This window comes from Promicromonospora sp. NPDC057488 (assembly GCF_042802395.1).
GTDB lineage: Bacteria > Actinomycetota > Actinomycetes > Actinomycetales > Cellulomonadaceae > Promicromonospora.
Genome location: NZ_JBHVEG010000019.1, coordinates 1 through 57,097, shown reverse-complemented (window position 1 = coordinate 57,097; position 57,097 = coordinate 1). Strand labels below are relative to the sequence as shown.

General features: G+C 73.2%; 51 protein-coding genes and 1 tRNA gene (1 of these 52 cut by a window edge). 30 read left to right on the top strand and 22 right to left on the bottom strand.

What is annotated here, in order from left to right; genetic code table 11:
- Both pstA and pstB read left to right on the top strand, forming a co-directional pair.
- Positions 1–71: the 3' end of a phosphate ABC transporter permease PstA gene (gene pstA / locus ACFU5G_RS06325; RefSeq protein ID WP_377241880.1), read on the top strand. Its footprint begins 889 nt before the window's first position; the window shows 71 of its 960 coding nt (coding positions 890–960); its start codon lies beyond the left edge, outside the window; its stop codon occupies positions 69–71.
- 45 nt (positions 72–116) lie between these two features.
- The gene (pstB, locus tag ACFU5G_RS06320) at positions 117–896 is read left to right on the top strand and encodes a phosphate ABC transporter ATP-binding protein PstB (protein ID WP_377241878.1); all 780 of its coding nucleotides are present in this window, start codon (positions 117–119) and stop codon (positions 894–896) included.
- A gap of 70 nt (positions 897–966) precedes the next feature.
- Here the strand turns inward: pstB and ACFU5G_RS06315 are convergent, their stop codons facing one another.
- Complete coding sequence (locus tag ACFU5G_RS06315) at positions 967–1,500, bottom strand: hypothetical protein (protein WP_377241876.1); 534 nt, start codon at positions 1,498–1,500, stop codon at positions 967–969.
- A gap of 304 nt (positions 1,501–1,804) precedes the next feature.
- Here ACFU5G_RS06315 and ACFU5G_RS06310 point away from each other — a divergent pair, with 304 nt between their 5' ends.
- The 4 genes from ACFU5G_RS06310 to ACFU5G_RS06295 all read left to right on the top strand — a co-directional run bounded on the left by ACFU5G_RS06310 (position 1,805) and on the right by ACFU5G_RS06295 (position 4,250).
- The gene (locus tag ACFU5G_RS06310; RefSeq protein ID WP_020017968.1) at positions 1,805–2,287 is read left to right on the top strand and encodes a CarD family transcriptional regulator; all 483 of its coding nucleotides are present in this window, start codon (positions 1,805–1,807) and stop codon (positions 2,285–2,287) included.
- 108 nt (positions 2,288–2,395) lie between these two features.
- Entirely contained in the window at positions 2,396–3,112 is a 717-nt protein-coding gene (gene ispD, locus ACFU5G_RS06305; RefSeq protein ID WP_026366151.1) for a 2-C-methyl-D-erythritol 4-phosphate cytidylyltransferase, read from the top strand.
- Entirely contained in the window at positions 3,109–3,657 is a 549-nt protein-coding gene (gene ispF / locus ACFU5G_RS06300; RefSeq protein WP_377241874.1) for a 2-C-methyl-D-erythritol 2,4-cyclodiphosphate synthase, read from the top strand. Before ispD ends, ispF begins: the two co-directional genes overlap by 4 nt.
- Positions 3,654–4,250: a TetR/AcrR family transcriptional regulator gene (locus ACFU5G_RS06295; protein ID WP_020017971.1), complete on the top strand. Its 597-nt coding sequence runs from the start codon at positions 3,654–3,656 to the stop codon at positions 4,248–4,250. Before ispF ends, ACFU5G_RS06295 begins: the two co-directional genes overlap by 4 nt.
- Positions 4,251–4,272: 22 nt before the next feature.
- Here the strand turns inward: ACFU5G_RS06295 and ACFU5G_RS06290 are convergent, their stop codons facing one another.
- Positions 4,273–5,610, bottom strand: coding sequence for a D-arabinono-1,4-lactone oxidase (locus ACFU5G_RS06290; RefSeq protein WP_377241872.1), 1,338 nt, complete (start codon positions 5,608–5,610; stop codon positions 4,273–4,275).
- A gap of 56 nt (positions 5,611–5,666) precedes the next feature.
- Between ACFU5G_RS06290 and ACFU5G_RS06285 the strand changes: the two genes are divergently transcribed.
- Genes ACFU5G_RS06285 through rlmB form a run of 5 tightly spaced genes read left to right on the top strand, consistent with a single transcriptional unit; the run spans position 5,667 to position 11,117 of the window.
- Positions 5,667–6,887, top strand: coding sequence for an amino acid deaminase/aldolase (locus ACFU5G_RS06285; protein WP_377241869.1), 1,221 nt, complete (start codon positions 5,667–5,669; stop codon positions 6,885–6,887).
- Between the two features lie 33 nt (positions 6,888–6,920).
- Positions 6,921–8,171, top strand: coding sequence for a low temperature requirement protein A (locus ACFU5G_RS06280; RefSeq protein WP_377241867.1), 1,251 nt, complete (start codon positions 6,921–6,923; stop codon positions 8,169–8,171).
- Positions 8,172–8,188: 17 nt separating this feature from the next.
- Positions 8,189–8,647 (top strand): SRPBCC family protein, encoded by a 459-nt coding sequence (locus ACFU5G_RS06275; protein ID WP_377241865.1) that lies wholly within the window; start codon positions 8,189–8,191, stop codon positions 8,645–8,647.
- A 20-nt stretch (positions 8,648–8,667) separates the two neighbouring features.
- Entirely contained in the window at positions 8,668–10,095 is a 1,428-nt protein-coding gene (cysS, locus tag ACFU5G_RS06270) for a cysteine--tRNA ligase (RefSeq protein WP_377241862.1), read from the top strand.
- Between the two features lie 32 nt (positions 10,096–10,127).
- Positions 10,128–11,117, top strand: a complete 990-nt coding sequence (rlmB, locus tag ACFU5G_RS06265) for a 23S rRNA (guanosine(2251)-2'-O)-methyltransferase RlmB (protein ID WP_377241859.1) — start codon at positions 10,128–10,130, stop codon at positions 11,115–11,117.
- 3 nt (positions 11,118–11,120) lie between these two features.
- Here the strand turns inward: rlmB and ACFU5G_RS06260 are convergent, their stop codons facing one another.
- From ACFU5G_RS06260 to otsB, 3 genes are all read right to left on the bottom strand, one after another.
- A complete protein-coding gene (locus tag ACFU5G_RS06260; RefSeq protein WP_377241857.1) occupies positions 11,121–12,365 on the bottom strand; it encodes a DUF4032 domain-containing protein in 1,245 nt (414 codons plus the stop codon).
- A 145-nt stretch (positions 12,366–12,510) separates the two neighbouring features.
- Entirely contained in the window at positions 12,511–13,629 is a 1,119-nt protein-coding gene (locus ACFU5G_RS06255; protein WP_377241855.1) for an ABC transporter ATP-binding protein, read from the bottom strand.
- A gap of 151 nt (positions 13,630–13,780) precedes the next feature.
- Positions 13,781–16,105, bottom strand: a complete 2,325-nt coding sequence (gene otsB / locus ACFU5G_RS06250; protein ID WP_377241853.1) for a trehalose-phosphatase — start codon at positions 16,103–16,105, stop codon at positions 13,781–13,783.
- 175 nt (positions 16,106–16,280) lie between these two features.
- Between otsB and ACFU5G_RS06245 the strand changes: the two genes are divergently transcribed.
- The 3 genes from ACFU5G_RS06245 to ACFU5G_RS06235 all read left to right on the top strand — a co-directional run bounded on the left by ACFU5G_RS06245 (position 16,281) and on the right by ACFU5G_RS06235 (position 19,263).
- On the top strand, positions 16,281–18,086 hold the full coding sequence (locus ACFU5G_RS06245) for a protein kinase (protein ID WP_377241851.1): 1,806 nt from the start codon (positions 16,281–16,283) through the stop codon (positions 18,084–18,086).
- Positions 18,087–18,206: 120 nt separating this feature from the next.
- Positions 18,207–19,052 carry a DsbA family protein gene (locus tag ACFU5G_RS06240; protein ID WP_377241849.1) on the top strand — a complete coding sequence of 282 codons (846 nt, stop codon included), beginning with the start codon at positions 18,207–18,209 and terminating at the stop codon, positions 19,050–19,052.
- Positions 19,053–19,187: 135 nt separating this feature from the next.
- Positions 19,188–19,263, top strand: a tRNA-Thr gene (locus tag ACFU5G_RS06235).
- Between the two features lie 48 nt (positions 19,264–19,311).
- Here the strand turns inward: ACFU5G_RS06235 and ACFU5G_RS06230 are convergent.
- Complete coding sequence (locus ACFU5G_RS06230; RefSeq protein WP_377241847.1) at positions 19,312–19,788, bottom strand: hypothetical protein; 477 nt, start codon at positions 19,786–19,788, stop codon at positions 19,312–19,314.
- Between the two features lie 36 nt (positions 19,789–19,824).
- Complete coding sequence (locus ACFU5G_RS06225) at positions 19,825–21,054, bottom strand: CynX/NimT family MFS transporter (RefSeq protein ID WP_377241845.1); 1,230 nt, start codon at positions 21,052–21,054, stop codon at positions 19,825–19,827.
- A 48-nt stretch (positions 21,055–21,102) separates the two neighbouring features.
- Between ACFU5G_RS06225 and ACFU5G_RS06220 the strand changes: the two genes are divergently transcribed.
- A complete protein-coding gene (locus ACFU5G_RS06220) occupies positions 21,103–21,786 on the top strand; it encodes a FadR/GntR family transcriptional regulator (RefSeq protein WP_377241843.1) in 684 nt (227 codons plus the stop codon).
- 16 nt (positions 21,787–21,802) lie between these two features.
- Here ACFU5G_RS06220 and ACFU5G_RS06215 read toward each other — a convergent pair whose 3' ends face one another.
- The 3 genes from ACFU5G_RS06215 to ACFU5G_RS06205 all read right to left on the bottom strand — a co-directional run bounded on the left by ACFU5G_RS06215 (position 21,803) and on the right by ACFU5G_RS06205 (position 24,817).
- A complete protein-coding gene (locus ACFU5G_RS06215; protein WP_377241841.1) occupies positions 21,803–22,351 on the bottom strand; it encodes a TetR family transcriptional regulator in 549 nt (182 codons plus the stop codon).
- A 40-nt stretch (positions 22,352–22,391) separates the two neighbouring features.
- Positions 22,392–23,924 (bottom strand): MFS transporter, encoded by a 1,533-nt coding sequence (locus ACFU5G_RS06210; protein ID WP_377241839.1) that lies wholly within the window; start codon positions 23,922–23,924, stop codon positions 22,392–22,394.
- A gap of 134 nt (positions 23,925–24,058) precedes the next feature.
- Positions 24,059–24,817, bottom strand: a complete 759-nt coding sequence (locus ACFU5G_RS06205) for an SGNH/GDSL hydrolase family protein (protein ID WP_377241886.1) — start codon at positions 24,815–24,817, stop codon at positions 24,059–24,061.
- Positions 24,818–25,067: 250 nt separating this feature from the next.
- Between ACFU5G_RS06205 and ACFU5G_RS06200 the strand changes: the two genes are divergently transcribed.
- The 6 genes from ACFU5G_RS06200 (at position 25,068) to groL (ending at position 30,803) form a co-directional block, all read left to right on the top strand.
- Positions 25,068–25,730: a uracil-DNA glycosylase gene (locus ACFU5G_RS06200; RefSeq protein ID WP_377241884.1), complete on the top strand. Its 663-nt coding sequence runs from the start codon at positions 25,068–25,070 to the stop codon at positions 25,728–25,730.
- Between the two features lie 61 nt (positions 25,731–25,791).
- A complete protein-coding gene (locus ACFU5G_RS06195) occupies positions 25,792–26,145 on the top strand; it encodes a DUF3263 domain-containing protein (protein ID WP_377241837.1) in 354 nt (117 codons plus the stop codon).
- A gap of 42 nt (positions 26,146–26,187) precedes the next feature.
- On the top strand, positions 26,188–26,820 hold the full coding sequence (locus tag ACFU5G_RS06190) for a LytR C-terminal domain-containing protein (protein ID WP_377241835.1): 633 nt from the start codon (positions 26,188–26,190) through the stop codon (positions 26,818–26,820).
- A gap of 205 nt (positions 26,821–27,025) precedes the next feature.
- On the top strand, positions 27,026–27,229 hold the full coding sequence (locus tag ACFU5G_RS06185) for a cold-shock protein (protein ID WP_020017272.1): 204 nt from the start codon (positions 27,026–27,028) through the stop codon (positions 27,227–27,229).
- A gap of 228 nt (positions 27,230–27,457) precedes the next feature.
- Entirely contained in the window at positions 27,458–28,972 is a 1,515-nt protein-coding gene (locus ACFU5G_RS06180; protein WP_377241833.1) for a phytoene desaturase family protein, read from the top strand.
- A gap of 202 nt (positions 28,973–29,174) precedes the next feature.
- A complete protein-coding gene (groL, locus tag ACFU5G_RS06175) occupies positions 29,175–30,803 on the top strand; it encodes a chaperonin GroEL (protein WP_377241831.1) in 1,629 nt (542 codons plus the stop codon).
- Positions 30,804–30,914: 111 nt separating this feature from the next.
- Here the strand turns inward: groL and ACFU5G_RS06170 are convergent, their stop codons facing one another.
- The 4 genes from ACFU5G_RS06170 to ACFU5G_RS06155 form a co-directional block, all read right to left on the bottom strand.
- Positions 30,915–31,199, bottom strand: a complete 285-nt coding sequence (locus ACFU5G_RS06170) for a WXG100 family type VII secretion target (protein WP_377241829.1) — start codon at positions 31,197–31,199, stop codon at positions 30,915–30,917.
- Between the two features lie 173 nt (positions 31,200–31,372).
- Entirely contained in the window at positions 31,373–32,074 is a 702-nt protein-coding gene (locus ACFU5G_RS06165; RefSeq protein ID WP_377241826.1) for a hypothetical protein, read from the bottom strand.
- A 155-nt stretch (positions 32,075–32,229) separates the two neighbouring features.
- Positions 32,230–33,765 (bottom strand): ATP-binding protein, encoded by a 1,536-nt coding sequence (locus ACFU5G_RS06160; RefSeq protein WP_377241824.1) that lies wholly within the window; start codon positions 33,763–33,765, stop codon positions 32,230–32,232.
- Positions 33,758–34,483, bottom strand: a complete 726-nt coding sequence (locus tag ACFU5G_RS06155) for a response regulator transcription factor (RefSeq protein ID WP_026366019.1) — start codon at positions 34,481–34,483, stop codon at positions 33,758–33,760. Before ACFU5G_RS06155 ends, ACFU5G_RS06160 begins: the two co-directional genes overlap by 8 nt.
- Positions 34,484–34,623: 140 nt before the next feature.
- Here ACFU5G_RS06155 and ACFU5G_RS06150 point away from each other — a divergent pair, with 140 nt between their 5' ends.
- Positions 34,624–35,217 (top strand): NYN domain-containing protein, encoded by a 594-nt coding sequence (locus ACFU5G_RS06150; protein WP_036964106.1) that lies wholly within the window; start codon positions 34,624–34,626, stop codon positions 35,215–35,217.
- A gap of 15 nt (positions 35,218–35,232) precedes the next feature.
- Here the strand turns inward: ACFU5G_RS06150 and ACFU5G_RS06145 are convergent, their stop codons facing one another.
- From ACFU5G_RS06145 to ACFU5G_RS06125, 5 genes are all read right to left on the bottom strand, one after another.
- Positions 35,233–36,036: a carbonic anhydrase gene (locus tag ACFU5G_RS06145; protein ID WP_377241822.1), complete on the bottom strand. Its 804-nt coding sequence runs from the start codon at positions 36,034–36,036 to the stop codon at positions 35,233–35,235.
- Positions 36,037–36,147: 111 nt separating this feature from the next.
- On the bottom strand, positions 36,148–38,415 hold the full coding sequence (locus tag ACFU5G_RS06140; protein ID WP_377241820.1) for a TPM domain-containing protein: 2,268 nt from the start codon (positions 38,413–38,415) through the stop codon (positions 36,148–36,150).
- Between the two features lie 125 nt (positions 38,416–38,540).
- A complete protein-coding gene (locus ACFU5G_RS06135; RefSeq protein ID WP_377241817.1) occupies positions 38,541–40,238 on the bottom strand; it encodes a DNA repair helicase XPB in 1,698 nt (565 codons plus the stop codon).
- Positions 40,239–40,269: 31 nt separating this feature from the next.
- Positions 40,270–42,921 carry a helicase-associated domain-containing protein gene (locus ACFU5G_RS06130; RefSeq protein ID WP_377241815.1) on the bottom strand — a complete coding sequence of 884 codons (2,652 nt, stop codon included), beginning with the start codon at positions 42,919–42,921 and terminating at the stop codon, positions 40,270–40,272.
- 108 nt (positions 42,922–43,029) lie between these two features.
- Positions 43,030–43,950, bottom strand: coding sequence for an NAD-dependent epimerase/dehydratase family protein (locus ACFU5G_RS06125; RefSeq protein WP_377241813.1), 921 nt, complete (start codon positions 43,948–43,950; stop codon positions 43,030–43,032).
- Between the two features lie 126 nt (positions 43,951–44,076).
- On the opposite strand from ACFU5G_RS06125, the gene ACFU5G_RS06120 reads away from it, so the two are divergent.
- The 4 genes from ACFU5G_RS06120 (at position 44,077) to ACFU5G_RS06105 (ending at position 49,520) form a co-directional block, all read left to right on the top strand.
- Positions 44,077–44,817, top strand: a complete 741-nt coding sequence (locus ACFU5G_RS06120; protein WP_377241811.1) for a TetR/AcrR family transcriptional regulator — start codon at positions 44,077–44,079, stop codon at positions 44,815–44,817.
- A gap of 182 nt (positions 44,818–44,999) precedes the next feature.
- Positions 45,000–45,374: a cold-shock protein gene (locus ACFU5G_RS06115; protein ID WP_020017259.1), complete on the top strand. Its 375-nt coding sequence runs from the start codon at positions 45,000–45,002 to the stop codon at positions 45,372–45,374.
- 22 nt (positions 45,375–45,396) lie between these two features.
- On the top strand, positions 45,397–46,236 hold the full coding sequence (locus tag ACFU5G_RS06110) for a DUF3027 domain-containing protein (protein WP_377241808.1): 840 nt from the start codon (positions 45,397–45,399) through the stop codon (positions 46,234–46,236).
- Complete coding sequence (locus ACFU5G_RS06105; RefSeq protein WP_377241806.1) at positions 46,233–49,520, top strand: sacsin N-terminal ATP-binding-like domain-containing protein; 3,288 nt, start codon at positions 46,233–46,235, stop codon at positions 49,518–49,520. The genes ACFU5G_RS06110 and ACFU5G_RS06105 overlap by 4 nt, the downstream gene beginning before the upstream one ends.
- An 11-nt stretch (positions 49,521–49,531) precedes the next feature.
- Here ACFU5G_RS06105 and ACFU5G_RS06100 read toward each other — a convergent pair whose 3' ends face one another.
- Genes ACFU5G_RS06100 through ACFU5G_RS06090 form a run of 3 tightly spaced genes read right to left on the bottom strand, consistent with a single transcriptional unit; the run spans position 49,532 to position 51,707 of the window.
- Positions 49,532–49,768, bottom strand: coding sequence for a DUF2530 domain-containing protein (locus ACFU5G_RS06100; protein WP_377241804.1), 237 nt, complete (start codon positions 49,766–49,768; stop codon positions 49,532–49,534).
- Between the two features lie 26 nt (positions 49,769–49,794).
- Positions 49,795–50,748, bottom strand: coding sequence for a hypothetical protein (locus tag ACFU5G_RS06095; protein WP_377241802.1), 954 nt, complete (start codon positions 50,746–50,748; stop codon positions 49,795–49,797).
- Positions 50,745–51,707, bottom strand: coding sequence for a sulfotransferase family protein (locus ACFU5G_RS06090; protein WP_377241800.1), 963 nt, complete (start codon positions 51,705–51,707; stop codon positions 50,745–50,747). Before ACFU5G_RS06090 ends, ACFU5G_RS06095 begins: the two co-directional genes overlap by 4 nt.
- Before the next feature lie 235 nt (positions 51,708–51,942).
- Here ACFU5G_RS06090 and ACFU5G_RS06085 point away from each other — a divergent pair, with 235 nt between their 5' ends.
- The 4 genes from ACFU5G_RS06085 to ACFU5G_RS06070 all read left to right on the top strand — a co-directional run bounded on the left by ACFU5G_RS06085 (position 51,943) and on the right by ACFU5G_RS06070 (position 57,023).
- Entirely contained in the window at positions 51,943–52,785 is an 843-nt protein-coding gene (locus ACFU5G_RS06085) for a CAP domain-containing protein (RefSeq protein ID WP_377241798.1), read from the top strand.
- An 11-nt stretch (positions 52,786–52,796) separates the two neighbouring features.
- Positions 52,797–53,327 (top strand): CAP domain-containing protein, encoded by a 531-nt coding sequence (locus ACFU5G_RS06080; protein ID WP_377241796.1) that lies wholly within the window; start codon positions 52,797–52,799, stop codon positions 53,325–53,327.
- Positions 53,328–53,455: 128 nt separating this feature from the next.
- Entirely contained in the window at positions 53,456–55,522 is a 2,067-nt protein-coding gene (locus ACFU5G_RS06075) for an acyltransferase family protein (RefSeq protein WP_377241794.1), read from the top strand.
- Positions 55,523–55,559: 37 nt separating this feature from the next.
- Entirely contained in the window at positions 55,560–57,023 is a 1,464-nt protein-coding gene (locus ACFU5G_RS06070) for an NCS2 family permease (protein ID WP_377241792.1), read from the top strand.
- Positions 57,024–57,097 lie beyond the last annotated feature (74 nt).

The window sequence follows — 57,097 nt, the reverse complement described above, 5'->3', positions numbered from 1 at the left end:
TCATCATCGTCATGCTCCTCAACCTCATCGGGCGCCTCGTGACCCGGTGGTTCTCCCCGAAGCTGCGCTGACGCGCAGACCCGCCTCAGCCGCAGCTCACACGAAGGAATGATCCGATGGCACAGCGCATCGACGTGAAAGACCTGAACATCTACTACGGCGACTTCCTCGCCGTGGAGGGTGTGTCCATGACGATCGACCCCAAGTCCGTCACGGCCTTCATCGGCCCGTCGGGCTGCGGCAAGTCGACGTTCCTGCGCACCCTGAACCGCATGCACGAGGTGATCCCCGGGGCCCGCGTCGACGGCTCGGTCGAGCTCGAGGGCGTCGACCTGTACGGCGACGAGGTCGACCCCGTGGCCGTGCGCCGCACCGTCGGCATGGTGTTCCAGCGGCCCAACCCGTTCCCCACGATGTCCATCCGCGACAACGTGCTGGCGGGCGTGAAGCTGAACAACAAGCGGATCTCGAAGTCCGACGCGGACGAGCTGGTCGAGTCGTCGCTGCGCGGCGCCAACCTCTGGAACGAGGTCAAGGACCGCCTCGAGAAGCCCGGCTCCGGCCTGTCGGGCGGCCAGCAGCAGCGCCTGTGCATCGCCCGCGCCATCGCGGTGAAGCCGCAGGTCGTCCTCATGGACGAGCCGTGCTCGGCCCTGGACCCGATCTCCACGCTGGCGATCGAGGACCTGATCCAGGAGCTCAAGAAGGACTACACGATCGTCATCGTGACGCACAACATGCAGCAGGCCGCGCGGGTGAGCGACCGGACGGCGTTCTTCAACATCGCGGGCACCGGCAAGCCCGGCCGTCTCATCGAGATGAACGACACGGCGACGATCTTCTCGTCGCCCGCCGAGAAGGCAACCGAGGACTACGTCTCGGGCCGCTTCGGGTGATCGTCCGCTGATCGGGTACGACAAGAGCCGGTGGGTCCGACCCACCGGCTCTTCGTCGTCTCTGTCGTGCCTACTCCGTGGGGGAGGCCGACGGCTCGATGACCTCGACCACCTCGACCGGCACGTAGTCCGCGTACTCCGGCAGCGTGCCGTCGAACACCGGGAGCTGGAACTCCTTGGTGTCCGCGCCGACGCTCAGGGTCGCGTCGAGGTAGTCGCCGGGCGCCGCGGTGACCAGGTCGATCAGGGCGGGCTCGCCCGCCTCGGCGTTCAGGTACACGGTGTCGCCGGCCGGGACCTCGACGACCAGCGGGCCGGCGCCGGGCGACTGGAGCGTGAACGTCGCGTCCTCGGCGCTGGTGTTGGACAGCGCGCCCAGGACGTTGCCCGGCTCGCCCTCGGCGGCGGACACGACCAGGAGGTTGATGCCACGCAGGTCCGTGTTGTCCGCGCCCAGGACGGAGACCCCGACGCCGTCGGACGGGTCGTAGTTGAGCGTCGTCGTGGTCGGGGCGCAGGCCGCCAGGAGGAGGGCCCCCGCAGCGGAGACCCCCGCGACGGCGATGGTGCGGGCGCCTCGGGCGGCGGTGGCGCGACGGGACACGGTGAACTCCCTGATGTTCGTCTGGTTCGGGCGGGGGCGGATCCCCGCAATATCCTAGTGGGCCCACGGGCGTGCCCGCGCATCGCCGAAGGTGACGAACTACCCGGTCAGGGAGTGGCAACGGTCACGGCTACGGAACGATCCGACCGGGGGTGAAGGGGTGGTGACCACCCTCCATCCACCCACATGCAACGCTCTGACCTGCACAAACGCAGTTCGTTCCGGGTCCGCGCGAACCCCAAGGGTGCAAGTTCTCCAGATCACGCCGTGGTAACCTGGTTTCAGGGAAAGGGGACATCTGCAGATGACGTTCACAGTAGGCGAGACGGTTGTCTACCCGCACCATGGCGCGGCGCTGATCGAAGAGATCAAGACCCGCAAGATTCGCGGCGAAGAAAAGATGTACCTGAAGCTCAAGGTTGCCCAGGGCGACCTCACCATCGAGGTCCCGGCGGAGAACGTCGACCTCGTGGGGGTGCGCGACGTCGTCGGCCAGGAGGGCCTCGACCGCGTGTTCGAGGTGCTTCGCGCGCCGTACACCGAAGAGCCCACCAACTGGTCGCGCCGGTACAAGGCGAACCTCGAGAAGCTGGCGTCCGGCGACGTCATCAAGGTGGCAGAGGTCGTTCGCGACCTGTCCCGCCGCGACGCCGACCGCGGTCTCTCCGCAGGTGAGAAGCGCATGCTCGCCAAGGCGCGGCAGATCCTGGTGTCCGAGCTCGCGCTGGCCGAGCACACCGAGGAGGAGAAGGCGGAAGCCATTCTCGACGAGGTTCTCGCTTCCTGACTTACCCACAGGGTCCCCACCACCTCGGACGGGCCGGCCGGGCCACCGGCGCGCGCACCCCACGGGATCCTTCGCTTCAATCATGATCCTGTGGGGACCCGCGACGAGATGACGACCCTTGCAATCCTGACGGCCGCCGGCTCGGGCACCCGACTAGGACGTGACCTGCCCAAGGCCCTCGTGGAGCTGGACGGCTTCCCGCTGGTGCTCCACGCGGCACGCCGCCTGGCGGCGTCGGGAGTCGTCGACTCCCTCGTGGTCACCGCACCCGACGGCCTGACTGACGTCATGACCGACCTCCTGGCGAACGACCCGCACGTGCAGGTCCCCGTCCAGGTGACCGACGGCGGCCCCACGCGGCAGGCATCCGTCGGCGCCGGCCTCGCCCTCGCGCGGGCCGGCGACGACGTGGTGCTGGTGCACGACGCGGCCCGGCCGCTCGTCCCGGCCGACCTCGTGCGGCGGGTCGTGGGCGCCGTCCGCAGCGGCCACGGCGCCGTCGTGCCGGGCCTGCCCGTCACCGACACGGTCAAGCAGGTGCGGCCGGACGGCGACGCCGAGCTCGTCACCGGCACCCCCGACCGCGCGCTGCTGCGGGCCGTGCAGACGCCCCAGGGCTTCGCCCGGGACCTGCTCGTGCGCGCGCACCGGACCGGCGCCGCCCGGGCCCGTGCGGAGCACCTGGCGGCGACCGACGACGCCGGCCTGGTCGAGGTGCTCGGCGAGCCGGTGCACATCGTGCCGGGGGACGCCGCCGCCTTCAAGATCACCACCGAACGCGACCTGTGGCTCGCGTCCCTCGTGCTGCAGGAGAGCAACGCATGACCGACCCGTCGAGCACGCCGGACCGCGCGGTCGCGGCCCCGGCCCCGTACCCCCTGCCGCGTACGGGGATCGGCGTCGACGTGCACGCCTACGCGCCGGACGGCACGGACCGCGAGATGTGGCTCGGGGGCCTGCACTGGCCGGGGGAGCGGGGCCTGGCCGGGCACTCCGACGCCGACGTCGCCGCCCATGCGGCCGCGGACGCGCTGTTCTCGGCGGCGGGCCTGGGGGACCTCGGGTCGCACTTCGGGACCGGCCGTCCCGAGTGGGCGGGGGCCTCCGGGACCACCCTTCTTGCGGAGGCCGCGAGGCGCGTCCGGGCTGCTGGGTACATGATCGGTAATGTGGCTGTTCAGGTGATCGGAAACCATCCGCGTGTCGGCACGCGACGCGACGAGGCCCAGGCGGCGCTGTCCGCCGCCGCGGGCGCGCCCGTCTCGCTGACCGCGACCACTACGGACGCGCTCGGGCTGACCGGGCGGGGCGAGGGGGTCGCGGCCATCGCGACCGCGCTCGTCGTGCCCGACAGCAGGGCGGCGGCATGAACAAGCGGAAGCCGCTGGACGAGCGTCGTGCCGAGATCGTCGAGGCCGGGCTGAGCGTCGCCATGCGCGAGGGCGTCGAGTCCGTGACGGTGCGCCGCGTGGCCCAGGAGGCCGGGATCTCCCTGGGCACGGTGCACTACTGCTTCGACGACAAGGACGCGATGCTGCGCGCCATGGGCCGCGCCATCGCCATGCGTGCGTCGGAGCCCATGATCTCCGCTCTGGAGGCGGGGCCGGACCGCACGACGCTGGCCGAGACCGCCGTCGACGCCCTGCTGACCGGACTCAAGCAGCACCAGCACATGCGGCTGCTGACCTTCGAGTTCGCCGTCTCTGGCGCGCGTACGCCGGTGCTGCGCGAGGTGGCGCAGGCGCACCTCAAGCAGAGCATCGTGATGACGCGGGAATACCTGCAGCGGCTGGCCGACGTCGCCGAGGCCAAGTACCGGACCGACCTCGACGTGCTGTCGCGGACGGTGGCGATCCGGATCGACGGCATCGAGCTGGCCTGGATGGTCGACCAGGACGACGCCGCCGCGCGCTCCGCGTTCGCCGACCTGACGCACGACGTCTTCGACGACATGACGCCCTGAGCCGGCAGCCCCCGGCCGGGAGCTATCCCGCGAAGACCCGCTGGGTGTAGGGGTTGGCGAACACGCCCTGGGGGTCGGCCGCCTCGCGCGCCCGGCGGAAGTCCTCGAACCGGCGGTACTGGCCCGCCAGGTAGCCGGCGTCGCGGGTGTGCATCTTGCCCCAGTGCGGGCGCCCGCCCACGGCCGTGAAGATCTGCTCGGCGGCGTCGAAGTACCGCGCGTACGGCAGCTTCCAGTACTGGTGCACGGCCACGTAGGCGGTGTCGCGGCCGTAGGCGGTGGACAGCCAGACGTCGTCGGCGGGGGCGAAGCGCACCTCGACCGGGAACGGGATGTTCTCGCCGGTGGACCGCTGCCAGGCGTCGAGCTGGTTCAGCACGTCGACCACGGCGGCCCGCGGCACGGCGTACTCCATCTCGCGGAACCGCACGCGGCGGTGGGTGCAGAACACCTGGTGCGACGGCGCCGTGTACCGGCGGGCGCTCAGGGCGCGGGCCGAGATCGCGTTCAGCGTGGGGGTCGCCGCCGGGACGAGCGTGGCGATCCGGTTGACGGTACCGAACAGCGCGTTGGACAGCACCTCCTCGTCGATGAACGAGCGGACCGCGCCGGCCGCCTTGCGCAGGCCGTGCCCCAGGCCGGACCCGGCGTTCGTCCCGGCGTCGACCCGGGTGTTGCGAAGCGTCAGGGCGCGGCGCGTGGCGGGGAACCAGTAGAACTCGAAGTGGTCGCTGCCCGCGACGAGGTCGTCGAGCTCCTCGAGGACGCGGTCCAGGGGCCAGGGCTCCTCGACGGCGAGCAGGTCGAAGGCGGGGACGGCCTCGATCGTCACGGTGCTCAGCACGCCCGTGGCGCCGAGGCCGAGCCGGGAGGCCTCGAACAGGTCGTGCCGTTCGGTGGGCGCGGCGCGCACGACGTCGCCGTCGGGCCCCACGACCGTCAGGGCGCGCACGCGGGTGGCGAGGCCGCCGAACCGCGCGCCCGTGCCGTGCGTGCCCGTGGAGATGGCGCCCGCGACCGACTGCCGGTCGATGTCGCCGAGGTTCTGCATGGCCAGGCCACGCTCGGCCAGGTGCCGGTTGAGCTGGTGCAGCCGCATGCCCGCGCCCACCGTGACCAGGGCGTGCCCCGTGTCCGGGTCGCGCTCCACGCGGTGCAGGGCGTCCAGGTGGTCCAGGTTGAGCAGCACGCCGTCGGTGGCCGCCGCCGGCATGAACGAGTGCCCGGCGCCGACGGCGCGCACCGTGTGCCCGTCCTTGACGGCGCGGCGCACGGCGTCGGACAGCTCGTCCTCGGAGGCCGGCTGCTCGAGTCGTGCGGGCGTGGCGGTCACGTTGCGTGCCCAGTTCGTCCAGATCACGGGAGCACTATCCCACGGGCCCGCTCAGGGGGACAGAACCGGAGTAGCGTTCGGGCATGAGCTCCGCAGCAGACACCGCCGCGCGGCTTTCCGCCGCCACGTCCGGCCTGCCGGCCCCCGTCGCGGTGGTCGACCTGGACGTGTTCGACACCAACGCGCTCGACATCCTCAAGCGGGCCGACGGCGTGCCCGTGCGGGTCGCGTCCAAGTCCGTGCGCGTGCGCTCGCTGGTCGAGCGGGCGCTCGGGCACGGGTTCGCCGGGGTCATGGCCTATTCGCTGCGCGAGGCGCTGTGGCTGGTCGGCCAGGGCACGCGCGACGTGCTGGTCGGGTACCCGACGGTGGACCAGGAGGCGCTGGCCACGCTGGCCGCCGACGCCACCGCGCGCGCCGAGATCACCCTGATGGTCGACGACGTGGCCCACCTCGGCCTGATCGCCGACGCCGAGGAGCGGGCCGGGGCGGGCGGGCCCGAGGCGGCCGCGTCGGCCGCGCGGCCGATCCAGGTCTGCCTGGACGTCGACTGCTCGCTGCGGGTCGGCGTCGGCCCGCTCGTGGCGCACCTGGGCGTGCGCCGCTCGCCCCTGCGCGAGCCCGGCGACGTCGCCGCCCTGGCTACCGTGGCGCAGGCCAAGGGCCTCGCGGTGCGCGGCCTGATGTTCTACGAGGCCCAGGTCGCCGGCCTGCCGGACACCAGCCCCGCGGTCCGGGTCGTCAAGCGGCTCACCATGCGCGAGGTGAACGAGCGGCGGGTGCGCATCCTCGCGGCGGTGCGCGACGCCGTCGGGCACGAGGTGGAGCTGGTCAACGCGGGCGGGACCGGGTCGATCGAGGTGAGCGGCAGCGCGCCGGGAGTGACCGAGGTGACCTCGGGCTCCGGGCTGTTCGCCCCAGGGCTGTTCGACGGCTACCGCTCGTTCGAGGCGCGGCCGGCGGCGTTCTTCGGCCTGGACGTGGTCCGCGAGCCCGCTCCCGGCTGGGTGACGGCGTTCGCGGGCGGGTACGCGGCGTCGGGCCAGGCCGGCAAGCTGCGGCTGCCGCGCCTGTTCACGCCCGGCTACACGCTCAGCGGGACCGAGGGCGCGGGTGAGGTGCAGACGCCCCTCAAGGCCACGCGGGCGGGCGGCGGCATGCTCCGTACCGGGGACCGGGTCTGGCTCCGGCACGCGAAGGCCGGCGAGATGATGGAGCGGTTCGACCAGGTGCACCTCGTGCGGGGCAGCGAGATCACCGAGACCGTGCCGACGTACCGGGGCGAGGGCCGCAACTTCGGCTAGGCCCGCCCGCGCGGTATCGGGTAGAACAAGCCCATGCCCACACTGCACCACCGCAACCGGCCGATGACGGGGCGCGACCCGCACGAGCCGGCGCGCACGGCGACCCCGCTGGAGCTGCTGTTCGACCTCACGTTCGTGGTCGCGTTCGGGGTGGCCGGCGAGCAGGGCGCGCACCTGCTCGCCGAGGGGCATGCCATGTCCGGCATCGTCGGGTTCTCGTTCTCGATGTTCGCCATCTGCTGGGCGTGGATCAACTTCACCTGGTTCGCCTCCGCGTTCGACACCGACGACTGGTTCTACCGCGTCACCACGATGGTGCAGATGATCGGCGTCGTGATCCTGGCCCTCGGGCTGCCCGCGATGTTCCGGTCGCTCGACGAGGGCGACCGCGTGCACAACGAGATCATGGTCGCCGGGTACATCGTGATGCGGCTGGCCATGCTCGTGCAGTGGCTGCGCGCGGCCCGGCAGGCACCCGAGTACCGCTCCACCTGCATGGCGTACGTGCGCACGCTGGTCATCACGCAGATCGGGTGGCTCGTCCTGGCGGTCGCGCCCGTCACGGTCCCGGTCTTCTTCGTGGGCGGCGTGCTGCTCGGGATCGCAGAGATGGCGGGACCGTACTTCGCCGAGCGGTACCGCACGGCCGGCCCCGGCCAGAAGAGCACGCCGTGGCACGCCCACCACATGGCGGAGCGCTACGGGCTGCTCGCCATCATCACGCTCGGCGAGGGCGTGATCGGCACCGTGGCGTCCCTGTCCGCCGTCGTCGAGCACTCGGGATGGACGCTCGACGCCGCCCTCGTGGCGCTCGCGGGCACGGGCCTCACGTTCGGGCTCTGGTGGACGTACTACCTCACGCCCGACGCCGAGCTGCTGCACCGGCACCGGGAGCGGTCGTTCACCTGGGGCTACGGCAACATCGTGGTCTTCGCGGCGCTCGCCGGCGTCGGTGCCGGGCTGCACGTGGCCGGCTACTACCTGGAGGGGCACTCGCACCTCGGCGCCCTCGGGACGGTGCTGGCCGTCGCCGTGCCGGTGCTGGTGTTCGTGGTGGCCGACTACGTCCAGTTCTGGCTGCTGAGCCGGTCGGTCAGCCCGCTGCACCTGTACCTGGTGCTCGGCACGGTCGCGATGCTCGCCGTGGCGGTCGCCGCCGCGGCGGCGGGCGTCGGCATGTCGTGGGCCCTGCTCCTGGTGATGCTCGCGCCGGCGATCTCGGTCATCGGGTACGAGGCGCGCGGGCACCGGCACGTGGCCGGGCTGCTCGGGGACGACGCCTAGACCGTTAGCCTGCACGGATGCGAGCAGCAGTGACGGTGCACATGGACGCGGCCCCCGACCAGGTCTGGGACCTGCTCAGCGACGTCACACGGATCGGTGAGCTGAGTCCGGAGACGTTCGAGGCCGAGTGGACGGACGGCGCGACCGGACCCGCCGTCGGCGCGCACTTCCGCGGGCACGTGCGGCGCAACGGCGTCGGCCCCGTGTACTGGTCGCAGTGCAAGGTGACGCATTGCGAGCCGGGCCGCGACTTCGGCTTCACCGTGTACCTGGGCGGCAGGCGACTGAACAACTGGCGCTACCGGCTGGCGCCCGCCGACGGCGGCACCGACGTCACCGAGTCGTTCGAGCTGGAGCAGCGCGGCGCGGCCCGGGTGTACTGGGCGCTGGCGGGCTGGCACCGGCGCCGGGTGAACGTGCGGGGCATGCGGCAGACCCTGGAACGAGCCCGGGCAATTGTCGAGGCGGGAACCTGAAGCGCCGGTACCCTTGACAGGTGACTATTCGCCTGTTTGACACCGCTGCGCGCGAGGTGCGCGACTTCACCCCCATCACCCCGGGCGAGGTCGGCATCTACCTGTGTGGCGCCACGGTGCAGGCACCCCCGCACGTAGGCCATCTGCGCCCGGTCATCGCGTTCGACGTGCTGCGCCGGTGGCTCACCCGGCGGGGCCTGAAGGTCACCCTGATCCGCAACGTCACCGACATCGACGACAAGGTGCTCGCCAAGTCGGCGGCCGCCGGCCGCGAGTGGTGGGCGCACGCGGCGCTGTACGAGCGCGTGTTCACCCAGGCGTACGACGCGCTCGGCGTGATCCCGCCCACCTACGAGCCGCGGGCCACGGGCAGCGTGCCCGAGATGGTCGCGCTCATGGAGCGCCTCGTCGCCAACGGCCACGCGTACGGCACGGGCGCGGGCAACGTCTGGTTCGACGTCCACTCCTGGCCCGCCTACGGCGAGCTGACCCGGCAGCGGGTCGAGGACCTCAGCCCCGAGGAGGGCACCGAGGTCGCCGCGGGCTCGGCGGGCGAGGCCAAGAAGAACCCGCACGACTTCGCGCTGTGGAAGGCGGCCAAGCCCGGCGAGCCGGCCTCGGCCTCCTGGGACACCCCGTTCGGCCGCGGCCGGCCCGGCTGGCACCTGGAGTGCTCCGCCATGGCGTACCGGTACCTGGGCGAGACGTTCGACATCCACGGCGGCGGCCTGGACCTGCGGTTCCCGCACCACGAGAACGAGCAGGCGCAGTCGCGGGCCGCCGGCTACGAGTTCGCCCAGCGCTGGATGCATGTCGCGTGGGTCACGCAGTCCGGCGTCAAGATGTCGAAGTCCCTGGGCAACGGGCTGCTCGTCAGCGAGCTGCTGGCCCAGGCGCCCGCGCCCGTCGTGCGCTACGCCCTGGTGGCCGTGCAGTACCGCTCCATGCTGGAGTGGGCGCCCGACACCCTGGACGAGGCCCGCACCACGTGGGAGCGCCTGTCGGGCTTCGTCACGCGCGCCTCGGAGCGCGTCGGCGACGTCCCCGCGGAGGAGGTCGCCAAGGCCGAGCTCCCCGAGGCGTTCGCCGCCGCGATGGACGACGACCTCAACGTGCCGCAGGCGCTCGCCGTGGTGCACGAGCACCTGCGCGCCGGCAACACGGCCCTCGCCTCCGGGAGCGACGCCGTCGTCCGCGACGAGCTGGTGACGATGCGTGCGATGCTGGACGTGCTGGGCCTGGACCCGGCCGACCCGCAGTGGTCGACGTCGGGCGACGACCGGTACGCGAACGCCCTCGACGGGCTGGTCGCTGCCGAGCTGAAGGCCCGCGCGGAGGCGCGGGCCGCGAAGGACTGGGCCACCTCCGACGCGATCCGGGACCGCCTCGCGGCCGCGGGCATCGAGGTCCAGGACAACGCCGACGGGGCCCGCTGGTCCCTCTCCTGATCTGACACCCCGGCTAGAGACGAGAAACAAAGATGGCAGGCAATTCCAAGCGCGCCGGAGCGGTGCGCAAGGCCGGCTCCAAGAAGGGCGCGCAGGTCGGCACCGGCGGGCACAGCCGCAAGGGGCTGCAGGGCAAGGGCCCGACGCCCAAGGCCGAGGACCGCACCTACCACCCCGCGCACCAGCGCAAGGTCGCGGCGGAGAAGCGTGCCGCCACGGGGCAGCGCCGGCCGGGCGGCCCGGGCGGGCGCGGCGCCGGCCGCAAGGGCGCCGGCGCGGCCGAGGTGATCGCCGGGCGCAACTCCGTGGTGGAGGCGCTCCGCGCGGAGATGCCGGCCGAGGGCATCTACCTGGCCTCGCGCCTGGAGTCGGACGACCGCACCAAGGAGATCCTGGAGATCGCGCACGCGCGCAGCCTGCCGATGTTCGAGGCGTCGCGCCTCGACCTGGACAAGATCACCGACGGCGCCGTGCACCAGGGCGTCGCGATGAAGGTGCCGGCCTACGACTACAAGGACGCCGACGACCTGCTCGACGTCGCGGCCGAGGCGGGCCAGCCGCCGCTGATCGTGGCGTTGGACGGCGTCACCGACCCCCGCAACCTCGGGGCCGTGCTGCGGTCCGCGGGGGCGTTCGGCGCCCACGGCGTGCTGGTGCCGGAGCGGCGCGCGGCGGGCGTGACGGCGTCGGCGTGGAAGGTGTCCGCGGGTGCCGCCGCGCGCGTGCCCGTGGCGCGGGCTACCAACCTGGCCCGCGAGCTGGCCGAGCTGAAGAAGTCCGGCTGCTTCGTGGTGGGTCTCGACGCGGGCGGCGACATGCCCGTGGGCGAGCTCGCGTACGCGAACGACCCGCTGGTGCTGGTCGTCGGCTCGGAGGGTAAGGGCCTGTCCCGCCTGGTGCGCGACACGTGCGACGCCGTGGTGTCGATCCCGATCGCGGCCACGACCGAGTCGCTGAACGCCGCCGTGGCGGCGGGCATCACGCTCTACGAGGTGGCCAAGCAGCGCACGGACGCGAGCTAGGCCCTAGGCCTGCTGCTCGGCCTCGCCCGGTGCGAGGCCGAGCAGGGCGTCCTCGTCGGGGCGGTGCCGCAGCACGTTCTCGACGTAGGACTTGGCGGCCTCGGGCAGCGGGATGTCCCGCTGCGCCTGCTGCGAGATGAACCAGCGGTGGTCGAGGATCTCGTGGAACAGCTGCGCGGGCTCCAGCTTGCGCCGCATCTCGCGCGGCACGGCGTCGATCGTGGGGCGGAAGACCTGGCGGACCCAGGCGTGCGCCACGATCTGCTCCTGGTCGTTCTGCCGGTCCGTCGCGGCGCGGAAGCTGTCCAGGTCGTTGAGCATGCGGCGCGCCTGGTTCTCCTGGACGTCCAGGCCCGTGAGCCGCAGCAGCCGGCGCGAGTGGTGCCCGGCGTCGACCACCTTGGGCTGGATGCGCACCTTGGTGCCGTCGATGTCCGTGGTGATCTCCAGCTCGCCCACGTCGAAGCCCAGGTCGTTGAGGCGTTCGATGCGCGCGGCCACGCGCCAGCGCTCCTCGGAGTCGAACGCCTCCGAGATGGTGAGGGCGGCCCACAGCTCCTGGTAGCGCTCCACGAGGGCGTCGCCGATGGACACCTCGTCGACGTCCTCGTCGAGCAGCTCGCCCGCGGCGAGGTCCATCAGCTCGCCGATGATGTTGGTGCGCGCCAGGTCGACGTCGTAGTTGCGCTGGCCGTTCGTCAGCGCGCGGTGCATGTCGCCGGTCTCGGCGTCGACCAGGTAGGCGGCGAAGGTCTCGGCGTCGCGCCGGAACAGGGTGTTGGACAGCGACACGTCGCCCCAGTAGAAGCCCACGAGGTGCAGGCGCACCAGGAGCACCGCGAGGGCGTCGATGAGGCGCGTGGCGGTGTCGGGGCGCAGATCCTGGCTGAACAGGGCGCGGTATGGCAGCGAGAACGGCAGGTGCTCGGTGATGAGCACGGCCTCGAGCCGCTCGCCGTCTGGCGCGCTGCGGCCCGTGATGACGCCCACGGGCACCACGGAGGGCACCTCGATGCGGTGCAGCTGCCGCAGCAGCGCGTACTCGCGGTAGGCGACGGTCTCGCCGATCTCCTTGATGGCCAGGACGCGGCCGCCGTGGTTGACGAACCGGACCACGTGCCGCGAGATGCCCTGGGGCAGGGCGGCGAGGACCTCGTCGGGCCATTCCGCCAGCGGGACGTGCCACGGGAGGTCCAGCAGAGTTGGGTCGGGCGCCACCGCGGTGATCTGGAGGTTCTGCTGGGGCATGGGCACCATTCTGGATGACGGGAGCGCCGAGGTAGAACTACGGCGAGATAGAACTATGGCGAGACAGAGCGCCAGCGGGTGCTGACGTTCTATCTCGCCACAGTTCTACTTCGCCACGGTTCTACCTCGGCGAGGGTGGCTCGGCTCAGCCGAGGCGCTCACCCGAGGTCGCGGAGAACACGTGCGAGTGACCGGCCTGGATGGCGACGGAGATGACGTCACCCTTGTCCGGCACACCGCGCGGGTCGATGCGCACGATGACCTGGTTGGTGTCGCCGGCCGAGAGGTCGACGTCGGCGGCGTCGCCCTTGAGCGAGCCGTAGACGAAGGCGTCGGAGCCGAGCTCCTCGACCAGGTTGACCTCGACCTCGAACGAGCCGGCGGTGCCGGACGGGACGACGTCGAGGGCCTCGGGACGGAAGCCCAGGGTGACCTTGCCGCCGTCGGCCTCGCTGAGGCTGCTGGCGATCGAACGCTCCAGGGGGACGCTGGCCGAGCCGACCTTGACGCCACCCTCCTTGACGTCGAACGTGCCGATGTTCATGGCGGGCGAGCCGATGAAGCCGGCGACGAACACGTTGTTCGGGCGGTCGTACATCTCACGCGGGGTGCCGACCTGCTGCAGGATGCCGCCGTTGAGGACCGCGATGCGGTCGCCCATCGTGAGGGCCTCGGTCTGGTCGTGGGTCACGTAGACCGTGGTGACGCCCAGGCGGCGCTGCAGCGACGCGATCTGCGTACGGGTCTGGACGCGGAGCTTGGCGTCGAGGTTCGACAGCGGCTCGTCCATGAGGAACACCTGCGGCTGGCGCACGATGGCGCGGCCCATGGCGACACGCTGACGCTGGCCACCCGAGAGGGCCTTCGGCTTGCGGTCCAGGTACTCGGTGAGGTCGAGGATCTTCGCGGCCTCCTCGACCCGCTGGCGGATCTCCGCCTTCGGGGTGCCCGCGATCTTCAGGGCGAAGCCCATGTTGTCCGCCACCGACATGTGCGGGTACAGCGCGTAGTTCTGGAACACCATCGCGATGTCGCGGTCCTTGGGCTGCACGTCGGTGACGTCCCGGTCACCGATGAAGATGTGCCCGCCGTTGACGTCCTCGAGACCCGCGAGCATGCGCAGCGAGGTGGACTTACCGCAGCCGGACGGGCCGACGAGGACGAGGAACTCGCCGTCCTCGATCTCCAGGTTCAGCTGGTCGACAGCCGGGCGCTCCGTGCCCGGGTAGACGCGCGTCGCGTGGTCAAAGGTGACCGTAGCCATGAGAAAACATCCCTCCACCGGCAGGTACGTGCCGGACGATCCGTTGTGGTCGGGTGCCGTTGCTTCCACTGACGTGTCGGCGGTGACACTGTTGCAGCGCGATCGTACCCCGGTTGGTCAAGGTCGCGGTACAGACCAGGTCACAGGCAGGTCACTCCTCGCCCAGGGTGCGGGCGAGGCCGGCCAGGACGGCGGCGAGCGCGTCGGGGTCGGGCACGCGGTGGGACGCGAGGGTGTCGCCCGTGCCCACCTTGATCGTCAGGTCGCCGGACTCCAGCGCGCTGAAGGCCGCCTCGTCGGTGGTGTCGTCGCCCGCGTACAGGACGCGGACCTTCTCGACGCCCAGCTCGGCCGCCACGGTGCCGCGCAGGCGGCGCAGCGCCTCGCCCTTGCTGGTGGGCACCACCGAGACCTCGACCACGTCCTTGCCGTGCATGGCGGGCAGCCCCTGGTTGGCGGCCACCTCGTCGGCGGCCACGGTGATGGCCGCGGCGTCGTCCACGCTCGCCAGGCGCGTGTGCACGACGGCGGCGGCGGGCTTGACCTGCACCCACGCCCCCTCCCGGCCCGAGACGGCGGACTCGAAGCCCGCCACGAGCGCGTCCAGCTGTGCGGACTGGGTGGTCGTCAGGCGGAACGGCACCTGCTCGACGCCGGAGCTGGTGGCCCGGCCGGCCTCGGCCCCGTGGCTGCCGACGAGGAACGTGCCCTCGGGGGCCACGGTGCGCTCGGCGAGGTCGGACAGGTCGCGCCCGGAGACGAATGCCAGGCGCACCGGGGCTTCGTGCGTAAGGGCGTGCAGCTGCTCGATCGCGGCGCGGGCCGCGCGGGTCATGGCGGACGACTTGGGGTCGTCGACCAGGGGCGCGAGCGTGCCGTCGAAGTCGGAGGCGAGCAGCCAGCCGGTCGTCGGCTTCTTGCGCCGCCCGTTGCCGTTGCTCATCCGGGCCAGGCCCTTGGCGGGCACGCCCTCCGGCAGGGTGGTGAACGCCGTCAGCGCGTCCCGGAGGTTGTGATGGCGGGGCTCCGCGGCGCGCGGGTCCACGCTGAGCGGCCGGGGCGGTACCGCGGTGAGCACCCCCAGGAAGGTCTCGGACCACTTGGCGACGTCGTCCGCGAGGACCTTGCGGCGCAGGCGGCGCATGCGCCGGCGCTGCTCCTTGGGGTCCATGGTCGCGGCGGCCACGATGATGTCCTTCATGCCGTCGATGTCGTGCGGGTTGACCAGCAGGGGGCCGGGGGAGAGCTCGTCGGCGGCGCCGGTGAACTCGCTCAGCACCAGGGCGCCCCGCTCGTCGGAGCGGGCGGCGATGTACTCCTTGGCGACCAGGTTCATGCCGTCGCGCAGCGAGGTGACCAGCAGCACGTCGGCCGCGAGGTAGAGCGCGGCCATCTCCTCGGGCGGGTAGGAGTGGTGCAGGTAGTGGATCGCGGAGTGGCCCAGCTCGCCGTACTCGCCGTTGATGCGGCCCACGAGGACCTCGACGTGCTCACGGAGATCCTGGTAGGCGCCCACGTTCTCGCGGCTCGGGCTGGCGACCTGCACGAGGGTGGCGTGCTCGACGTTGAGGCGGCCGTCGTCGAGCAGCTCGCCGTACGCCTTGATGCGGTGCCGGATGCCCTTGGTGTAGTCGAGGCGGTCCACGCCCAGCATCAGCGTGTCCGGGTTGCCGAGGTCGGCCTTGATCTCCTTGGCGCGGGCCTGCACCTCGGGCGTGCGCGCCAGGGTGTCGAACCGGTGGGAGTCGATCGAGATGGGGAACGACGACGCGCGCACGTGCCGGCCGGGCCGCCCGTCGGCGTCCGGGATGGTGATGACGGGGCCGCGGGTGGTGTAGCCCGTGAGCCGGCGGGCGGACCGCACGAAGTTCGCAGCGTCGCCGTTGCGCTGGAAGCCCACGAGGTCCGCGCCGAGCAGGCCGTCGATGATCTGCCGCCGCCACGGGAGCTGCGCGAACAGCTCGACCGGGGGGAACGGGATGTGGTCGAAGAACCCGATGCGCAGGTCCGGGCGCAGGTCGCGCAGCATGCGGGGGACGAGCTGGAGCTGGTAGTCGTGCACCCAGACGACGGCGCCCTCGGCGGCCTGTTCCGCGGCGGCGTCGGCGAAGCGCTGGTTGACGCGGCGGTAGGCGTCCCACCACTGCCGGTGGTAGGCGGGCGGGGCGATGACGTCGTGGTAGAGCGGCCAGAGGGTGTCGTTCGAGAACCCCTCGTAGTAGCGCTCGATCTCGGTGCCGCTCAGCGTGACCGGCACCAGCATGACGCCGTCCGCCTCGAAGGGCTCGTGCGCGAGGTCCGGGGCGCCGGACCAGCCGACCCAGGCGCCGTCCGCGCCCTGCATCACCGGTTCCAGGGCCGTGACCAGGCCGCCCGGTGACCTCTGCCAGGTGAGACCACCGTCTGGGCCGACCGTGAAGTCGACCGGGAGCCGGTTCGCGACGACGACCAGATCGTACCCGTCTTTACCCGGCAATGTACTGCTCCTTATGTGTGGAAGATTCTATCTGTGCAGTGTCAAGAGTAGCGAGGTCTCTTCCCTGCTCAGAGTAACGAGGTCGGCTCCCACTCGAACGTCGGTACGCCGCGGTGCTGGTCAGGGGCTGGATGTTGGCGGGCGTCCGCCGTCCGCGACGACTACGGTGTGCCTCATGGAGGAGGCGGAGGCGTCGATCGCGCTCCCGCCCGGCTCCGGCCCCGCTGCCGGTTCGAAGCTGGGCGGTTACACGGTCGTGCACGAGATCGGGTCCGGCGCCATGGGCGCCGTCTACCGCGCCCTGGACGACGGCGGCAACGCCGTCGCCCTCAAGATGCTGCACCGCCACCTCGACGACCCCGCCGCCCGCGAACGCCTGCGCCGCGAGGCCACCGCGCTGCAGGGCCTGCGCCACCCGGCCGTGGCCCGCGTGCTGGACGCCGAGCTCGACGGCGCGGACGCCTTCATCGTCACCGAGCTCGTCGAGGGCCCCACCCTCGAGGAGGAGATCGACGCCCGCGGGCCGCTCGACCCCCGGGACCTCTTCGAGCTCGCCGACCAGCTCGCCGACGCCCTCGAGGCCGTGCACGGCACCGGCGTCGTGCACCGCGACCTGACCCCCTCCAACGTGCTCATCGCGCGCACCGGGCCCGTCCTCATCGACTTCGGGCTCGCGCAGGGCCCGGGCGACCCCCGGGCCACCCGGACCGGGTTCGTCATGGGCACCCCCGGCTACCTCGCCCCCGAGCTGCTCGACGGCGCCGAGCCCGGCCCCGACACCGACTGGTGGTCCTGGTCCGCGGTGCTCGCGTTCGCCGGCACCGGCCGCGCGCCGTTCGGCGTCCGGCCCACCGAGCTGGTGCTGCGGCGCTCGCGGCAGGGCCAGGCCGACCTCGACGGGCTGGAGCCGCGCGTCGGCCGTGCGCTCGCCGCCGCGCTCCGGGCCGTGCCCGCCGAGCGGTGGGGCCCCAACGAGGTGGCTCGGGCGCTGAAGGCCGAGTCCGAGGCGTTCGTCGCGGCCACCTCCGGCGGCGACGACGCCAGGACCGCAGATCTCGACTCCGCCGACGACGGGACCATCGTGGTCGGCGGCGGGGGATCCACCCGCGTCATGCCGAAGGGCCTGCTGCCCCGGCGGCGGCCGGTGTCCGCCGCGGCCGGCGGCGCGGGCGTCGGGGCGGCCGCCGGAGCCGCCGCCGGAGCCGCCGCGGCCGCACGCAACCCCGTGGGCGGCGTCAGCGACCTGGCGCCGACCCCCAGGGGCCGGTCGGTCACGGGACGCGCCGTCGGCTCGCCGGGCCCCGGCGCCCTGCCGGCCCCGTCCCTCGTGCCGGAGCAGACCAACCCCGCGCGGGTCACCGGCTTCCGTGCGCTCTTCCTGACCCTCACCCTCGCGCTCGTGGCGCTCGCCGCCACGCGGCCCGGTGTCGCCGTCATCGTGTTCGTCGTGCTCCTGATCGTGACCCGCCTGGCCGGCATCGCGGTCGAGGAGTTCCGCGGCCGCCGGCAGCGGCGCGGGCCGAGCCGCGCCGACGCGCTGGTGGCGACGCTGCTCTCCCCGTGGCACCTGGTGCGCGCCGTGTTCGGCGTGCTGCCGGCCGCGGCCGTCGGCCTCTGCGCCGGGGTGATCGTGGTGCTGCTGGGGCTCATGCTGTTCGCGCCCGGCAACGTGATCATCGCCCCCATCCCGACGGTCGAGGCCCGGTCGGTGGGCGGTATGAACCAGCCCATCGTCGACAGCCTGGTGCTCGGCGTCGCGATGCTGGTCACGGTGGTCGTGACGTGGTGGGGACCGGCGTCGTACGGGACGCGGGTCGGGGCCGGGCCGCTGCTGCGCCGGATCGCCCCGACGAGGGGCACCAGGACCATCGTCACGCTGGTCGTGCTGGCGCTCGCGCTGCTCGCGGCGGTGCCCCTGTTCGGCACTCCGGTGGACGTCCACTGGTGGCCGCTGGGCGACCGGCCTTCCGTCACGTGGTGACGCTCGACCGGGTGTCGGGAACGTACAGAAACGTTCAGCAGTCTCCCAGCGGACGCTAGTAGGCTGGGTGAAGGCGCGTGTCGCGCCTCGCCCCATTGGCCCGCATCTCGAAGGACCCCGATGTCGACGAATCAGACCAAGGCACAGCGCCGCGACGCGGCCCGTGCCGAGGCCCTTGCACTTCAGAAGAAGCAGCAGGCGAGCGAGAAGCGCAACCGCCTCATCGTGCTCGGCGCGCTCGGGCTGGGAGTCATCGTCCTGGTCGTAGCTGTCGTCATGATCTTCATGGAGTCCCAGAAGACGCCCATGGAGAAGGTCGAGAACATCCCGGCCGGCGTGGTTCAGGACACGGGCATCCCGATCGGCGCCGACGGCGTCGCGGGCACCTCGAACGAGGGCGCGAAGACGCTCGACGTCTACGTCGACTACATGTGCCCCATCTGCGGCCAGTTCGAGCAGACCAACAGTGCGAGCATCGCCGAGATGCGCGAGGCCGGTGACGTCACGTTCATCGTGCACCCGGTCGCCATCCTGGACCGCGTGTCGCAGGGCACCGACTACTCGACGCGTGCCGCCTCGGCCGCTGCCTGGGTCGCCGACCGGGCGCCCGAGCAGTTCGCCGCCTTCCACGACGCGATGTTCGCGAGCCAGCCGCAGGAGCAGACGCCGGGTCTGACCGACGAGCAGATCGCCCAGGTCGCCGAGCAGGCGGGCGTGCCGGCCGAGGTCGCCGCGGGGATCACCGACGGTGACGCGGAGGACACCTACCGCGAGTGGGTCGAGGCCGCCACGTCGGTCGCGGGCAGCGACCCCGCCGTGGTCAGCCCGGACACGGGTCAGCTCGGGACGCCGAGCGTCCTGATCGACGGCAAGCGGTTCGAGAGCTGGCAGACCCCGGGCGCGCTGTCCGCTGCGATTACGGGCGAGGAGCCGAGCTCCGAGCCCTCCGCCTCGCCGTCCGAGTAGGCAGTCAGGTAGGACGACGGCGGGGTCCCGGGCTGCGGTCCGGGGCCCCGCCCGTCTGTGTCCGGGGCGTTCCGCCGACCCGCTGGTCCGGGACTCGGCTGACGGCGGCAGAAACGGTTAGGCTGTTCCCCGCCCGCCGCCTTAGCTCAGCTGGTAGAGCTCCCGCCTTGTAAGCGGAAGGTCGTCGGTTCGAACCCGACAGGCGGCTCCACGCTCCACAGCAGGTCAGTGCCGTTCCGGTGCTGGCCTGCTGTCGTTCCTAGTGCTTCGAGGTGTTCTCGTGCTCTTCGTCGACGAAGAGACGTGAAAGCCCGCCGAGGGTGACCATCAGCGTGACGAACGCGAGAACCAGGCTGGCGATGATCCAAAGTGTCCACTGGAGCCATGCCCATGGCGTCAAGATGCCAAGCTGCCAGATTCCCCAGGTGACACCGCCGCCCACCACGGAGACGAGGATCATGGTGGCGAGGTTGCTGCGGTCGATCCTGCGGCGGCGTCGGGGCGTGCCGACTTCTGGGTTCGTCTGCAGCGCGACCTGCACGGCCAAGCCGTTGGCGGCCTCTTCCAGCGCAGCCCTGCCTCGCCCCTCGGGCATGGCCGAGTGAAGAGTCAGGAGGCGGCGCAATCGCCGCTCACGCCCGGACGTGAAGTCGAAGAACAGGCCAAGAGCTGTCTGTACCCCGACGAGTATGGCGGGGAGCGCTGCCAGGATTCCTAACCCATCCGATACGTCCACGAGGCGAGGGTAGCGACCGCTCCGTCTCAGGTGTCGTCAGACGTACCGGCGGCGGCCGGCGAGCGCGCCGAAGACCATCTGGGCCACCAGCACCGCCAGGAGCATGGCCAGCGGGACGAACCAGCTGCCCGTGACGTCGTGCAGCAGGCCGAACAGGAACGGCCCGAGCGCGGCGAAGAGGTACCCGAAGCCCTGCGCCATCCCGGACAGCCGGGCGGTGTCGGCGCCGGTCCGCGCACGCAGCGCGATCACGGTCAGGGCGAGGGAGAACACGCTCATCCCGAGGCCGGCCAGCAGGCTCCACAGCAGCGGCGACCAGGCCGGGGCCAGCATCAGGCCGGCCGTCCCGGCGACGCCCAGGACGCTGAGCGCGATGATCCACCCGCCCTGTCCGCGCCCGCGCGCGGCCAGGGGAGCGACGAACAGGCTGATCGGCACGGCGACCAGCGAGACCAGGCCCATCAGCAGCCCGGCTTCGGAGCGGGGCACGCCGGCGTCCATCAGGACCTGCGGGAACCAGCCCATGGCGGCGTACGCGTAGAAGCCCTGCAGGCCGAAGAAACCGGTGACGATCCAGGCCAGGCGGTTGCGCAGCAGCGAGCGTCCGCCGTCGGCGGTCTCGGTCCGACGGGGCGCCCGGCCCGAGCCGCGGGCCGCGACGAGCCACACCAGCAACGCGACGACGGCCAGCACCGCCCAAGCACCCAGCGCGGGGCGCCAGCCGCCGAACGCGTCGCCGAGCTGCGGCGTCACCGCCGACCCGAGGGCGCCGCCGCCCTGCAGGGCCGCGGTGTAGACGCCGGTCATGAGGCCGATGCGGGCCGGGAAGGAGTCCTTGATGACGACCGGGATCAGCACGTTGACCAGGGCGATCCCGGCGGTGGCGACGAGGGTGCCGCCGAGCACCACGAACGGCCCGTCGAGCACGCGCAGCACGAGCCCGCCGGCGAGCGTGGTCAGCGCGACCGCGATGGCGGCGCCGATCCCGGCGCGGCGGGCCAGCAGCGGCGCGACGAGGCCCGCGCCGGCGAAGCACAGCGTCGGCAGCGTCGTCAGCACGCCCGCCCAGACCGCGGAGACCCCCAGGTCGACGCGCATCTCCTCGAGCATCGGGCCGACGCCGGTGATGGCCGGGCGCAGGTTGAGGGCGACGAGCACCACGGCGACCGCGAGCAGCGCCCCGGCGGCGACCACACCCGGGGTCCGGATCTCCACGGCGCCGTCCAGCTCAGCTTCCAGGCCAGGTCCACTGTGTTCGACGCGCATGACCGCTACGATGGCATACGTAGGATGATTGGACGAAAGGATTCCACTGTGCCGTTGGCCACCACCCACCGGGTCGGCCTCGTCGACCAGGTCATCGAGCAGCTCCGGACCGCCGTCCGCGAGGGCGAGTGGCCGATCGGCGAGCGCATCCCCACCGAGCCCGAGCTCTGCGAGCAGCTCGGCGTCGGCCGCAACACCATCCGTGAGGCCGTGCGCGCGCTCGCGCACACGGGCCTGCTGGAGGTCCGCCAGGGGGACGGCACCTACGTCCGCGCCACGAGCGAGGTCTCCGGCGCCATCCGCCGGCTCGCCGGTTCGGAGCTGCGCGAGGTGCTGCAGGTGCGGCGCACCCTCGAGGTCGAGGGTGCCCGGCTGGCCGCCACGGAGCGGACCGAGGAGGAGGTCGCCGAGCTGCGCGCCCTGCTCGCCCGCCGCGCGACCGAGCTGGCGGAGGGACGCTGGGAGGACTTCGCGCGGACGGACGCCGAGTTCCACGGGGCCGTCGTCCGCGCCGGGCACAACGGGCTGCTGACGGAGCTGTACCTGGGGCTGACGGAGGTCATCACCGCGAGCGTCGCCGCGACGTCCACCATCACGCCCGGCGTCGAGCACGCGCCCGAGATCGGCCACGAGGACCTGGCCGACGCCATCGCCGAGCGGGACCCGGAGCGGGCCGTCGCCGAGGCCTGCGGCTTCCTGGACGAGCTCCTGGCGCGCGTCGAGGGCTCCTGAGCCCTGCCCCTCGCGCTCAGGCCCCTGCTGCCCCCGCCACGGCCCGCACCAGGTGTTCCGCGACGGCGCGGCGCTGGGCCTCCGGCATCGACCGGTAGGCGAGCGACTCGAACATCCACAGCCCGTCGGCGGCGAGGCGGGCCACCAGCAGGGACAGTGCGGCGGGGTCGGCCTCGGCGTCGTCCGGCACCGGCGCCCACCGCTCCAGGACGGCGCTCCACGGCGCGGCCCACTCGGGGCGGGTGGCGGCCTCCAGCATGAGCTGCAGCTCCGCGCGGGTCGCCGACTCGGCGCTCACGCGGATGTAGGCGGCCAGCCGCTCGCCGGCGGTGAGCTCGTCGGCCGGGCGGCCGGCGTCGGCCTCCAGCGTCCTCTCCCAACGCTCGGCCAGGTGCTCGTGGATGGCGACGAGCAGCCCCTCACGCGAGGGGAAGTGGTACATGATCCCGCCGCGGGTCAGCTCGGCCTCGGCCGCCACGGAGTCGAACGTCACGGCCGTGACGCCCTCGCGCTGGACCAGGCGCACTGCGGATTCGAGGATGCGGTCGCGGTTGCTCGGTCGCACGGGGTCTCCTGCGGGGCTGCGTCGCGATAGTGGGTGCGGTTCAGTGTCCCGAACCGTAGGCGGAGGATGCCGACCCCGGCCCGTAGGACCGCAGCAGCACCGTGGTGACGATAGCGCCGAGCGCCAGGACCGCGGCGCAGATCACCATGACCACCCAGTAGCTGTTCCCGAACGCGGCGAAGGCGGCGGCGAGCACCTCGGGGCCGGTGCCCTCGGCGGTCAGGGCGTCGGTCATGGACCTGGCTGCCTCGGGCGGCGCGCCGTCGGGCAGCTGGACGGTCACGGTGTAGATCGTGGTCAGGAGCGAGCCGAGCAGGGAGACGGCGGCCAGGCTGCCGAACTCGTAGGAGACCTCTTCCACGGAGGACGCCATGCCGGCCCGGCGGGCGGGCACGTTGCCGATGATCGCGGTGGACGCCACCGACATCGCCGCCCCGAGCCCGAGGCCGGTCACCAGCAGGCCCCCGAGCAGCCACCACAGGCCCTGCTGCACGCCGTACAGCGTGCCGGCCACGCCGACGGCGCCCACGGCCAGGCCGCCGCCGATCAGCACCCGCAGGCCCACGACGTGGAGGAACGCCCCGGCGAGCAGCGAGGAGGGCAGCGAGCCGAGGGCGATCGCGGCCACGAGGAGCCCGGCCTCGAGCGGGGTGAACCCGGCCACGAGCTGGAACCGCTGCGTCGTGGCCAGCTGCAGGCCGCCCATCGCGAACATGGCGATCGCCGCCGCCAGGACCCCGGACGAGAACGCGGGGTTGCGGAAGATCGTCAGGTCGAGCAGCGGGAACGGCAGCTTGCGCTGCCGGCGCACGAAGACGAACCAGCCCACGACCGCCACCGCGGCCGCGCCGAGGACGACGGTCCCCGAGCGGTCGGCCTTGGCGACCTCCTTGATGAGCACCACCAGCCCGACCAGGGTGACCAGGGCCTGCACGGACGAGACGAAGTCCCAGCGGGTCCCGGGATGCGGTTCGTCCTGCGGTGCGACGGCGAGGCCGACGATGACGGCCAGCACGACCACCGGCACGTTGATCAGGAAGATCGAGCCCCACGCGAAGTGCGCCAGCAGCGCGCCGCCGACGATCGGCCCGAGGGCGCCGCCGACCACCGACAGGCTGCCCCACACGCTGATCGCGATGTTCCGCTCGCGCTCGTCCGTGAAGGTCACGCGGATCAGCGCGAGCGTGGCCGGCATCATCGCCGCCGCGCCGACGGCGAGCAGCCCGCGGGCCGCGATCAGCACCTCGGGCGTGGGCGCCGTCGCGGCCAGGAAGGACGCGAACCCGAAGACCACCAGCCCGGCGATGAACATGCGCCGGTGGCCGAACCGGTCGCCCAGCGTGCCCGAGCCGAGCAGGAGGCCGGTCATCACCAGGGGATAGGCGTTGATGATCCACAGGCTCTCGCTCCAGCTCGCGTCGAGCTCGCGCGTGAGGGTCGGCAGCGCCGTGAACAGGATCGAGTTGTCCAGGGTGATCAGCAGCAGGCCGGTGCCGACGGTGACCAGGAGGGTCCAGCGCCGCCCGGTGCCGAGCTGGGACGTGCCCGCACTGCGCGGAGGGCTCATCGTCATGGTTGTAAATGTACCATCTAGAAGGTTAAGTTACGCGGTCAGGACGGGGTCGTGGAGACGTCAGTAGCCCCTCGGTGCGAGCACCGAGGGGCTACTGAGATTCACCCTCGAAAGTGTAGGGCCGGGTGAAGGTTCTACGCGCGCGGCCAGGCCCCCGGCGTCGGCCACTTCGCGGAGCGGCCGTCGCCGCTGGAGGTGCCGGTCAGGCGGCGCTTGACCCACGGGCCCACGTGCTGGCGCATCCAGGCGGCGTTGGCACGCGCCGTCTCCCGGAAGGCCGCCGGCGGGGCGGCGTCCAGCGGCACGTCGTAGGCGGCGTCGTCCGGCTCCAGGCCCAGCGCGACCAGGGCGGCGTTGGCCACCCGCTGGTGCCCCTCGGGCGTGAGGTGGATGCGGTCGGAGGACCAGACGCGCAGGTCGGCCAGCGACCGCATGCCCCACAGGTCCACGACGCGGGCGTCGTGGCGCCGGGCGATGGACCAGACGTTCGCGTTGAAGATGCCCACCCGCCCGTTGGTCCAGCTCAGCGCGGCGCCTGCCTTGAACCCCGTGCCCATCAGGACTTCGGCGCCGGAGGCCCGGAGCTTGGCGACGGCGTCCTCCAGCGCGCCCGAGATCGTGTCGATGTCGGCGGTGGCCCGCAGGATGTCGTTGCCGCCCGCGACCAGGGACACGAGGTCGGGCTTGGCGTCGAGCGTCGCGCCGAGCTGCTCGGCGACGATCGGGCGCAGCTTGCGGCCGCGGATGGCGAGGTTCGCGTACTCCAGCGGGTCCTCGCCCGCCGCGATGCGGCGTGCCGAGAGCGCGGCGGCGAGGTTGTCCGCCCAGCCGCGCTGCACGTCCGGGGCGTCGGGATACGGATCCCACAGACCCTCCGTGAAGGAGTCGCCCATGGCGATGTACCGCGTCCAGCGGACGGGGGCGGTCGCGGTGGGGGAGGTGGAGGGGCCTTCCGGTTCTGGGGTCGTCGTCGCGCTCACGTTCCTCATTGTTGCGCCAACCCGGTGAAGAGTCGTCACAAGTGGGTGTGTCGGGCAGCACAGAAGGTCGCTGTCAGTGGGTCCCGGTAACCTCCTGAACGTGGAGACCACCGTGAACCCGACACCCCCTGCCGACGCCGCCGCTGCCGCTGGCCGGCCCCCGTTGTCGCAGGTCATCGCGCCGGACTGGGCCGAGGCCCTGGCCGACGTCGAGCCCCGTATCCATGCGATGGGCGACTTCCTGCGCAACGAGGTCGCCGAGGGGCGCACCTACGTCCCGGCGGGGGAGAACGTGCTCGCCGCGTTCAAGCGTCCGCTGGCGGACGTGCGCGTGCTGATCGTGGGCCAGGACCCGTACCCGACGCCGGGGCACGCCATGGGCCTGTCGTTCTCGGTGCAGCCGGACGTGCGCCCGGTCCCGCGGTCGCTCGTCAACATCTACAAGGAGCTGCAGGACGACCTCGGCCTGCCCATCGCGAGCAACGGCGACCTGCGCCCCTGGGCCGACCAGGGCGTCATGCTGCTGAACAGGACGCTCACCTGCCGTCCCGGCGCGTCGGACTCGCACGCGGGCAAGGGCTGGGAGGAGGTCACCGAGGCCGCCATCCGCGCGCTGGTGGCCCGCGGCGGGCCCCTCGTGGCGATCCTGTGGGGCGCGAAGGCGCGCAACCTCAAGGCGTGGCTCGGCGACGTCCCCGTGGTCGAGAGCGCGCACCCGTCGCCGCTGTCGGCGCGCAGCGGCTTCTTCGGCTCGAAGCCGTTCTCGAAGGCCAACGCGCTCCTCGAGCAGCAGGGCGCGCAGCCGGTCGACTGGCGCCTGCCGTAAGGACGCGGCACAGCCTTGGTGCCGGCGGACGGCCGGCGTGGACGACGTGAGAAGGACTCAGGTGGACGACAGGAACATGCTCCCGGGCTACGGCGAGCAGACCGGCGAGACGCTGGTCGCGCACGTGGAGGCACCCGCTCCCGAGGTCGCGGGCGCCGATCGGGGACTTTCCGACCGGGACCGCGAGATACTCGCGTTCGAGCGCCAGTGGTGGAAGTACGCCGGCGCCAAGGAGGAGGCGGCGCGTGAGCTGTTCGGGCTCACGGCCACGCGTTACTACCAGGTTCTCAATACGCTGATCGATTCCCCGGCGGCCCTGGAGCACGACCCGATGCTGGTCAAGCGCCTGCGCAGGCTCCGTTCCACCAGGCAACGGGCACGTACTACACGACGGTTGGCGGATGAGAACCACTGAGAACGCACCGTTCTGTCACAACAACCCGCTACTCTCTCTGCCGTGACGAAGAGTGGCTACCCCTACCCGCCCGACGAGTTCGACGTCGCTGTCCCCGGGGGCGCACCAGTGGGTGTGCACCGTGCGCCGCGCAGTGGCTGGAGCTCGGCCTGGCCGTTCCTGCTGGTCGCCGTAGTCTGCGCCGCCGTGGCGTGGGGTGGCATCACGCTGCTGTCCGGGGACGGTGGTGGCGCCGAGGCATCGGGCGACGCGTCGCCCTCGGCCTCCGCACCGGTCTCCCCGTCGGCCTCGCCGTCGGGTGAATCCTCGGGTGAACCTTCGGGCGAGCCCAGCGGCGAGGCATCGGAGCCCGCCGGCGAGGAGTCGTCGTCGGTGACGGGCAACCCGGCCGACGCCGACCTGACCGCTGCGGTGCAGGTGCTCAATGCGAGTGGTGTGGCCGGTGCCGCCGGTTCGGCTGCCGACCAGATCACCGCCGCCGGGTTCACCGGAACCATCACGCCCGCGGACGACGAAGCGGGGCTCGGTCAGGGCTACACCGAGACCACCGTGCTGTACGCCGCGGAGCGCGCCGACACCGCGGCGGCCGTCGCACAGGCGGTCGGTGCGACCAACGCGGTCGAGTCCGCGGACGTCACGGCATCCCAGTACGCGGCCATCGTCATCATCAAGTAAGGCGTCGGTTGATGTTGCCAACCGGTACCACCAGCCTGATATTCGCTTCCCTGGCTATCTCCGCAGCCCTCTGACCTGCACGTTCGCCATGCGCTTAATGCCACATACCGGGCATAGAGGGTTCCCTGGTGTGAGACGGACCACTAGGCTCGAACCACCACGGGTCGACCGCATGGCCCGTGCAGAGGTACAAGGAGAACTACGCATGGCCCAGGGCACCGTCAAGTGGTTCAACGCCGAGAAGGGGTATGGCTTCATCACCCCGACTGCCGGCGGCCAGGACCTTTTTGTTCACTACAGTGCGATCCAGAGTGACGGCTACCGGTCCCTCGACGAGGGTCAGGAAGTCGAGTACGAGGTGGGGCAGGGGCAGAAGGGCCCGCAGGCAGAACAGGTTCGTCCAGTCTGACTCGATGGGACGACGGGTGGGAACTGCCCACCCGTCGCCCGCCACCCCCCTCGACGGATGCTGGGACCCAGACCCCGGCGTCCGCACTGGACGGTCGATGACGACCGGTATCGCACGATGTCGGACGACGATGCCCGACGCCATCGAGCAGCCGCCCGTACCGCGGCTGCTCGCTCTGGTTCCCGCCCGGCACCCCCAGCCCCGCGAGCACCATGATTCGATGGGTCGGTGACGCTCCTCGACGCCGTAGTGGTGGGCTCCGGCCCGAACGGGCTGGCAGCCGCGGTGACGCTCGCGCGCGCCGGGCTCGGGGTCCGGGTCCTGGAGGCCCAGCCGACGATCGGCGGAGGCGCACGCACGCTCCCCGTTCCCGAGCTCGCCGACGACCTCGTCTTCGACCTCTGCTCCGCCGTGCACCCCATGGCGTGGGCCTCGCCGTTCTTCCGGGCCTTCGACCTGGGCGCGCACGGTGTGGAGCTCGTCGCGCCCGAGATCGCCTACGCCCAGCCGCTCGGCGGTGGTCGCGCGGGCCTCGCCTTCCGTGACCTCGACCGGACGGCGGACGGCCTGGGGCCGGACGGCGACGCGTGGCGCGACCTGATCGGCCCCCTCGCCGAGAGCTGGCGCGAGATCACCGCGCTCGCGCTCGGGGACAAGCGGACCGTGCGCGGCATGCTGGAGGGCGTGCGCGGCGGCCCGGCGTCGTCGGCGTGGGGCGCCGCCTCGGCGGTGCGACCCGGTCTGCGGTTCGGTGCCGCGCTCCTCGAGCAGGGCGGCCCGCGCTGGGACCGCCGGTTCCTTACCGAGGAGGCAAAGGCGCTGCTCACCGGCGTCGCGGCGCACGCCATCACGCCGCTCCCGTCGTACGCGGGCGCGGGCACGGCTCTGCTCCTCGCGGCCCTCGCGCACGCCGACGGCGGCTGGGCGGTCCCGGTGGGCGGCTCGCAGGCCGTCACCGACGCCCTCGTCCGTGACCTGGAGGCGCACGGCGGCACCGTCGAGACCGGGCGCGCCGTCGAGGACTGGCACGACCTGCCGCCCGCCCGCGCCGTCCTCTTCGACACCACGCCGCGGGCCGTGCTGTCGATCATGGGCGACCGGATCAGCATGCCGCGCCGGGCCGCCCTGCACCGGTTCCGGTACGGCAACGCGGCCGCCAAGGTCGACTTCGTGCTGTCGGAGCCCGTGCCCTGGACGGTGTCCGACGTCGGGCGCGCGTCGACCGTGCATGTCGGTGGCACCCGCGCCGAGATGGTCATCGCGGAGGACGCCGTCGCGAACGGGACGCACCCCGACCGGCCGATGGTGCTGCTCAGCGACCCGGGCGTCGCCGACCCGGGGCGCGTGCGCGGAACCAGGCGGCCGCTGTGGACCTACGCCCACGTGCCCGCCGGCTCGACGCAGGACCTCACCGAGGCGGTCACCCGGCAGATCGAGCGGTTCGCGCCCGGCTTCCGCGACGTCGTCGTCGGCGCGCGGTGCATACCCGCCAGCCAGATGGAGCTGCACAACGCGAACTACCCGGGCGGCGACATCTCCGCGGGGGCGGCCAGCATCTGGCAGATGTTCGCCCGGCCGACCCTCGCGCCCGACCCGTACCAGGTGGCCGAGGGCGTGTACCTCTGCTCGGCGTCGACCCCGCCCGGGCCGGGCGTGCACGGCATGGGCGGCTGGCACGCGGCGCGCCGGGCGCTGCTGCGGGAGTTCGACGTCCGGCACGTCCCGGGGCTGGCGCCCGCGTAGGGCCCGCGTTCGCCCCCGGAGTACGCGCCTTGCACTCTCATGGTCCGAGTGCCAATAATGTCTTAGCACTCTCCGTTGGAGAGTGACAGCAGGGTCGAATGGTGAGGCCTCCTGCCGCGGCGAGACGTGATCGCCACGGAGGTTGCCGTCCGTCGCGGGCACCGGCCGGCCTGGACAAGCCACCAGCGGAGGATTCATCCCCATGGCCAAGATCATCGCTTTCGACGAGGTCGCTCGTCGGAGCATGGAGCGCGGGCTCAACCAGCTCGCCGACACGGTGAAGGTCACGCTCGGCCCGAAGGGTCGCAACGTCGTTCTGGACAAGAAGTGGGGCGCCCCCACGATCACCAACGACGGTGTCTCCATCGCCAAGGAGATCGAGCTCGAGGACCCCTACGAGCGGATCGGCGCGGAGCTCGTCAAGGAGGTCGCCAAGAAGACGGACGACGTCGCGGGTGACGGCACCACCACCGCCACCGTGCTCGCCCAGGCGCTCGTGAAGGAGGGCCTGCGCGTCGTTGCCGCCGGTGCCAACCCGATCGCCGTCAAGCGCGGCATCGAGAAGGCCACCGAGGCCGTCACCGAGCAGCTGCTGAACGCTGCCAAGGAGATCGAGACCAAGGAAGAGATCGCCGCCACGGCCGCGATCTCGGCCGGTGACCCGGCGATCGGCGAGCTCATCGCCGAGGCCCTCGACAAGGTGGGCAAGGAAGGCGTCATCACCGTCGAGGAGTCGAACACCTTCGGCCTCGAGCTCGAGCTCACCGAGGGCATGCGCTTCGACAAGGGCTTCCTGGCCCGCTACTTCGAGACGGACCCCGAGCGCCAGGAGGCCGTGCTCGAGGACCCGTACGTCCTGATCGTCGAGTCGAAGATCTCGAACGTCAAGGACATGCTGCCGCTGCTCGACCAGGTCATGAAGTCGGGCAAGTCGCTCCTCATCATCGCCGAGGACGTCGAGGGCGAGGCCCTGGCGACCCTGGTGCTGAACAAGATCCGTGGCACCTTCAAGTCCGTCGCCGTCAAGGCCCCGGGCTTCGGCGACCGCCGCAAGGCCATGCTGCAGGACATCGCGATCCTGACCGGCGGCCAGGTCATCACCGAGACCGTCGGCCTCAAGCTGGAGAACGCCACGCTCGAGGAGCTCGGCCAGGCTCGCAAGGTCGTCGTCACCAAGGACGAGACCACGATCGTCGAGGGTGCCGGCGACGCCGACCTCATCGCCGGTCGCGTGAACCAGATCCGCAGCGAGATCGACAAGTCCGACTCGGACTACGACCGCGAGAAGCTGCAGGAGCGCCTCGCCAAGCTGGCCGGCGGCGTTGCCGTCATCAAGGCCGGCGCGGCCACCGAGGTGGAGCTCAAGGAGCGCAAGCACCGCATCGAGGACGCCGTGCGCAACGCCAAGGCTGCCGTCGAGGAGGGCATCGTCGCCGGTGGTGGCGTGGCCCTCATCCAGGCCGGCGCCGTCGCGTTCGCCAAGCTCGAGCTCGAGGGTGACGAGGCGACCGGTGCCTCGATCGTGCGTGCCGCGATCGACGCCCCGCTGAAGCAGATCGCCGTGAACGCCGGCCTCGAGGGCGGCGTCGTGGCGGAGAAGGTGCGCAACCTTCCCTCCGGCCAGGGCCTGAACGCCGCGACCGGCGAGTACGAGGACCTGCTCGCCGCGGGCGTCAACGACCCGGTCAAGGTGACCCGCTCGGCGCTGCAGAACGCCGCGTCGATCGCCGCGCTGTTCCTCACCACCGAGGCCGTCGTCGCCGACAAGCCGGAGCCCGTGGGCGCCCCGGCCGGCGACCCGACCGGTGGCATGGGCGGCATGGACTTCTGAGTCCGGCCTGACCCGCTCGGGCCTCGGCCCGCGCACCCGTCCGACGCCGGTCGGTCAACCTCTCACGCGGAGGGTGACCGGCCGGCGTCGGCCGTTGTGCGGGCGCTGGCGTCAGGAGAACATGCGCGTGGCCGCCGCCTCGGCCTCCGCGTAGGTGCGGGCGGCCGCCGCCAGCGCGGCCTGGATCGCGTCCAGGGCGCCCTCGACCTGCGCCTGCGCGCCCCGCCACTGGCCCACCGTGCCGCCGAACGCCGCCGCGGCGGGACCCTGCCACGTTGCCTGGAGGGCGTCGAGGTTGCGCATGAGCGCCCCCACCTCCGTGCGCACCGTCGCCACCGAGCCCGCCACCGCCGCGCTCGCCTGCTCCACCTGGTCGCTGTCGACCTCGAACCGCATGGCCCTCACCTCCCCGCGCGCCGGGCCGTCCGGCGTCGTCACCCGACGTTAGGCACCCGGCCGGCGACGACGGGGCGGCATCGGGCGTGGTTGTGCACAGGGGTGTGGAAGGCGGGGGTGTGGTCGCGCTCGAACCGCTGCAGGGCCGAGCGGAGGGTCTGTCGCCCCGGCGCTCAGGTGTCGAGCTTCGCCTGCTCCTTGCGCAGCCGGTGCAGCTCCATGTCCAGGTTCTGCCGCGCGGGCTCCTCCCACGCGGCGCCCATGGGGCTCAGGAAGAGCGACTTGCGGGCGAGCAGCCGCTCGATCACGCGGATCCGGGCGCGGAGATAGTCCCCAGTGGGGATGTGCGCGTACTCGGCGCGCACCGCGGACTTGTAGTCCTTGTAGCGCTGCGGCTCGGCGGCGAGCATCGCGAGGTCGGCGTCGTTGAGCACCGCGGCGTCGAAGTCCGCGGGGTCGGGCGCGTGCCGGACGATGGCGTTCACCAGGGCAGCGACCCGGTCCGCCGCCCGCTCGGGCACCCCGAGCCGGGTCAGCTCGTCGTGCGCGAGCATCGCGGAGGCCGTGGTCTGCTCGCCGCCCTGCGACGCGTCGGCGACCTTGCGCTCCGCGTTGAACACCGCGCCGTGGTACCAGGCGGCGAGGCGCACCAGGTCCGGCTCGTGCGTCTCCTCGGCCAGCTCGTCCACGCGGTGCAGCACGGCGGCCAGGTGGCGCAGGTTGTGGAAGTGCCGGTGCTCGTCGGCCCACCGCTCCAGGAGCGACTGGCCGACCTCCTCGATCGAGTCGGTGTCCGCCGTGGCCCCCGCGCCCACCGCGCTCCGGACGAAGGACTTGAGGAACCACTGCGGCGCGTCAGACGTCAGCACGCCCATGTGAACTCTGCCTAACGGTCGATGTCGGTCACTCCACGACCAGCCTATTACCGAAACGGTCAGCGGCGGCTACCGCGGTCAGGGTTCCGGGGTCACGGTTCGGCACCGGCGTGTCAGACGTACAGGTCACCGGGGTGACTTGTACGTCTGACACGTCAGAGCGGCAGCGTCAGGCGGACCGTGAGGCCGCCGCCCGGCGTCTGCGCCACCTCGACGTGCCCGCCGTGCGTGCCCACGATCGCCGCGACGATCGCCATCCCGAGCCCGGAGCCGCCCGACTCCCGGGTGCGCGACGAGTCCGCGCGGTAGAACCGCTCGAAGATCCGTCGCCCCTGCTCCTCCGTGAGGCCCTGGCCGTGGTCGCGCACCTCGAGCACGGCCACGCCGTCCGACGCCGGCTTGTCCCCGCCCGGAGCGTGCTCGCCGTTCTCGCCGTCCTTGCCCGGCTCCGGGCGGCCGTTCGCGCCCGCCGTCCCGGGCAGCACGCCCAGCGCGATCTCGGCGGGCGTGCCGGACGGCGTGTGCCGCGCGACGTTGCCGATGAGGTTGGTCAGCACCTGGCGCAGGCGGTCCGTGTCGCCCTCGACGACGAGCGTTTCGGGCACGGTGCCGCCGTCCGCGAGCGGCACCATGGTGACCTCGCGCGTCGGGTCGAGCGCGTGCAGGTCCTGGGCCGAGTCGCGCGCGAGAGCGGCCAGGTCGACGTCCTCCCGGGCCACGGGGCGGCCCTCGTCCAGCCGGGCCAGCACCAGCAGGTCGTTGACCAGCATGCCCATGCGGCGGGCGGCGTCCTCGATGCGGCCCATGGTGTCGTCGACCTTGTCCGTGGTGTCCAGGGCGCCCATCCGGTACAGCTCCCCGTACCCACGGATCGTCGCGACGGGTGTGCGCAGCTCGTGCGACGCGTCCGAGACGAACTGCCGCATCCGCACCTCGGAGGCCTCCTGCGCCGCGAAGGCCCGCTCGATCTGCGTCAGCATGGCGTTCAGCGAGGTGGAGAGCGAGCCCATCTCCGTGCCCGCCGGGGCCTCGGGGACGCGCTGGGTGAGGTCACCGGCGGCGATCTGCGCGGCCGTGTGCTCCACCGAGCGCAGCGACCGGAGCGACTGCTCGACCAGCACCCAGGCGGTCAGCCCGCCCAGCAGCACGATGCCCAGGCCGGACATGATCAGGGTGCGGGTCAGGATCGAGACGGTCTTGTCCATCCCCACCAGCGGCAGCGCCACGTAGACGACGGCGCGCTCGCCGGTGTCGTCGTAGGTCGCCCCCAGGGTGATCACGCGCCAGCTCTCGGTGCCGGTGTCCGCACCGGCGTCGCCTCTGCCGGTGGCCCCGGGGGCGGTGAACGGCTCGTCGCCGCTGTCGACCGCCTCCTGGTACGTCACCGTCGGCAGCTTGGGCGTGCCGAACCGCCTCATCGCGTCGTTCCCGAGCTCCGCCTGCGTGCCGCTCTCGCCCACGATCAGCACGTAATAGTCGCTCGGCAGCGCCTGGGTACTGGTGGATTTGAGGATGGCGATCGGGTCGAGGGCGGCCGTGTGCAGCTCGTCGTCCACCTGCTGCACGAGGAAGGTGGAGACCACCGTCGTCGTCGCGACGGCCGCGATGCCCAGCCCCGCCGCCAGCAGCAGCGAGATGATCGCCACCAGCCTGGCGCGCAGGGGTATTCCGGCGAGGCGTTCCTTAAGCACGGACGGGCTGCGGGGCGCGCAGCAGGTACCCGACGCCCCGCTTGGTGTGGATCAGCGGGGGCAGGGTCTCGCCCCCGACCTCGAGCGTGTCGATCTTGCGCCGCAGGTACGAGATGTACGACTCGACGATGTTCGCGTCGCCGCCCCAGTCGTACTGCCACACGTGGTCGAGGATCTGCGCCTTGGACAGGACCCGGCCGGAGTTGAGCATGAGGTAGCGCAGCAGCTTGAACTCGGTCGGGGACAGGTCCACCTCGACGCCGGCCCGGCGCACCTCGTGCGAGTCCTCGTCCATCTCGAGGTCGCCCACGTGCAGCACGGCTTCCTCCTCGGGGGCGGGCACGCCCGTGCGGCGCAGCACCGCGCGGATCCGGGCCACGACCTCCTCCAGGCTGAACGGCTTGGTCACGTAGTCGTCGCCGCCCACGGTCAGGCCCTGCACCTTGTCCTGCGTGTCGTCCTTGGCGGTCAGGAAGACGACGGGGGTGTGCCGGCCGGTCGCCCGCATGCGGCGCGTGACCGTGAAACCGTCCATGTCCGGGAGCATCACGTCGAGCACCACGAGGTCCGGCTCGACGTCGCGGACCAGCTGGAGTGCGCCGTTGCCGTCGGCGGCGGCATGGACCTCGAAGCCCGCGAAGCGGAGAGACGTGGACAGGAGCTCGCGGATGTTCGGTTCGTCGTCCACGACGACCAGACGCGCCTCGGGAGTAGCCATGTTTCCAGTGTGCGGCTGGTTCCTGAACACTGCCTGAGTTTCGCCCGGGAAATCGCCCGGACTGCCGCTCCGGGCTCCGGCTGACCGTCAGGTCAGGGTTCGGCTCCGCGATTGCCGCGACACGGCCTAGGCTGTGTCGCATGTCAGCACCGTCCCCGCAGGAGCCCGGGCAGACGCCCCGGCGCACGTATCTCATCGTCGACGGTGAGAACATCGACGCCACGCTCGGCATGAACGTGCTGAACCGCCGGCCGGCTCCCGAGGAGCGCCCGCGCTGGGACCGCATCTCCGCGTTCGCCGAGAAGGTCTGGTCGCAGGAGGTCGTGCCGCTGTTCTTCCTGAACGCGACGTCCGGCCAGATGCCGATGCCGTTCGTCCAGGCGCTGCTCGCCATGGGCTACAAGCCGATCCCCCTGGCCGCGCAGGGCTCGGAGAAGGTCGTCGACGTCGGTATCCAGCGCACCCTCGACGCGCTCCTGGACCGGCCGGGCGACGTGCTGCTCGCGAGCCACGACGGCGACTTCCTGCCGCAGATCGAGGCGCTGCTGGCCGACGACGACCGCCGCGTCGGCCTGCTGGGCTTCCGGGAGTTCGTCAACGCCCGGTTCACGGACCTGGAGCAGCGCGGCCTGGTCATGTACGACCTCGAGGGCGACGCCGACGCCTTCACGACCATGCTGCCGCGCGTCCGGATCATCCCGATCGAGGAGTTCGACCCGCTGCGTTACCTGTAGCCGCCAGGCCCTGCGCTACTCGCCCAGGGCGAGCGTGCCCTCGTACGGGGTGCGGTCGCCCTGGGGCAGCGTCGGGCGGGCGTTGTGCCCGTGCGACGCCTCGTCGAGCACGGCGATCTGCTCGGCCGACAGCTCGACCGGCGTCGTGTAGACGACCCACTGGACACCCTCGGTGCACGGGGGTGTCGTGAGGCTGCCCTCGTACGCCTCGAAGGTCGGGTCCGCCGGCAGCATCACCGCGACGTCGAGCGGCAGGTCCGTGGTGCCCGGCGTCGCCGCGCCCTCGACGAACGGCTGCCACGCCTCGTTCTCGGCGCCCTCCTCAGCGAGCACCCCGATCACCAGCGTCTCGCCGTCGGCGGTCGTGTGGACCAGGTGGAACTCGGCGTCCATCGCCTCGCCCTCGACGGTGTGCTCCGACGGCACGTGGAAGTGCGTCTGGGCGAGGGTGAACTCGGCGCCGTCCCACTCGACGGTCGACGCCCCGCTCGCGGGCACGAGCTGGATCGTGTGGCCCGTGTCGACCGACTCGCCGACCGTCGGGGACGACGTGATCGTCGGGTGCCCGGCCGCCTGCTGGTCCGCGTGGGCGGGCAGGTCGATGGGCGACTGCGCGTCACCGGCCGAGCACGCCTCGAAGTCGGCGGACAGCTGCCCCCACTCCGCGGGCCCCTCCGCGCCCTCGTAGGACCAGTGCACCTCGCCGCTCACGCCGGGCGGCGGGCCGGCGGTGGCCGCCTCGTCCGGGGCCGGGCCGGTGCCGCACGAGGCGAGCAGCGGGGTGAGGAGCAGGACGGCGGGCAGCGCGAGCTTCTTCAACAGATACTCCGGAGGGGTGGTCCGTGCGAACGGCAGAGGCCGGGTTGTCGGCAGCGTAAAACTACCGAAAACCCGACCTTTCGCCCACCCTGAACGTGATCCCGTGGGACGTCAGCGAGCCGACGCCGGCCACCACGCCCGGACCGTGCCCAGCCTGCGGTGCGCGGCCGGGCGGCCGCCGCCGAAGCCGCCCCCGCCGAACCCGCCGCCGATGCGCGCCGTGTGGGCGCGCTTGCGGGACCGCACGAGGTTCGGGTCGAGCAGGATGCCGCCGAGCATCATGCCGCCGGTGATCGGCCCGTTCGCGTCGGCGCCCTCGGCGTCGGGCTCCGCCGCGGCGGCGGCCGCCACGACGGCGTCCGCGTCCTCGCGGGCCAGCCGGGCGGCCTCCCGGACCAGCGCGCTCGCCTCCTGGGCCTCGCCCAGCGCCGCGGTCGGGTCGGTCGGGTGCAGGGTGCGGGCGACGTCGGCCAGGCGGACCGCCTCGGCGAGCCGCGTGCGCGCCGTCGCGCCGACGGCGCCGCGGCGGGTGGCGACGAAGTCGCCGGTCTGGCGCAGCTGCGCGTCGACCCGGACCAGGGTGTCGCGGACCAGCGCGGACGCCCGGGCCTTGACCTCGGTGTTGTCGCGGATGGATGCCAGCGCGGCGTCCAGGGCCGCCTCCGCCGTGGCGATGCGCTGCAGCCCGGCCAGCGGGTCGCCGCCCTGACGCGTCACCTCTACGTGCTTGAGCGAGGCCTGGGCGGCGGCGCGCGCGAGGGTGACCCGCAGGTCGCCCTCGACGGCCTTGGCGGAGGCCACGTCCTGCGTGAGCGAGGCGATCGACTTGTCGAGCCGGCCCACGGCGTCGCGCAGGTGCAGCGCGGTGGCGTCCACGGCGTCCAGCAGCATGGCGGTCTGTCCCAGCGCGTTCTGCGCGCCGCGGGCGTGCGCCACCGCGACGGCCTTCTGCCCGGCGGCCAGGGCCGAGTTCCCGGCGGCCACGGCCTCCTTGGCGTTGGCCAGCAGCAGCTCCGCCTGCTCAGGGTTGCCCACCACGGTCGCCAGCGGCCCCGTCGGGTACCGCCGGGCGAGCTGGGCCAGCAGGCTCCGGGCGGCCGCGACCCGCTGGGACAGCTCGGCCTCACGGGTCACGACGTCGGCCAGCAGCTCCGCGGCGCGCTGCTGCAGGCGGCGCAGGTCGTCGAACGCGCGGGTGCGGGCGTCGAGCCTGTCCGCGGCGGCGTCGCACAGCGCGATGATCCTGGCCAGGCGGTCGCGGCGGGCGGCGTCCTCGGGAGACTCGGGCCGCGCGGCGTCCTCGCCGGCCTCGCCCTGGTCGTCGCCGAGAGCGCCGGCGTCGCCGACAGTGCCAGCCGGGGCCGACGGCGTACCGGCCGACGCGCCCTCCCGCTCGACGTCGAGCGCCTGCCGGATCGCGAAGGCTTCCCGGACGTCGCCGGCGGCCCCCGCGAGGATCAGCTCGAAGTCCCGCGTCGCGTCGGCGCCCAGCTCCGAGCGGGCGAAGCCGAGCTCCTGCTCGCAGGTCTTGAGCGCGTCGTCGATCCCGACCAGGGCGGCGGCGGCGCGCTCGTCCAGCTCGTCCAGGGTCAGGTCGGCGAAGGCGCTCGCGGCCGGGGCGGCGGCCACCGGGGTGCGGTCCCGGAGCTGGGCGAGGAGCGGGCGCAGCCGGGGCACCGCGAACCGCCACAGCACGAACCCGAGCGCGATCAGCAGCAGCGCCGCCGCCAGCGCGATGCCCACCACGAGGAGCGGGCTGGTGGTGCCGGCGACCCCCTGGCGGACGGTGTCGGCGGCCTCGGTGGCGGCCGGGGCCCACTGCTCGTCCTCGACGGCGGCCGTGACGGCGCCGTCGACCTGCCGGAGCTGGCCGTCGGTAAGCGTCACGTTGCTGTCCGCGGACAGACCGAACTCGCCGTCAGCGGTGGCGATCGCGAGGAGCAGGTCGTCGGTGCGGAGCCCGGACTGGTTCGCGCTCGCGTTGGCCCAGTCCACCGGGTCGGTGCCGTCGAAGCTCTCGATGTACACCACGAACATGCGCAGGTCGGTCTCGCCGGCGAGCCGGTCCACGGCGTCCAGCACGTCCTGGCGCTCGGCGTCGGTGAGCACGCCCGCGCCGTCGGTCACGGCGTCCGTGAGCGTGATCGGCGGCGACGCGGGCAGCACGTCCTTCATGAGCTCGGCCTGCATCGCGGCCGTGAGGCGGGGCGACACGGACGGCAGCGGCTCGGCCGGCCGGACGACCGTCGCGTTGGCGGCCTGGGACGTGGCCGCCAGGACCACGCCGACCAGGCCCGCGAAGGCCACGACGACCCAGCCCCCGGACGCACGGGTGCCGGGGTCGTGCGCATGCTCGGCTCTTGCTCGGGACTCGATCACGTCCCTGATCGTCACCCCGGGTTCAGCACATCGCAATCGGAGGCGGAAACGTTGCGCATATGCAACGAATCCTCAGGTGAATGCCCAGCGTGAAGCGCATTTTCACGTCCTGAGCAGGGTGAATGTCAGGGAGTCGTCGAATCGGCCGGGGAACCGTCCAGATCCTCGGCGTCCACGATGCGGTACGCGTACCCCTGCTCGGCCAGGAACCGCTGCCGGTGGGCCGCGAAGTCCTGGTCGACGGTGTCCCGTGCGACCACGGCGTAGAAGTGCGCGGTGCGCCCGTCGGCCTTGGGCCGCATGATGCGCCCGAGGCGCTGCGCCTCCTCCTGCCGCGACCCGAAGGACCCCGAGACCTGGATGGCCACGGACGCCTCCGGCAGGTCCACCGAGTAGTTGGCGACCTTGCTCACCACGAGCCGGGAGATCTCGCCCTCGCGGAACGCCCCGAACAGCCGCTGCCGCTCCTTGTTGGTGGTCTGCCCGGTGATTATCGGCGCCCCGAGGTGCTCGGCCAGCTCCTCGAGCTGGTCGATGTACTGGCCGATGACCAGCACCTGGTCGTCGGGGTGGCGCGCCACGATCTGCTCCACCACCTTCTTCTTGCCCGACGCCGACGCGGCCAGCCGGTACTTGTCCTCCGTCTCGGCCGTCGCGTAGGTCATCCGCTCGGACTCCGGGAGCGTGAGGCGCACCTCGACGCAGTCGGCGGGCGCGATGTAGCCCTGCGCCTCGATGTCCTTCCACGGCGCGTCGAACCGCTTGGGCCCGATCAGGCTGAACACCTCGTCCTCGCGGCCGTCCTCGCGCACCAGCGTGGCGGTCAGGCCGAGCCGGCGGCGGGCCTGGAGGTCCGCCGTCATGCGGAAGACCGGCGCGGGCAGCAGGTGCACCTCGTCGTACAGGACGAGGCCCCAGTCGCGGGCGTCGAGCAGCTCGAGGTGCGTGTAGACGCCCTTCCGCTTGGTGGTCAGCACCTGGTAGGTGGCGATGGTGACCGGCTTGATCTCCTTCTTGGTGCCGGAGTACTCGCCGATCTCGTCCTCGGTCAGCGTGGTGCGCCGCACCAGCTCGTCGCGCCACTGGCGCGCGCTGACGGTGTTGGTCACCAGGATCAGCGTGGTGGTGCCCGACTTGGCCATGGCGCCCGCGCCGACGATCGTCTTGCCGGCACCACAGGGCAGCACCACGACGCCCGAGCCGCCGTGCCAGAAGCCGTCCACGGCCTGCGCCTGGTAGGGCCGCATCGTCCACGGGGCCGCCTGCTCGTGCGGCGTCCGGGGGTGGGTGGTGGGGCTGAGCTCGATGGGGTGCTTCTCGCCGTCCACGTAGCCCGCGAGGTCCTCGGCCGGCCAGCCGAGCTTGACCAGCACCTGCTTGAGGTGGCCGCGCTCGGACGGGTGCACCGCGACGGTGGACTCGTCGATCCGCTCGCCGACCAGGCCCGCCGTGCGCCTGGACTTGAGCACCTCGGCGAGGACCGCGCGGTCGGTGGTGCGCAGCACGAGGCCGTGCGCCGGGTCCTGCGCGAGCTGGAGGCGACCGTAGCGGGCCATGGTCTCGGCCACGTCGACCAGCAGCGCGTGCGGCACCGGGTAGCGGCTGTACTCGATGAGCGTGCTCACCACCTGCTCGGCGTCGTGCCCGGCGGCGCGCGCGTTCCACAGGCCCAGCGCCGTCAGGCGATAGGTGTGGACATGCTCGGGCGCACGCTCCAGCTCGGCGAAGGGCGCGATCGAACGTCGCGCCTGCTCGGCGCTCGGGTGGTCGACCTCCAGCAGGAGCGTCTTGTCACTCTGCACGATCAACGGGCCGTCGGGCATGTGGTCTCCCTCAGTCTTGTGTCGGTTCGCCTCAGGGCGTGGTGGTCGTCGGTAGGACCGACGCGATGCGGTGGACGGCGATCGTCAGCTCGGCCTCGCGGTCCGGGTCGAGCGCGCGCAGCCTGCCGCCGTCGAGGTTCAGGGGTTTCAGCTCGCGGCGCTCCAGCCGGCCGGTGTGTCCGGCCACCTCGATGATCACGGTGGAGCCGTCGCGGAGCGCGTCACGCAAGAGTGCCAACCCGTCGGCGGGGTGCTGTGTTCCCGCGTCGTCGTCGAGCAGCTCGGCGGGCCCGGCGGGCCCGGCCGGTTCGGGCGCCGACGGCGGCCCGGGTGCCGTCGCCGTCACCGTCACCTCGTCGGCGGTCACCGGGACAGCGGGGCTCACCACGCGGTAGCCGCGCAGAGGGACGGGGCCAGGTGGTGCCACGGAGTGCGCCACCTCGGCCGCGTCCGCCCGTGCCCGGGCGCCGGCCCGGGCCGCCGCCTCGACGGCCCGCAGCTCCGCGACCAGGGCCTCGGGATCAGGGGCGCGCGTGGCGACGTCGGCCGCGGAACCCATCCGGATCGCCGCCGCCGAGCGCGGGGCCGGCATGGCCCGGCCCGTGACGCCCCGCCGGGCCACCAGCACCCGGCCGTCCGGCCCCTCCAGGGCCGAGACCAGGCCACGGCTGCGGAGCGCCTCGTGCAGCGCGGCCGCGGGGACGGACGCTGCGAGCACGGTGGGCGCCAGCCGCACCAGGCCCAGGCCCGCGAGCGACGGGTCGTGCTCGAGCCCGGCCAGCACGGTCGCGTCGGCGGCCCGCAGGTACGCCGACGCCGAACCCACCCGCACCGCGCCGTGCCGCCGCGCGGTGTCCCGGACCAGGTACTCCAGGGGCTGCGGGACCGGCACGGGGGAGCGGTGCGCGAGCTCGTCGAGCAGGCCGTCCGCCGTCTCTCCCTGGTCGAGCGCGCGCGTGACCGACGCCGGGCTGAACCGCACCGTCGTCGCCGCGCCGCGCGACTCCACGTCCGTGGACCGCTCCAGGAGCCGTGCGAGCTCCCGCGACGGCCGCCCCGGCACGATCCCCGTGAGGTCGCCCTGGAGCAGGATCTCGTCCACCTCGTGCGGGAGCACCGCGCGCAGCACCCCGGCGACGTCGGGCGGCTCCGCGGCGCCGGGCCCGCCGGCGGTGCCGTCGGCCGGCGCGTCGTGCTCCAGCAGCGCCAGCCCCGGCGCCGACAGCGCGCCCGCGCCCGTCACGCCCAGCCACTCCGCCTCGGCCAGCAGGCCCTCGACCGCGCTGGCGGGCGGCACCGAGCGCGGTGTGTGCCAGGTCAGCACCTCGACCACGGCCCCCGGCGTGGGCGCGAGCACGGCGTCCGCGCCGCGGGCCGCCGCGAGCACCCCGAGCACGCTGTGGCGCAGCCGCGGCACCCAGGGCCGCTGCAGGTCGGGCGACAGCGGGGCGCGCAGCGCGCCCTTGTCGTCGCGGGAGCCCACGAGCCACGGCGCCCGCCGGGCCGTCAGCCACGCCCCGGCCAGCCGGGCCCAGCGGGCGGCGTCGTCCAGGTCGTCCCAGTCGGTCACCGTGGGCACGTACGACGGCGGCGCCTCGCCGTCGTCGCGCACCAGGCCGGCCAGCGCCGCGACCTCGACCACGAACGCCGTCGCCGGCTCGTCCGCCTCCAGCTGCGCGGCGATCCGCCGCAGGTCACGCACGCCCAGGCCGCCGGCACGCAGCACCGACGACGGGCTGTCGTCCCAGGACTGGCGCAGCAGGCGCACGCGGCGCACCAGCTCCAAGGCGGCGCTCGCGGCCTCGGCGTCGGCGGTGGCCGTGGGCACGGTGCGGCCCTGCGGCTCGGGCGGCCGGGTGTGCGGCGTGCGGTGGGTGTGGCCGCCGCGGAGCGCCAGCCCGACCAGCCGCGGCAGCACCACGTGCCGCGCGTCCGACCGGACCAGGAGGTGCGCGGTGACCAGCCAGTTCACCGCGTCCCGGGGCCGGGAGCCCGCGGGTGGGACGACGCCGACGGGCGGTCCCCAGGCGAGGGCGTCCAGGATCGCGCGCGCCCCGCCCGGCGCGTCGGCGAGGAGCGTGCCGAGCGTGGCGTCCGTCGCGGCGCGACCCGGGGCGGAGCCGAGCGAGCGACCCACCGCCTCGGCCAGGCCGTCCGGCACGGGTTCGACGTGCGGGCCCAGGCCCGCGGGGTTGGGGCCGAGCAGCTCGTCGAGACCCGGCGAGGTGCGCAGGTCGGGGCCCTGGTCCGGGCCCTGGTCGGCGTCCGGCCCGCCGTCCCACAGCAGGGCCTGCTCGACGGCCCGGTGCACGGCCGCCTCCACCAGGGAGCGGTCGTCCGCGGAACCGCCCAGCGCCCAGGTGACCACCTCGGGGCTGAGCGGTCCGGGCAGCGGCGGGCCGCCGGCGTCGGCGCCGCCCGGCGGGGCGCGGAAGACAGGTTCGAGGGCGAGCACCGCCTCCAGGACCTGCAGGGTCAGGGCGTCGGCGCGGGCCAGGGCGCGTTCGAGGGAGGTACGGCTGGACGCGCGGGCCGCGAGCGACCGGAGCGTCGAGGGGGAGGGGGCGGCAAGATCAGGACGGGCGCGCAGGAGCGCGGCGAGCGCGGTGTCCGAGCGCTGCCGGAGGTCGTCGGCGAAGTGCCGCGTGGTCGCCGCCGGCGCTGCGGGGAGCGAGGAGGCCATCCTGACGATGCTACGCGGGTTTCCTCCGGCGCAGTCCGGCCGGTCCACCCTGTTCGCCGACAGCGGTGCTCGCCGTCAGCCGCGCCTCCCGTCGGCCCCGGGCCGCCGTCAGCCCTGCGCGGTGCGGTGGCAGACCTCCGCCCACGGCGTCGGGGTGATGCCGAAGCGGGCGCGGGCGTCGGCGTCGGCCAGCACGTAAGGCCGCTCCCACTGGTAGATGATCTCGCGCATCTCCCGCATGAAGGGGACGGCCAGGGCCGCGGCGGCCAGCCCGGCGCCGCGCAGGGCAGAGATGTGCACGGGCGGGCGGCCGGCGCTCGCGAGCACGTCGCCCAGGGCCTGCGCCTGCGTGACGGGCGGGTTGCTCGGCACGTGCCAGACGCGGCCGTGCGCGCCAGGGTCCTCGGCGGCGGCCACCAGCGTGCGAGCGGCGTCGGCGACGTCGGTGAAGGTGTGGGGCTGGTCGGTGCGGCCCATCATCAGCACCCGCTTGCCGAGCAGCGCGTCCGGCACCACGCGCGAGACGTGGCCGTTGCCGCCCACGCCCCGGCCCATGTAGTCGGAACCCCGGATCTCGACGGCCCGCACACGCCCGGCCTCGTGCGCGGCCCGGGCGTCGGCCCACATCCGGGCGCGGAGCCGGCCCTTGTGGTCCGTCGCGGCGTCGGGCAGGTCCTCCGAGATCGGCACGTCGACCGGGCCGTACGGGTACAGGGTGCCGGTGATCGCGTAGACGGCGCCCGAGCGCTCCGCGGCGGACAGCAGGGACGCGGCGAGCGGCGGCCACACGCGCTCCCACTGGGTGTAGTCGGCCGGGTTGGCGCAGTTGTAGAGGTAGTCGGTCCCCTCGGCCGCGCGGGCCAGGGCGTCGGCGTCGGAGGCGTCGAGGGCGAGGTGCTCCACGCCGTCGATCCCGGTGCTGCGGCCCGAGCGGCTCACGACAGTGACCTGTGACCCGCGCTCGGCCAGGTGGGCGGCGACATGGCGGCCGATGGGCCCGGCGCCGACGATGAGGTGACGGTCAGACATGATCGATGCTCCAATCCGAGAGCGGTGCTCTCAACTCGTGGCGCAAGCGTGACACGAGCGGGTGCGCCTTGGCAAGAGCGGTGCTCTCGGTTGTGTGCAGTGATCTGCCATGCGAACCTGGGCGGCATGAGTCCGGCCCGCACCGCCCGCGCCCTCGCCCGCGAGACGATCACCCGCGAGATCCTCGACTCGGCCCGCGCACGGCTGACCACCGACGGCGCCGCGGCGCTCTCCCTGCGCGCCGTCGCGCGGGACGTCGAGATGGTGTCCTCGGCCGTGTACCGGTACTTCCCGAGCCGGGACGCCCTGCTGACCGCCCTGCTCATCGAGTCGTACGACGAGCTCGGCGCCGCCGCCGAGGCGGCCGACGCGGCGGTCGCCGACCGGGCGGACACCGGCGCCCGCTGGCTGGCCGCCTTCCGCGCCGTGCGCACCTGGTGCGTGGCGCACCCCGGGGAGTTCGGGCTGCTGTACGGCACCCCCGTGCCCGGTTACGCCGCACCGCGGGACACGGTGGTCCCCGCCGTCCGGGTCGTCACCGTGCTCGCCCGGATCGTCGGGGACGCCTACGCGGCAGGGGCGCGGCCGGCGGCCGCGCCGGGTCCAGGGGCCCCGGGGGCGGGTGCGCCCGTGACGGTCGCGCCCGCGCTCGCCTTCATCGCGGACCACGAGCTGTGGTCGGGCACCGACCTGGCGGACGACGCCGTGGCCGAGGCGGTGCGGCGCACGATCATGGCGTGGACCACGCTGTTCGGCCTGATCTCCTTCGAGCTGTTCGGGCACCAGGTCGGCTCGGTCGCGGACCCCGGGGCCTGGCTCGACGAGGTGGCGCTCCGGCTCGCCGCCGACCTCGGGATCGGGGCCTGAGGCCCGCGAACAGGCGGCCAGGGCACGCCACGTGGGCGAAGTGTCGTCAATGCATGCGACGCGGCAGGCATCCGCCCGGTAACCTTGTGCAACGAGTCCGGAGAGAGCGCGTCAGCCGCAGCACCCCGGGCCCCCATGAGCAGTTTCGCGAGCAGTACCGACAAGCACAGAAGAAGGTCGCAGTGCCCACCGGCAAGGTCAAGTGGTTCGACACCGACAAAGGCTTCGGCTTCATCGCCAACGAGGACGGCGGCGAGGTGTTCCTGCACGCCTCCGCGCTGCCGGACGGCGTGGTGCCCAAGCCGGGTGCGCGTGTGGACTTCGGGGTGGCCGACGGCCGCCGCGGTCCGCAGGCGCTCGCGGTCAAGGTGCTCGACGCCGCGCCGTCGGTCGCCAAGGCGAAGCGGAAGCCCGCCGACGACATGGCTGTCATCGTCGGTGATCTGACGCAGATGCTGGACCGGGTGGCAAATGACCTGCGCAAGGGGCGTTATCCGAAGAACCCGGAGACGCTAGCCAAGATGCTGCGCAAGGTCGCAGACGACTTCGACGCCTGAAACCCACGAGGTCCCGAGGAACATGGTGACGATCACCGCGCCCGCCGCTCGAACGCCCTTCCGGCGGCTCACCGCACGCTCCAGCCGAGACGCCGTCCTGAACGGTGCCGCCGAGCTCGCGCGCGCCGCCGCACAGGAGGTCGCCGAGCGACCCGAGGACGTCGGGGAGCACCTCGGCACCCTCTTCGAGGACGAGCGGGTGGTCTCGCACCGCTTCGCCGCGACCATGCGGGGCTACCGCGGCTGGCACTGGACGGTCACGGTGACGCGCGTGCCGCGCGGCCGGACCGCCACGATCAGCGAGGTCGAGCTGCTGCCCGGCGACGAGGCGATCCTCGCCCCCGCCTGGCTCCCGTGGTCCGAGCGGCTGCGCCCGGGCGACGTCGGCCCGGGGGACGTGCTGCCCTTCCGCGCCGACGACCCGCGGCTCGAGCCCGGCTACACCGCCACCGGCGACCCCGAGGTCGACGAGGTGGCGATCGAGGAGCTCGCCCTCGCCCGCGCCCGCGTGCTGTCCCCGCGGGGCCGTGACGAGGCGGCCGAGCGCTGGTACCGCGGCTCGCGCGGACCGACGTCCGCGGGCGCCGTCGCCGCGGCGGCCGAGTGCACGGACTGCGCGTTCCTCATCCCGCTGTCCGGCCCGATGGGCCAGCTCTTCGGTGTCTGCGCCAACGAGTGGTCGCCCGACGACGGCAAGGTCGTCTCGCTCGACCACGGCTGCGGCGCCCACTCGGAGACCGACGTCGAGGCCCACCCGACCGACTGGCCGGCGCCGGCCCCGCTGATCGACGAGAACGAGGTCGAGCAGGTGCCCGTGGCCTCCGACGCACCGGCGGGCAGCGGGGACGAACCCTCCGCGTGACCCACGACCCCTTCGGCACCGGCGCGCTACGACGCGCGGTGACCGAGGCGTGGCGTGCGTCCCCGACGCGCTTTCGCGAGGACGCGAACTCCGAGGAGGACCACGCGCGCGGCTGGTACCGCGACCGGGTGGTGGTGGAGCTCGCGCAGAATGCGGCCGATGCCGCGGCGCGTGCCGGGGTGCCGGGCCGGCTGACGCTGACCCTGGAGCCGCGCCCGGACACGGGTGACGTAGGCGCGACGGGCGACGCGGGCGGGACGGCCGGCGCGGCCGGCGTCGAGCCCGGGTGGTGGCTCGTCGCCACGAACACCGGCGCCCCGCTCGACGCCGACGGGGTGGCCTCGCTGGCCGCCCTGCGTGCCTCCGCGAAGTCCGGCGGGGACGGCGGCACGGGAGCCGGGTCGTCCCACGGCGTCGTGGGCCGGTTCGGGGTGGGGTTCGCCGCGGTCCGGTCGGTGTCGGACGAGATCCAGGTGCGGTCCCGCGCGGGCGGCGTGCGCTTCTCGCTCGCGGACACCCGCGCGGAGCTGGGGCTGGCGCCCGCGCCGGCGCCCGGCGCGGACGAGATCGGTCCCTTGCCTCGAGATCGGTCCGACAATGGACCGGTCTCAGCGCAACCGACCGATCTCGCGCTCGGGGAGCGGCTGGCCGGGGTCGCCGGCGCGCGTGGGGGCGCGCTGCCCGTGCTGCGGCTTCCCTTTCCGGCGGCGGCGACGACGCCGGACGAACCGGACACCGTGGTCGAGCTCCGGCTGCGCGACGCCGGGGCGGTGGCCGCCGTCCGCGCCCAGCTCGCCGCCGTCGACGACGGGCTGCTGCTCGCGCTGCCGGCCCTCGACGAGCTGGTGATCGAGGACGACTTCGCAGGTCAGCCGGGTTCTGGACCCGCCGACGCGGCGCCCCGGGCGAATCCGCGGGTGCTGCGCGACGTCGGGACGCGCTGGCGGGTGCACCGAGCGTCCGGAACCCTGGAGCCGGACGACTCGCTGCCGTCCGAGGCGCGCCGCGCGGACTGGTCGGTGCTCTGGGCGCTGCCCGCGGCGGGGAGCCGCACGGCGGCTGGGCCGACGCTGCACGCGCCCACCCCGACGGACGTGCGGCTCTCGTTCCCCGCGCTCCTGATCGCCTCGTTCCCGGTCGATCCCGGCCGCCGGGGCGTGCTGCCGGGGCCGACGTCGGACCGGGTCGCCGCCGAGGCAGGCCGCGCGTACGCCGCTTTCCTGGGCGAGCTCGGGTCCGGCCACCCGGGCGACGGCACGGGCGGGCTCGACGTGCTCGGGCTGGTCCCCACCGGGCTCCCGGCGGGCGACGTGGACGCCGCGGTCCGCGCGGCGGCCGACGTCGCGCTGCGGGACGTACCCCTGCTGCGGCTCGCCGCGGCCGGGCAGCCGGGGGAGCCGGACGGGGCCGTCGACGACGGCGGGGACGTGCCGCTCGTGGCCCCGCGGGACGCGGCGTTCGTCGTGGGGCCGCTCGGCGAGGACCCGGCGCTCGCCCGCGCGCTCGCTCCCGGCGCACCCAGGGCGCTGGTCACCGTCCCCGGGCGGCACCAGGCCCTCGCGCGCTCGCTCGGCGCGGACCCGCTGGACCTCGCCGACCTCGTCGAGGCCCTCCCGCCCGAACCGGGGGTCGTGCACGCGGCGCTCGACGCCCTGGCCGCGCACGCCGCGGAACCCGCGGTCCTGGAGGCGGTCGCCGGGGCCCCGCTGCCGCTCGCGGACGGCCGCGTGACCCGTGGGCCCCGGGGGACCGTGCTGCTGGACGCCCCGCGGCTCGCCGGTTTCGCCCGTGCGCTCGGCGTCCGGGTGGTCCACCCTGACGCCGCCCACCCCGTCCTGGAACGGGCCGGTGCCACGCCGACCACCCCGCGCGGGCTGCTCGCGGACGCCGGGGTCCGGTCCGCCGCCCTCGCCGCGGCCGAGGACGTGCTCGACGACGGCGACCCGGCTCCCGACGAGACCGTCTCGGCGGTGCTCGAGCTCGTGCGGCTCGCGGTCGCCGAGTCCGGTCCGGAGGACCTCCCGTTCTGGCTGGGGGAGCTGCCCGTCACGGCGGACGGCGGCGTGGTCCCGCTGCGCGAGGCCGTGCTGCCCGGCACCTGGGCGGCCGGGCACCTCGACCTCGTCCAGGTGCCCGACGACGTCGTCGCGCGCTGGGGCGCCGACACCCTCGCCGCGGCCGGGGCCCGCGCCGACCTGGGCGTCTACCGGGTGGCCGACGTCGTCGCGCCCGACGAGGACGACGAGGCCGACTACGGTCCCGACGACCCCGCCGGCTGGCTCTCCGACTGGGACGACTACCTGGACCACCTGGCCGACGAGCTCGGCGCGGGCGCGTGGATCGGCGACGTTCCGGCCGTGCCCGACCTCGACGCCCTGTTCGACCTCGACGCCCTGCCCGACGGCGCGCAGACCGGAGACGACCCGCTCGCCGCCGTGCTGGCCCGCATCGCCGCCGACCCCGATCTGCGCCGCGCGCTGCTCACACCCGTGCGCTCGCCGGACGCCCCGGACCGGCAGGCGCTGTCGTACACGGCGTGGTTCCTGCGCCGCCGGCTCGGGGCGCCGTTCGCGCTCGGGGACACGCCGTTGCTCCCGCCCGCGCCGCCCGCGACGGCTGGCCTGGACGACGACCTCCTGGCCGTCCTCGGCGGCCTGCACGACCTGGCTGACCTGCCCGGACGCGACTGGGCGGCGGTGCTGGACCGGCTGCCCGACGCCGGCTCCGGGCCGGCCGGACGGCTGCCCGTCGTCGTCGCCCGCGCCGTCTGGTCGGGCCTGGCCGCGCTCGCCCGGGCGGGCGGGCCCGGCATCGCGCCCGGCCGGCTGCCCGCGCTCGGTCCGGGCGGCGTCACGGTGGAGAGCACGGACGACCTCGCGGTGGCCGCGTCGCCGCGGTGGGCTCAGCTCGGTCCGGTGGTCCCCGCGTCGCCCGACGTCGCCGGGGCCCTGGCCGAGCTGCTCGACCTCCCGCTGGAGGACGCGTCCGACCTCGCCCCGGACGAGCCCGGTCGGCCGGTCGAGCTGGACGCCAGGGTCCGCGCCGTCGTCCCGCACGCCCCGGACACGTGGCGCAGCCACGAGATCCTCACCGTGGAGGGCCGACCCGTCGCGTGGTGGGTGTCGGCCGGGGAGGTGCCGCACGCCGTCTCGCCCGGGGGCCTCGCGCGGGCGCTGGCCGAGCTGACCGGGGCGGACCCCCTCCTGCTGGAGGCGGTGCTCCGGGATCCGGACCGGGCCGAGGCGCTGAGCGCCGAGCGGGCCTGGGACACCGGGCGGGACTGAGCGCCGGAGCGTTACCGGTGGCGGCGGGCCCAGACGAGACCCAGCCCGCCGAGCACCATGCCCGTGCCGCAGATGGCGACGTTCTCGACGGTGCCTCGCCCGGTCACGAGCAGCACGACCCCGACCACGAGCCCGAGCGCGAACAGCCCGATTCCCGCGCCGAACACGCGGTAGAGATCGGCGTGCGGGGCCGGCGGGCTGGGGCGTCGCTCCTCGGGGTGGGCCAGCAGGGAGCGGATCGTTGGCACCTTGTCAGTGTACGGACAAGGGCTCGTCAAGCCCGTCGTAGCCGGGCGCCGCGCGGGTGAATTCCGGCACGCCGGACCGGCGGCGGGACCATGGCCGGCGGCACGATCCGCGCGATCCGCCGCGCGGGAGACTCGGAGACCTTCCGGTGCACGTACGGGTACAGGGCGCGCAGCCGGTCGAACTCGGCGCGCGTCACGGCGTCGTCGTGCTCGGGGAGGGCGTCGAGGGCGGCCCAGGTGTCGTCCGCCAGCGCGCGCAGGGGCGCCGGTACCGGCATCTCGTCCCACGTGACCTCGACGCGGTGCAGCGTGTGGTCGATGAACGCGTCCACCCGCTCGACGGCGCTCGTGTCGTACGGGTCGACCATCGGCAGGTCGAGAGCGGTCGCGGCGTCGAACACCGGACCGTCCCAGTCGTGGATCAGGTCCCAGTAGCGCACGAAGGCGCGCGGCGTGGCCCGCGTGGCGAGCTCGGTGCCGAGCATCAGGTTGATCCAGCCGGCCAGCCGGTCCACCAGGGCGTCCCCGTCGTCGGTCACCCTGCTGCCCACCACCTCCGTGGGCGGGCGCAGCACCGTGACGCACGACGCCGCGGCGCCGGTCGCGGCGGCCGCCGCCTGCCAGTGCTCCAGGAACCAGAGCAGCCGCGGGTCCGTGATCACCAGGTCGCCGTGCTCCGCCGTCCGGGCGGCGAGCCAGGCCCGGATCTCGCCGGCCGCGTCCGCCTCGGCGCCCGCCCGGTCCACGAGGTGCCAGGCGAGGGGCCGGGGGTCGGCCGGGTCCACGTCGGCCGCGTGCAGCAGGGCCTCGTGGAAGTCCACGACCCACTGCGGCTCGGAGGGGCCGCGGGGGTCCGGGGCGTCCGGTGAGACCTCCGGACGCGGCACCGTGAGGCCGAACTGCCGCAGCGCGCCGGCGAGCGTGCTGGTGCCGCTGTTGCCGGGGCCGGTGACGTAGACGACGCGAGGACCGGCCGTCATCGGGCGCCCGCCGTCGGGCCGAGGGGCGCGGGCCTGACGGCCGCCGGGGCCCACGGGACCGCGCGGTCCAGCACGTCCAGGTCGTAGCCGTGGGCGCGGATCCGCTCGCCGAGATGCTCGCTGACCACGCTCCGGTAGCGGGGCAGCAGGGCCACGTCGGTGACGTCGCGGACCAGGTCGCCCCGGGGCGTGCCGCGCCGCGAGCCGATGTGCGCGAGGTGGTGCCGCACGCGGCCGGCGAGGTGCCCGCGGCCGCCGGTCTCCCACAGTTCGGCGTAGCGGCTGCTGCGGTCGGTGCCCATGGCGCCGGCACCGGCGCCGTCGGCCAGGTCGAGGTCCAGGAACCGCGCGAGGCGGTCGAGCTCGCGCACGGGCTCGCGCATCAGGTGCTCGTACCGCAGCACGAGCAGGTTCTCGATGTGCAGCGCGTCCTGCGCGAAGACGTCGTGCGCGTGGACCCAGTGTTCGACGAGCCGGGGAAAGCCGTAGGTGAACCGTCCGTGCGTGCGGGTGGCCCACTTGCGCACGGCCAGCGCCTGCACCACGGGGTGCCGGGTGACGACCACGAACCGCGCCTTCGGGAAGAGCTCCTGGAGGTAGCGCGTCTTGGTCAGGTTGGGCGCGGACTTCTCGACGAGCACCGCGCGGCCGAGGTCCCAGTAGGGCGACCAGCTCTGCCAGATCCGCTCGCGGGCGTCGGGGGTGCGGCGCGCGTCCTCCTCGGTGAGGTGCGCCTGCGGATGAAAGGACCATTGGGATGTATTACCCAGGGCGCCCGGATAGGCGTCCTGAATGTTTTGTCCCTCGTCCATGGAGGTACCTGTTCCGGTCAGTCCGGAGGCGTCGGGGCTCGACCCGATGATGCGGGCCACGAGCGCGGTGCCGCTGCGGTGCAGGCCGCCGATGAAGACGAGTCGATGGTCGTTCCAGGGCGCGCCACTCGTGCTCGTTCCGGACATGTGGGGGTACCTCAGCTGCTCGGCAAAAGGGGTCGCTGGTGCCCCGCAAAAATATGCGATGAATGTACCGCGTGCGACCCGAATCGTCCGATGGCCGTAATTCGCGGACGGGTTTCTTTGTGCGGAGTTCGGACTATTCGCGTCGTTCATGACGTCGAGTGCCGAATCCCACTGCGTATAGATAAGACTTTTCAGGCATTCCATACCATCACGCTTGCCGGTATTGTCCCGACTTGTGTCCCCAGCACCCGGTACGACGTCGTCCGCGGCCACGCCTCTGCGCACCTCGCGCGGGGCACTCGCCCGTGGGGGTGCCGGGCCCGCACGGGCGTCGCTCGCACGGGGCGTGCTGGCCGCGGCGGTGTGCGCGAGCCTGACGGGATGCGCCGCGATCCTCGCCCCCGGCGCCGAGCCCCGGCCCGCGCCGGGTGCCGCGCCCGGGGTGGTCAGCGTGGCAATACCTGTCGAGCGGGCGCCGTCCGCCGGCCCCACCTCGGTGGGGGCGATACAGGGCGAGCGCAACCAGGAGGCCGCCACCGTCGACGTGCAGCCGGCGCCCAGCGGCTCGGCGTCGCGGGGCAAGGACCGGGAGCCGCTGCCGGGCGAGGGCGCCGGGGCGGGTGACGGGTCCGGGGCCGGCGGCGGCACGGGTGCGGGCTCCGGCGGTGGCACGGCTGGCGGTGGGGCCGCGCCCGACCTGACCGACTCCGTGCAGTACGCGCAGGCGCTTGAGGAGGCGGTGAACGGGCACCGGACCGCGAACGGCCTGGCCGCCCTGGCGCACGACGACTGCGCGTACGACGTCGCGCTCGCACGCGCGCAGGCGCTAGTCGGCAAGGACCTGGCGCACGCGCCGCTCGGCCCGATCTTCGACGCCTGCCCCACCACGGCCGTGGCGGAGAACCTGGCCAAGGGCGGCTGGACGCCGGCCGAGGCCGCCCAGGGCTGGATGGACTCCGAGGGGCACCGCGCCAACATCCTGAACGGCGGCCTGACCCGCGGCGCGATCGCCTGCGTGCCCGACGGCGGCGACCCCGCCGCACCGGTCATGATCTGCGCGCACGTGTTCCTGGCATGAGAACCTGCGGCGTGCCCCGACACCCGATCCGCCTCGCCGTCACCCTCGTGGCCGCCGGCGCGCTGCTCACCGCCTGCACGACCCTGCCCGGGAGGGGCGGCACCCCGATGCTGACGGCGACGCCCCAGGCCACCTGGACCGCGCCCGGCGGCATCGACCTGACCGACCCGGACCAGTACGCCGCCACGCTGGAGGACGGCGTGAACGCCGCCCGGGTCCAGATCGGCCTGGACCCGCTGGAGCACGAGCCGTGCCTCGAGCCCGTCGCCGTGGAGCGGGCAGCGGCGCTGATCGGTGCGCCCGAGCTGACCCACGCGCCGCTGCCGCCCGTGCGGGACGAGTGCCCGGGCGGGCTCGTGGCCGAGAACCTCAGCCGCAGCGTGGACCCGCCGCAGACCGTGGTGCAGGCCTGGATCGACTCCCCGACGCACCTCGAGAACCTCGCCAGCGGGGAGCTGCGGCGGGGCGCGATCGGCTGCGTTGCCGACGGCGGCACCGCGGACCGGCCGAGGCTGGTCTGCTCCCACATGTTCCTCGACTGACGAGTCGTCCGGAGGACGGCAGACACTCTCCCCAGAGCCTCCTCGATACCGGGGCATCCTGGCCCGTCGCGGCCGTTATGGTGTGACGCGCGCAAGAGCACCCGCCCGGAACGACCGCAGGAGAAAAATTGGCGCAGGCGACGACCACCGCCGTCGACCGACCTTCCGACCCGGCCCGGGAGACCGGCGGGGCGGACCAGGCCACCGCCGCCTCCGGCACCGGTCACGCGTTCCGCACCGACATCAACGGGCTGCGCGCGGTCGCCGTGCTCGCCGTCGTCGTCTACCACGCGGGGATCGCGATCCCCGGCGGGTTCACCGGCGTCGACGTCTTCTACGTGATCTCCGGGTACCTCATCAGCTCGCTGCTGCTGCGCGAGGTGGACCGCAGCGGGCGCGTCGACCTCGTCGAGTTCTGGACCCGCCGCATGCGACGGCTCGTGCCCGCGCTCGCGCTGGTCGTCACCGTCACGCTGGGTGCCTGCCTGCTGATCCTGTCGCCGCTGCTCTGGGGCCGCCTCGCGTGGCACGCAGCGTCCGCGATGCTGTTCGTCTCCAACCTGCTCTTCCCGTACCAGGGGCAGGACTACTTCTCCGACTCCGTCACGCCGAGCCCCTTCCTGCACACCTGGTCGCTCGGCATCGAGGAGCAGTTCTACATCTTCTGGCCGCTGCTGATCCTGCTGGCCGTCGCCGTGGCCCGGCGCACCCGGGTCCCGTCCCGCCGCATGCTGCAGCTCCTGTTCGCCGGCACCTTCGTGGTGTCGCTGGCGACGTCGGTATGGCTCACGGCGACCGCGCCCGACTGGGCGTTCTACGTGCTGCCCACCCGCGCGTGGGAGTTCGCGGGCGCCGCCCTCGTCGCGACCCTGCCGTGGAACCGGCTCGCCGAGCGCTCCCGGCTGCGGCCGGACCTGCTGCGGGCGCTCCTGGGCACGGCCGGGTTCGTGCTGCTCGCGCTCTCGTTCGCGCTCGTGCACGAGACCGACCCGTTCCCCGGCACCGTGGCCCTGCTGCCCGTCGGCGGAGCGCTGCTGGTGCTCGCGGCGGGCAGCGTCGCGGCCCCCGGCACCTGGGTGGACCGCGTGCTCGACCTGCCGGTGCTGCAGCGGCTCGGCGACGTCTCCTACTCCTGGTACCTCTGGCACTGGCCGTTCGTGGTGCTCACCACGGCCGTGGTGCAGAACGACGCGATCTGGATCAAGGTGCTCGCCTCGATCGCCGCCCTCGGCGCCGCGTTCGCCACCTACCGCTGGGTCGAGAACCCGATCCGGTTCAGCGGCGCCATGCGGTCGTGGCGCCGCACCACCGCGGTGACCCTGGTGATCGGGCTCGGCGTGGGCGCCCTCACCGTCGGCACCCGGGTCGCGACCGCCGTCGTCCTGGAGCGCGAGCCGTACGCCTCCGCCGTCGCGACCCGCGCCGAGCCCGTGTCCTACGGGTGCACCGACCACACCGAGACGACGTCGGGCACCGACGTCTGCCTGCTCGGCGACGTCACCGCGACCACCACCGTGCTGCTGCTCGGCGACTCGCACACCATGCACTGGATCCCCGCGTTCGACGCCGCCGCGACCGACGCCGGCCTGCGCCTCGCCGTCCGCTGGCGGCACGGCTGCCCCGCCGCCAAGGTCAAGGTGGAGCAGCCCGGCGACCGCGGCCCGTGCGGGCCCTTCCAGGCCGAGTCCGTGCACGTCGTCGACGAGCTGCGGCCCGACGCCGTGGTGGTCGGCCAGGCGCAGATCTACGGCAACCGCATGCAGCACGCCGACGGCACCCGGATGACCGAGGACGAGGCGAACGAGACCTGGACCAGCGCCAACGACGCCCTGTTCGCACACCTCACCGAGGTGACCCCCGCCGTCGTGATGATCAAGGACAACCCGCAGCTCGACGTCGACCCGCAGGAGTGCCTCACCCGGCCCTGGCCCGGGCTCGGCGACTGCAGCATGTCGCGCGCCGACGCGGACGACTCCAACGGTGAACTTCCCCGTATCAGCGCCGAAATATCAGCGAAGTACGGTGTCTCCACCTGGGACGGCGTCTGGTCGCAGACCTGCGACACACAGACCTGTCGCGTCGGTGATGTCAGTCACCCCGTCTACCGTGACTTCCACCACCTCAGCGCCGAATACGTGCTGACCCAGGTGCGCTCCGTGGAGAAGATGCTCCAGACTGCGGTGCGCGGCATGTAGCCGGGCAACACCAGGTAACGAAGGGGAACATCCGACCATGGTTCAGGACCAGGCCCAGAGGCTGGGCGCCGTCGACCGGTTCTTCAGGATCAGCGAACGCGGGTCGACGGTGTGGACGGAGGTGCGCGGCGGCCTCGTCACCTTCTTCACGATGAGCTACATCGTGGTGCTCAACCCCCTCATCCTCGGGAGCGTCCCCGACGGCACCGGGCAGTTCCTCGGCGGCGGGGACGGCCGCGGCGACATCGAGGCGATCGCCGCGGCGACCGCCCTGGTGGCCGGCGTCATGTCGATCCTGATGGGCGTGGTCGCGAACTTCCCGCTGGCGCTCGCTGCGGGGCTCGGCCTGAACGCCGTCGTCGCGTTCTCCGTGGCGGCACTGCCCGGCATGACCTGGGCCGACGCCATGGGCATCGTCGTGCTGGAGGGCCTCGTCATCCTGATCCTGGTGGTCACCGGGTTCCGGGAGGCCGTCTTCAAGGCGGTGCCCCGCGAGCTCAAGATCGCGATCAGCGTGGGCATCGGCCTGTTCATCACGTTCATCGGCGTGTACGACGCCGGCTTCGTGCGCATCCCCGCCTCCCTCGCCACGCCCACCGAGCTCGGCATGGGCGGCTCGCTCGGCGCCTGGCCGCTGTTCGTCTTCGCGTTCGGTGTGCTGCTGGCCGCCATCCTGATGGTGCGCAAGGTGCGCGGCGGCATCCTCATCGCGATCGTCGCCTCGACGGTGCTCGCGGTGGTCATCGAGGCCGTCGGCCAGATCGGCAAGCGAGCCGACGACAACCCGGGCGGCTGGTCGCTCAACGTGCCCGCGCTGCCCGACTCCGTCGTGGCGCTGCCGGACTTCTCGCTGATCGGCCAGTTCTCGCTGTTCGGCTCGTTCGAGAAGATCGGCCCGATCGCCGTCATCCTGCTGGTGTTCACGCTGCTCATCGCCGACTTCTTCGACACGATGGGCACCATGGTCGCGATCGGCGGCGAGGCCGGGCTGCTCGACGAGAAGGGCAACCCGCCGCGGACCACCCGGATCCTGATCGTCGACTCGCTCGCCGCCGTCGGCGGTGGCGCGGGCTCGGTCTCCTCCAACACGGCGTACGTCGAGTCGGCGTCCGGCGTGGGCGACGGCGCCCGCACGGGCCTCGCGGCCGTGACGACCGGTGTCGCGTTCCTGCTCGCCACGTTCCTCGCGCCGCTCGTGAAGATGGTGCCGCACGAGGCCGCGACCCCGGCGCTCGTGATCGTCGGCTTCCTCATGGTGGTCCAGGTGACCGGCATCGACTGGAAGAACCTCGAGGTCGCCATCCCGGCGTTCCTGACCATGGTGCTGATGCCGTTCGCGTACTCGATCACCGTCGGCATCGGTGCGGGCGTCATCTCGTACGTGCTGCTCAAGGTCGCGGTCGGCAAGGTCCGCAAGGTGCACCCGCTGCTGTGGGTCGCGGCGGTGCTGTTCCTCGTCTACTTCCTGATGGGCCCGATCCGCGCGGCGGTAGGCATCTAGCACCGGCGCGCGCCGGCCGCCGAAAAGTGCGCTTCTACCCAGCCATTGGGCCCGAAATCAGCGTGATTCCGGGC

Coding starts and splice junctions, on each gene's coding strand:
- pstB (WP_377241878.1), top strand. CDS start 117: ATGGCACAGCGCATCGACGTGAAAGACCTGAACATCTACTACGGCGAC.
- ACFU5G_RS06310 (WP_020017968.1), top strand. CDS start 1,805: ATGACGTTCACAGTAGGCGAGACGGTTGTCTACCCGCACCATGGCGCG.
- ispD (WP_026366151.1), top strand. CDS start 2,396: ATGACGACCCTTGCAATCCTGACGGCCGCCGGCTCGGGCACCCGACTA.
- ispF (WP_377241874.1), top strand. CDS start 3,109: ATGACCGACCCGTCGAGCACGCCGGACCGCGCGGTCGCGGCCCCGGCC.
- ACFU5G_RS06295 (WP_020017971.1), top strand. CDS start 3,654: ATGAACAAGCGGAAGCCGCTGGACGAGCGTCGTGCCGAGATCGTCGAG.
- ACFU5G_RS06285 (WP_377241869.1), top strand. CDS start 5,667: ATGAGCTCCGCAGCAGACACCGCCGCGCGGCTTTCCGCCGCCACGTCC.
- ACFU5G_RS06280 (WP_377241867.1), top strand. CDS start 6,921: ATGCCCACACTGCACCACCGCAACCGGCCGATGACGGGGCGCGACCCG.
- ACFU5G_RS06275 (WP_377241865.1), top strand. CDS start 8,189: ATGCGAGCAGCAGTGACGGTGCACATGGACGCGGCCCCCGACCAGGTC.
- rlmB (WP_377241859.1), top strand. CDS start 10,128: ATGGCAGGCAATTCCAAGCGCGCCGGAGCGGTGCGCAAGGCCGGCTCC.
- ACFU5G_RS06260 (WP_377241857.1), bottom strand. CDS start 12,365: ATGCCCCAGCAGAACCTCCAGATCACCGCGGTGGCGCCCGACCCAACT.
- ACFU5G_RS06255 (WP_377241855.1), bottom strand. CDS start 13,629: ATGGCTACGGTCACCTTTGACCACGCGACGCGCGTCTACCCGGGCACG.
- ACFU5G_RS06245 (WP_377241851.1), top strand. CDS start 16,281: ATGGAGGAGGCGGAGGCGTCGATCGCGCTCCCGCCCGGCTCCGGCCCC.
- ACFU5G_RS06240 (WP_377241849.1), top strand. CDS start 18,207: ATGTCGACGAATCAGACCAAGGCACAGCGCCGCGACGCGGCCCGTGCC.
- ACFU5G_RS06225 (WP_377241845.1), bottom strand. CDS start 21,054: ATGCGCGTCGAACACAGTGGACCTGGCCTGGAAGCTGAGCTGGACGGC.
- ACFU5G_RS06210 (WP_377241839.1), bottom strand. CDS start 23,924: ATGACGATGAGCCCTCCGCGCAGTGCGGGCACGTCCCAGCTCGGCACC.
- ACFU5G_RS06205 (WP_377241886.1), bottom strand. CDS start 24,817: ATGGGCGACTCCTTCACGGAGGGTCTGTGGGATCCGTATCCCGACGCC.
- ACFU5G_RS06185 (WP_020017272.1), top strand. CDS start 27,026: ATGGCCCAGGGCACCGTCAAGTGGTTCAACGCCGAGAAGGGGTATGGC.
- groL (WP_377241831.1), top strand. CDS start 29,175: ATGGCCAAGATCATCGCTTTCGACGAGGTCGCTCGTCGGAGCATGGAG.
- ACFU5G_RS06170 (WP_377241829.1), bottom strand. CDS start 31,199: ATGCGGTTCGAGGTCGACAGCGACCAGGTGGAGCAGGCGAGCGCGGCG.
- ACFU5G_RS06165 (WP_377241826.1), bottom strand. CDS start 32,074: ATGGGCGTGCTGACGTCTGACGCGCCGCAGTGGTTCCTCAAGTCCTTC.
- ACFU5G_RS06155 (WP_026366019.1), bottom strand. CDS start 34,483: ATGGCTACTCCCGAGGCGCGTCTGGTCGTCGTGGACGACGAACCGAAC.
- ACFU5G_RS06150 (WP_036964106.1), top strand. CDS start 34,624: ATGTCAGCACCGTCCCCGCAGGAGCCCGGGCAGACGCCCCGGCGCACG.
- ACFU5G_RS06135 (WP_377241817.1), bottom strand. CDS start 40,238: ATGCCCGACGGCCCGTTGATCGTGCAGAGTGACAAGACGCTCCTGCTG.
- ACFU5G_RS06130 (WP_377241815.1), bottom strand. CDS start 42,921: ATGGCCTCCTCGCTCCCCGCAGCGCCGGCGGCGACCACGCGGCACTTC.
- ACFU5G_RS06125 (WP_377241813.1), bottom strand. CDS start 43,950: ATGTCTGACCGTCACCTCATCGTCGGCGCCGGGCCCATCGGCCGCCAT.
- ACFU5G_RS06120 (WP_377241811.1), top strand. CDS start 44,077: ATGAGTCCGGCCCGCACCGCCCGCGCCCTCGCCCGCGAGACGATCACC.
- ACFU5G_RS06110 (WP_377241808.1), top strand. CDS start 45,397: ATGGTGACGATCACCGCGCCCGCCGCTCGAACGCCCTTCCGGCGGCTC.
- ACFU5G_RS06095 (WP_377241802.1), bottom strand. CDS start 50,748: ATGACGGCCGGTCCTCGCGTCGTCTACGTCACCGGCCCCGGCAACAGC.
- ACFU5G_RS06090 (WP_377241800.1), bottom strand. CDS start 51,707: ATGTCCGGAACGAGCACGAGTGGCGCGCCCTGGAACGACCATCGACTC.
- ACFU5G_RS06070 (WP_377241792.1), top strand. CDS start 55,560: ATGGTTCAGGACCAGGCCCAGAGGCTGGGCGCCGTCGACCGGTTCTTC.